Raw genomic sequence first — 57,671 nt, forward strand, 5'->3', positions numbered from 1 at the left:
TCCCGCGGCTCCGATGGCTGTTGAGCAATGGCCTGTTTAGGTAGGAGATAGTCATACTCGCCCGAGCTGTATTCGCCCAACTCCATCCCTCTGTCGGCCGCTGCTCTACACCTCCTGGTCGAAGATGGAGAGCAGCTCCGCTTCTAGCGGATGTTCCACGCCGATGTGCTGGTACGCCAGCGGAGTCGCCACTCTGCCCCTCGGAGTCTTGTGCATAAATCCTTGTTGTATAAGATACGGCTCGTACATCTCCTCAATTGTCTCGGGATCTTCCCCCACCACAGCAGAGAGGGTCTGCAGCCCCACCGGACCACCTCCGAACTTCGTTACCACGGCCTTGAGGATTGCGCGATCTGTTCTATCGAGACCCCGACTGTCGATCTCGAACAACTCGAGGGCCTGGCATGCAATTGATCTAGTAATGACTTCTGCCCCTTCCACCTGGGCGAAGTCCCTCACCCTTCGCAGAATCCGGTTGGCGATTCTAGGGGTGCCCCTAGAACGTAGTCCTATCTCTGCTGCAGCGCCTTCATCTATGCGTAGCGAGAGCAACGATGCCGAGCGTTTTACGATTTCCGCCAGAGCTTCGGGCGAGTAGTAGTCAAAGCGAGATATGAAGCCAAAACGGTCTCTGAGCGGACCTGTAATCAAGCCTGGTCTTGTGGTGGCTCCGATCAAGGTAAACCGAGCTATCTCGATTCGCACCGACCGGGCTGCAGGCCCTTTACCAATGACAATGTCTATCTTGAAATCTTCAAGCGCTGGATACATCAGTTCCTCGACGGTTCTAGGTAGCCGATGTATCTCATCCACGAAGAGTACGTCCCCGCGCTCTAGATTCGATAGGATCGCGGCAAGGTCGCCCGGTCGCTCCAGGGCAGGCCCGCTGGTAACTCTGAACCCTACACCCAGCTCTGAAGCGACAATGCCAGCCATGCTAGTCTTGCCCAAACCTGGAGGGCCGCAAAACAACATGTGGTCGCAAGCCGCGTCTTGACGTTGCTTCGCGGCTTCTATCATGACCCTCAAGTGCTCCTTGAGTGCAGGTTGTCCAATGAATTCGGCCAGGCTCTTAGGTCTCAGGGCCTGCTCGGTGGCTGCGTCCTCAGAAACAGCCTCAGGAGAGAGAGGACGAACATCGGAAAGATCGTCGGCCATCTACACTGCTCTCCGCCTCTCGCCCAACGCCTTGAGCGCTGCGGACACGATTTCTTCGACCGGCAAGGTGGGATCGGCTACCTGAAGTGCCTCCGCAATCTCGGCAGCCGAGTATCCAAGCTCGCCCAAAGCGGCTCGGGCCTCAGACATTGCAGAACCTGAGGGTTCTGCGGGCATCAATCCTTTACCCAACCGGTCCCTCATCTCGACCACAATGCGCCGGGCGAGCTTGGGACCTATGCCGGGCACAATGGCTAGTGCTCCGGCATCCTCCCCCGAGACTGCTAAACATAGCTCCGCTGCGCTGTACACAGAAAGAGCGGATAGGGCTACCTTGGGTCCTACACCGGGCGTCGCCATGAGTACCTCGAATGCGTCCCGGTCTTGTGGCGTGTTGAATCCGTAAAGTACCAACGCATCCTCTCGAACATGCAAGTACGTGTGGAGAAAGACATCGCTGTTCTGCCGAGAGACGGACTCAGCGATACGTGTTGGAACGAGAACGCGGTAGCCCACTCCGCTTACGTCTACCACGATCTCAAGTCCTGAATCGAGATCGCGAACAGCTATTACCTTTCCTCTTATCGCAGCTATCAAAGTGCTCTCCTCACGGAGGCTGCGAGACGACTCGAATTGAGGTGCGCCACAGCTACCGCAGCAGCGTCGGCAGCATCGGCCTCAATACTCGCTGGCTCCAACCCTAGAAGCCGCGCCGTCATAGAAGCCATCTGCTTTTTGTCAGCGGCCCCGTACCCCGTAAGGGCTCGCTTGACCTCGTTGGGCGAGTATCCAAAGACATCTAAACCGAACTTTCCTGCTAGTAAAAGCACGACCCCAGCCGCCTCGCCAACTTGTATAGCGGATTTAGCATTCACCTGAAAGTAGACCCGTTCCAGTGCCACGCACTCTGGCTCGAAGGAGCCAAGAATTCCAAGGAGCGCTTCCTCCAAACTACAGAGACGCTCAGAAATGGCAGTTCCTCTCAATGTCTTGATCACACCGATAGCCGGTGCGTACAGTCTCGAGCCGGCCTCTTCAACGATCGCGTAGCCGGTCCGAGCAAGCCCCGGATCGATTCCCAACACTCTCAAACCGACGAATCTCTCCTCCCTGGCTCTATTGTTCTCGAGCGATAAAAACCCCCTCGCCGCTCTATCCGGCGTCCCAGCACCATATAGACTCAGCGCCGATGACGCTCGGACAAGCAAAGTAGTCGCCATGCTGATTTGCTGCTCTGTAGAGCCTGAAAAGTCTCAAAGACTCACTAGATTCACGATAACGGAGGGTTACGACAATCCAATGGATTCCGAGCCACACAGGCCCTAAATTTCAGCCTGCTTCTGCCAGAATTTGGTCGGGAATGTCGAAGTTAGCGTAGACAGCTTGGACGTCGTCGCTGTCTTCTAGCGCCTCTATGAGTTTGAGAACTTTCTGAGCCGTGGCACGGTCAGAAACCGGAACCGTTGTCTGAGGTATCATCGTCACCTCTGCTTGCATAATTCGCACTCCCTCGGCCTCCAAACTGTCCCGCAGGTCTTTCAATGCCTCCGGCGCGCAACGGATTTCCCACACAGAACCGTCAGTGTCGACGTCTTCGGCGCCAGCCTCCGCAGCAACCTCGATTAGTTTATCTTCGTCAATGGAGCCTGCCTCGACGCTCACAACACCTCGCATCTCGAATATCCACGAAACCGACCCGGGCTCCCCCATTGATCCTCCATTGCGAGTTACGATCGAACGAACCTCGGAGGCAGCCCTGTTCCGGTTGTCGGTCAGCACATCGATAAGTAAGGCCACGCCGCCCGGTGCATAGGCCTCATACGAAACCCTCTCGTAGGTGGTTCCTTCGAGCTCGCCCGTTCCCCGTTTGATGGCGCGCTCTATATTGTCCATGGGCATCGAGGCATCTCTGGCTTTCTGGATAGCCGTGGCCAGAGTAGGGTTGCCTTTTGGATCGCCTCCTCCCTGTCTCGCCGCCACCTCGATAGCGCGAATTAGTTTGGCGAAAAGCTTGCCCCGGCGAGCATCGACTACGCCTTTCTTGTGCCTTATGGAGTGCCACTTCGAGTGTCCCGACATCTCGACAGACCGCCTTTTCTATTTAGCCCTCTCGAGAAAATACAGATGGAACCGGTCGTCTCCGGCCAACTCGGGATGGAACGCGAACAAGAATAAGTTGCGGTCCCGTACTGCCACAGGTTTGCCGGCAAGGAATGCTAAGGGCTCCACACGCTCATCTATGCGCTCGGGAAGGGGAGCCCTGATGAACACGCCGTGGAAACGGGGCGGATCTAAAACCGGAGCTTCCAGGTCTGCCTCGAAACTGTGAATCTGGCGACCAAAGGCATTGCGCCTCACCGATATACGGGCTGCCGCAAGAGTCTTTTGACCCAGTACCCCGTCTTCGACCTCGGATGCGCAGATGATCATGCCAGCACACGTTCCCATCACCGGCAGGCCTTCAGAGATCAGCTTGGAAAGCGGCTCAAAAATTCCTGAAGATTCCATAAGTTTTGACTGCACCGTAGACTCGCCGCCAGGAATCACCAGAGCGTCAATACCAGAAAGGTCAGAGGGCACTTTTACCTCTTTGGACTCTGCTCCAAGACGAGCCAAGACCGCTTCGTGCTCCTTGAATGCCCCTTGCAAAGCGAGAACCCCGACCTTCACCGGGTCTATGCCACTTCTGATCTCCAAAGGCCCAATCAGAGACCTCAGCTCTCGGTCCGCTACCAACCACGAGGCGCCAGGCGCTGTTCTTCGGGGAGCGAGGCAACATCAATCCCCTTCATGGGGACGCCGAGGCCACGGGAGACTTTCGCCACGATATGTGGATCGTTGTAATGGGTTGTCGCCTCGACGATAGCCCTAGCCATACGAGGTGGATCCTCCGATTTGAATATCCCCGATCCTACGAAGATACCTTCGGCCCCTAGCTGCATCATGAGGCTTGCATCGGCAGGGGTGGCCACGCCTCCAGCACAGAAGAGTACAACGGGGAGTCTGCCAGTCTTCGCCACTTCTTCGACGAGGTCTAGCGGAGCCCCCAGCTCTTTAGCCGCGGCAAACCTCTCCTCTGGAGACATCGCGCGCAGCCGGGTAATGCCCAAACGAATAGCACGCATGTGGCGCACAGCCTCGACAATGTTTCCAGTTCCAGCCTCGCCCTTCGAGCGAATCATAGCAGCGCCCTCGGCTATCCGCCTGAGCGCCTCACCCAAATTTCGAGCTCCGCAAACAAAGGGCACCTTGAACTGCCACTTGTCTATATGGTGTTCTTCGTCGGCTGGTGTGAGAACTTCAGACTCGTCGATGTAGTCGACCTCCAACGCTTCTAGCACTTGAGCTTCAGCAAAGTGACCAATGCGAACCTTCGCCATAACCGGAATAGTCACCGCTTCTTTTATGGCCTCGATAATCTGAGGGTCTGACATCCGGGCCACTCCTCCATGGGCGCGGATGTCTGCTGGTACTCGCTCCAGCGCCATCACTGCGCAGGCTCCCGCATCCTCTGCTATGCGAGCTTGTTCGGGCGAGACCACGTCCATAATTACGCCGCCCTTGAGCATCTCAGCGAGGCCGCGCTTGACCTTTGCAGTGCCGACTCGGTGGTTGTCGCTCATATCTACCTCAACTTCTGTTTCTATTACACGAATTCTGGGACACAACTCGTATTGGGAGATCTTTCCAACCCCACGCTGTCCTCGTTTCGGTTTCGCAACCGAAACTTCTCTTGGACAACCGCGTGCTCGAGTCCCACAGCTCTTTGTAGCCAATTCTAGAATTGGCCTCCAAATAGAAGGAAGAGGTTCTTCTAGGACGGACGCAACGAATTACCTTCTATCTTCAAGACGATATACAAGCGAAAAACGAGAACGTAAGTCGGTCTCGGTAAATTCGGGCTTCACAGCTCTTTTAGAGCCTCGATGCGCTCTTCTATAGGAGGGTGTGTGTCAAAGAGTCGGTTAAGTACGGAGCTTTCGCTGGCAACGGGAGACTCTATATAGAGATGCGCGATGGCATTGGAGTGGTGTCGCACAACAGTCGGATTGTCTCGGAGCTTTTCCAATGCCCCGATCAGGCCAGGCGGATAGCGAGTTAGCTGGACTGCGGAGAAGTCGGCCAAGCTCTCTCGCCGTCTTGATATGGCTGCTCGAATGAGAGCGGCTCCTAGGGGAGCTAGCACCACCGCAAGCAACGCCAGAGCTAAAAAGATCGGGTTTTTAGATTCCGAATCCCGTCCCCTCCGGTCGCCCCCGAACCACAGAAGACGCAGAGTAATATCCGAGGCAACGACAACAGTCCCAGCCAATACCGCGGCCACAGTTCCTACGAGGGTATCGTAGTTTTTGATGTGGCTCATCTCGTGAGCTATGACACCCTCGAGTTCCACTCTGTTCATGATCTCTAGCAGTCCCGTTGTGACCGCTATAGCCGCGTGTCGGGGATCTCGTCCCGTTGCAAAAGCATTAGGCGCGGGGTCGTCTATTACATACACCTTCGGCTTGGGAATACCTGCTGCGATCGCCATCGCCTCGACGAGATTATGAAGTCGTGCATACTGCACAGGATCGGCTGGCTTTGCACCAGCCAGCGCTATCACGATTTTGTCAGAGTTCCAATACGATCCGACGCTCAGAACCAACGCCACTACCCCAGCAACGGCCAGGCCAATCCAGCCAAAGCGCAAGAGGTAAGAGAGAGCCGCGCCCACAGCGAGGACAAATGCTATGAACAACCCAACGAGGAGGACCGTCCGGCGCTTGTTAGATGCAATTCGTTCGTAAAACATCCCTCGATTTCACTATCTCTGGCACAAAAAGGCGCGCTCGTGCCGAGTGGGTCCGTGTAGCAGCGATACTAGCCAGCAATCAGCTAAAGCTGATCCTGGGAGGAGTCGACCTGTCGAGGCCAGGCTCCTCGAACATCTCCTTCGGCGTGCGAGATCCCTTGAACAACAAACCAGGGAAAGTCTCAATTTTATTGTTAAAAGCCAGCACGGCATCGTTGTAGAACTGGCGAGCATAGGCTATGCGGTCCTCGGTGGCTGTCAGCTCCTCTTGAAGTTGCAAGAAGTTCTGGTTCGCCTTCAAGTCCGGATATGACTCCGACAGGGCGAACAGCTGTCGCAGGGCATCGGTGACAACGTTTTGGGCTTGCCCCTGTTCTTTAGGGCCTCGGGCCGAGAGAGCTTGGTTGCGAGCTTGCACTACCCGCTCTAAAGCCTCTCGTTCGTGGGCGGCGTATCCTTTGACCGCTTCTACGAGATTGGGAATCAAATCGAGCCGTCTTTTTAACTGAACGTCAATCTGACTCCAGGCATTGTCGATCCGGTTTTCTAGGCGGACGATGGAGTTCCACACACCCACAGCCCAAGCTATCAAGCCCACGACGACAATCAATAAAACGATAAAAGCAATAGTCATTGATTAGCTCCAGTTCAGTTCACCTCAAGAGCACCCTTTTGCAGAGCTGTACTAAAAGAGACGATACACGGAACAAGCTCTTCCATGGCGGAGATGGAAGCGTCCAGTTCGGCAAGGATTGCCTTGTGCAATTTGGCATTGGATGCCGCGACAATAGAAATCTGAGCCTGGCGGTCAGACCCTAGCAAGCTCCTATTCCCTATAGCCTCTCCCCACGCGTCGGTTACAACGCCACCTGCATTTCGCAGGCATAAATAAGCAGCTGCTATATCGTAGGGCGCGTTGCACACGACGGCTCCACGCCCGGCCCGCAAAAACTCCGCTTCCAAAACAGGGTAGGTAGCCAGCACTCGGAGCGCTGGATCGACGTATGCGTCGAGCTGGCCGGTGACTATTCGGGTCATGATGTAGCTGGCAGAGCCTAAATCGAAGGTCGACCCACCAATCGCACACGCATCGGCGAGGCTGGATACCGCAGCGGCCACTGGTAGGTACGGCCGCCCCCTGTATCCGCCGGCCCAAAACGCAGAGGATAAGTCGGAGTTGTCGGTGGGTGATGGGCGCAGCCGCTCTTCCCCAGCGACTATGGCCACCTCGCCGTTCGAGTCAGCGAGAAAACAAGTACCCGACTTGATCTCTAGAACGCATGCGGCCTCTATGTCATCGAGGACCGGATCTTCGAGATTGGTCGTCGCCGCCACCGACACACAGCTCGACTCGAAACCAGCCGCAGCGGGCCGCGTGCCGTCTATCGGATCGACGACGAGGATCGCCTCGGCCCGAGGAGATTTATTCAAACCAGCATCCTCCGTGTAGATCGAGTAGGTGGGCCTTTCCTCGATGAAAGCCCGAACCACGCCTTCTGCTACTTCGTCTATCTTCATCGTGGCATCCCCTCCAACCGCAGTACCTACCTGGTCTCGCGCGCCGAAGGTTCCCATATGCGGAAGAACAGCTGCCCTCACTTTGCGAGCCAGCTCCACGCAGTCAAAAAGAAGATCGGATGTGTACATACCGTCCGTACCTCTTCCTCGGGTCAAAGGCCGATAGCTTCACCCTCTTCGGGATCTTGGTACTTCCGCATTGTTCTCGTCGGAGCCGGTCGAAGCTTGTCTCCGTTTGGCTATGCGTCTTGACCAGAACCAGCTGCCTCCTTGTAAGTCGCCATAACATCGGGGACCAGTCGTTCCCAGTCGAAGCGAGCTGCTCGAGAGCGCCCACGCCTCGCTAGCTCGTCCATACGCATTGGTGTAGCCAGAAGATCGCAGATCGTCTCGGCGACTGCCCTCGAATCTCCGGCAGGGAAATAAGCAACCGCGTCTCCCCCGACCCACCGGTAGCCATCGAGTTCGGCAGCGGCCACACACGCGCCCGATGCCATTCCCTCCAACAGCACTATTCCGAAGGACTCGGAAGCGACCGAGGGAACGCAAACTACCCTGGCGGAGCCGTAAGCCCTCAATAGCTCGTCGTCATCGAGGCGTCCTTTCATCTCTACACCTCTGATGCGAGCAGCTTTGGCCTCAAGGGTGGCTCTCAAGGGTCCGTCCCCTACAACAACGAGGCGGGCACTCGGATGGGAGTCTATAACCATCGGCCAACTGTCCAAAAGAATGTCGCATCCCTTTCGCATTTCCAACCTTCCCACAAAAAGAACGATCTCGGGCCGAGAAGAGGGCGGCTTAGAAAGGCCCGCGAACTTCGCGACTTCTATTCCATTAGGGAGAATCCGGATCTTTTCGGCCACTTCATCACCGAAGTGACGTCGTAACAGCTCTCTTGCCGGCGGCGACACAGCTGCCTTGATCTGGATGCGTCGGAGCAGCCGCGCGAATGCTGGCCGAAACCAGTCATAAAAGGGCATCCGCTCCGCTGCCGCGTGAAAAGTCGCTACCAATGGTGGTCTTTCCCTTAGAAGCAGCGTATACAGAGAGACGCCCGCCTGTAGCGGCTCGTGAACGTGTACGACCTCTGGTTTGAAGTGCGAAAAAAAGCGCCGTAATCGAAGTGGTACCGCAGGAGAAAGCGCCAGTCTCGAGACGGACTTGTTAGCTGGGAAAGGCAGAGAACGCCCAACACCAACCACTTCGACGCCATCGACAGAAGGAGAATCTCCGTCCAGTGGCGCCATCACTAACACCGTGTTACCGGCCATAGTTAAGTGGGTTGCCAGCGACAGAACGTGGTTTTGGACCCCGCCCGGTGCTGACAGCGAGTAAGGACATACAAGAGCAATCCGCATGCGTGATCGCCCAACTAACTCGGTGCCTGAACCCCGAGAGCCTCCCAATCGGAAGGCCAAAAGGGAGTGAACAGGTGCCACTGCTCCGGATCGTTGCGAATGAGCTCCTCGAATTCCCTGATCAAGGATGTGGTTGTCTCGACTATTTTCTCCTGCACACTGGAGCCTTGGCTCGGGCCAATAGGTGGGCGGACAACCCCGCGGTGACGCCCTCCCTCGATCATGTAGAGCCCCACTGGAAGTAAGTCGGCCCCCGTTCGCAAGGCCAAAGCCGCAGGGCCTGCCGGGACGCGGGTAATCTCTCCGAAGAACTCCACTGGTATCCCCCCAGGCCCTATCTGCCTATCCGCGACGAGGGCTACGATACCGCCCGACTTCAACTGCTTAATCGCTTCTTTGACGGAAAGAGATGTACCGTCCAACGGCACTATACGCATGCCCAGCCGTTCACGGGTCCGTTTCCAATGCTCAAAAGCCTTGCGCGGCCTCAAGTACTCCGCAATCGCAAGCACTGGGCCGTACCTGTGGGATACGTAGCAGCCCGCCATATCCCAGTTTCCAAGGTGAGGAAGGGCGAGAATGACACCCTTGCCCTTCTGCAGCGACTCGGCAATCCATTCCTCCCCCTCAGTCTCCAACAGCTCGACAACTTCAGAACTAGGCATCGATGACAATCTGAACGTCTCGTACCAATATCGGGCATAAAGCGCCGTTGCTCGTTGCATGCGTTGCTCTAGCTCGCGTGCGGGCATGGGGCCTAGCACTTTCTCGAGGTGCCGGCGCATCATGAGCATTCGCCGCTTAGACATCCTGGAATAGGCGGTTTGAAGAGCCCACAGGAGGGGAGGCGCAAGAGATTCCGGCAAAACCCGAGCTAGAAATTCTCCTATCCGGGCCCACCCATATGCGATCCAAGGTCCAGCCTCGAACTTCCGGAACGCCTCCCAAGGGCCGGCAGGAGCCGAGTCTCCCAAAACTAAGCGGTCTTTCGTGCGCAGCGGTCGGAGCTCCACCTTGCCGAGCCTCCTATTGCCAGCGGACGCTCTTGAACGAACTTCAAAGTTCACCGGTTCCTAGCCCGCCGAGGAAGGGATCGCCGCCGCGCGAACTCCCATCGCTCCTTGTACCGTGCTCGAGCCAAGGCGCTCCGTCGCTTCAACTCTGCCACACTAAGCTTATATGGCTCGATACCCACCGGCTGAGGCGGGGGCTCCGACTGCTGGAGTATGGACCAGAACCGCTGGACGACAGTGAAGCCAGTACCAGCAACGAGAATCCACAATGCAGGAACCAACGCTCCCGGTACACCGACGGCAATACCAAGAAGGATCAAACGCTCGCCGCGCTCAAACAATCCCCCCTTTCCTTTGAGCCCTAAAGATTCGGCTTTGCTTCTCTCATAAGAGATGATCAGTGAAAATCCCAGTCCCAGTAGGCATAAGTACGCAAGCTTCGGTCGAGTGCCTATCAGGTACCATCCGAGGCCAGCGAACATCGCCGTCTCCGACAGCCGATCACCCACCGAGTCCAAAAACGCCCCCCGCCTAGACGAAGTCTGCCCCGCCTTAGCTACTGCGCCGTCTAGCATATCGAGGACTGTACCAACAGCTCCCACGAGGAGCGCCAAGACGAATCGGCCCGTAGCGACTAGCATCGACGCGGCGACGCTGAGTACGAACCCAGTCACCGTCAACTTATTCGCTGAGAACCCGAGGCGGACGAGAAAGCGGCCGACCGGCTCGGTAAAACGCTCCGCTTTTCCCCTTAGCTTGTTATCGAGCATTCGAACCTACTTTGGGAAGTCACGTCGCAAGCATAGCCCCAAGCCCCGTACCGATACCATGTTGTAGTCAGGTTTTGACCGGCGACTCCAAAGCTAAGATTGCAGGGTGATGTAGCTGGAAGGAGTGGATCCTTGAAACAGTACGCCTCCGAGAAAATAAGAAACGTAGTGCTTATAGGACACAACGGGAGTGGGAAGACAAGCCTTGCAGAGGCATGCCTCTATGTAAGCGGGGCGCTGAGTCGACAAGGCCGAGTTGAAGATGAAAACACCGTCTGCGACTACGAGCCCGAGGAGACAAAGCGAAGGTTTTCCATATCGCTTGCACTCGCGCCTGTTGAGTGGAAGGGCGTAAAGATCAATCTAGTCGACACTCCCGGCTCCCCAGATTTCGAGGGGGAGGCGATCGCAGGATTGTACGCTGCTGACCTCGCCGTCTTCGTAGTAAGCGCAACAGATGGCCCCCAGGTCCAAACCCGCTACTACTGGAAAATCGCAAAAGAGATGGGAATCCCCGCCATGTGCTTCGTAAACAAGCTCGACAAAGAGAGAGCCTCTATTTACGAAACCTCCGAGGTTTTAAGGGACACGTTCGGGGGGGATGTTTTGGCGGTACAAGGCCAGATCGGCCGTGAAGAAAACCTGGAAGGCTTGTACGACAACTTCTCGAAAAAGGCGTTCTTGTACAAAAACGGATCCTTCAGAGCCGAGCCTTCGGATAGCCATCTCCCCGAAGACCAAGACGTCGAGGCTGCCCGAATTTCCCTTGTCGAAGCTGTCGCTGAGACTGACGAGGCCCTGCTGGATACATACCTAGAAACCGGGGATCTAGACATCAAATCCTTCTCGGAAGGGATGGCCAAAGCGATCATGTCTCGTCAGATACTGCCTGTATTGGGAGGATGTGCAACTCGTCCCCTAGGGGTCGATCTGTTCTTGGACTTCATTGCTGAGTTCGGGCCGTCTCCCCTCGAACACAAGATCATCCGAGGCACGAAAAGTTCCGATTCCGACCAGGAAGTGCAGCTCGACGCGAGCCCCGAAGGTCCCTTTGTTGCCCGCATATTCAAGACAATCGCCGATCCTTTCGTAGGAAAGCTCTCCGTGTTCAGGATCGTATCCGGTGGCATAAAGGGCGACTCAGTCGTTTGGAATACGACCTCTGGGCACGAGGAAAAACTGCACCAAGTCTTTGCATTGAGGGGCAAAGAGCACATCGAGGTCGAAGCGTTGTCGATGGGCGACATAGCTGCAGTCGCTAAGCTTACCAACACGAAAACCGGCGACACTCTCGCTTCGAAAGGTCTTCACCTGGTCCTGTCACCCATGCGCCTTCCGGATCCCGTGTTCAGTCTTGCGGTGGCCCCTAAGTCGAAGGGTGACGAGGACAAGCTGAGCCAAGGATTGCATCGGCTGTCCGAAGAGGATCCGACTTTGCGGATCCATCACAATCCCGAGACACGGCAGTTGATTCTCTCGGGGCTAGGAGATACCCACCTCAATGCGACTCTTGAAAAGTTGAAGCGTAAGTTCGGCGTTGAGGTAGAAACCTCGCTTCCGAAAGTGAGCTACAGGGAGACGATTACGAAACCTGCACGTGCAGAGGGTAAGCATAAAAAGCAAACAGGAGGCCATGGCCAGTTCGGTGTCGCGGTGATCGAAATCGAGCCGCTTCCGAGGGATTCGGGCTTCGAGTTCGTGGATCAGATAGTCGGAGGCGCGATCCCCAAAGGATTCATTCCTGCGGTAGAAAAGGGAATCCGAGAGGCCATGGAAAGAGGTTTTTTTGCTGGATATCCCCTTGTTGACATCCGCGCCACTTTAGTCGATGGAAAGCACCACCCTGTCGACTCCAACGAACTCAGCTTCAAGATGGCTGGTTCTTTGGCTCTGCAAGCAGCCCTTCCTGATGCAGGGGTAGTACTGTTAGAGCCAATTATGGATTTGGAAGTAATAGTCCCCGACGACAAAGTCGGCGATGTCCAAGGCGATCTCAACGCGAAGCGGGGCAAAATATTGAGCACGGAGCCCGCTGAAGCAGGTTTTACTCTCATCACGGCCAAGGTTCCAGAGGCAGAGCTCCTTCGTTACTCGGCTGACCTTCGCTCTCTCACGGGCGGGCAAGGCCGGTTTTCGATGAAATTTAGCCACTACGAAGAGGTGCCTAGCCACATAGCCGAGCGAATCAAGGCGGAAGCGCGAGGATCCTGACCCCACCAGGCCACATCGCTACTTCACAGGCATTCTGGGATTTGTAGGTAATCTATACCTACGGACCGCCTAGGCCCGATGTCGTCTCTGCCCTGACCTTCGACTGTGACTGAGTCGAACGCTCTGGTTCTGGTATGGCATCATTCAGAGCTACTTGAGAAGCTTCCCGGTTTTCCGAGTCAGAATCGTCAGATTTGGCCTCTACGGAAATCTTGGGAAGAACACGATCTAGCCACGGCGGAAGCCACCAATTTGCTTTTCCCAATAGCTCCATAGTTGATGGAACCAGCACCAGTCGCACCATTGTCGCATCGACGAATATCGCGGTCGCCAGGCCCAACCCGAAGAGCTTTATAATCCGGTTGTCGTTCCAAACGAATGACAAAAACACCGCAACCATGATCGCTGCTGCGGCCGAGATTACGCGAGCAGTGGCGGCCAGACCGTCTGCTACGGAGCTTTTGGGATCCTCGCTCTTGTCGTATTCTTCCCTGATTCTCGAAATCAAGAAGACTTCGTAGTCCATAGACAATCCGAAAAGGATCGCAAACATCATCATCGGTATGAATGGTTCTATCGGTCCTGGCTTCTCGACCCCGACGAGGTCCTTCATCCACCCCCACTGAAATATGGCGACGACGACGCCGTATGCAGCACCTATAGACAGGACGTTCATAACCGCAGCCTTCAATGGGACTAGCAACGACCGAAACACGACCATGAGAAGAAAGAAAGAGAGCGCAACCACGCCTCCAATAAGCCAAACAAGACGCTGGCTCAAATAGTCCGAGAGGTCAACGAACGCGGCGGTGAGGCCCCCGACCAGCACCTCGGGCCCTCCCCTGGCACGGTTATCGGCAGCCAAAGACCTAATGAAGTGTATGAGCTGCCGAGTCTGGGAGTCCTGTGGGGATGTAGATGGAATTACTTGAAACAGATATGCCTTGCCCGAAGGGGCCGGCATCGGGCGAGTAACTTGGGCAACTCCGGGAATACTCGCAACGGAGCCATGTACGCTCTCAACCGAGCTAGGAAGCGGGACTGGAACGCGTTCTAGCCTGCGCTCCTCTTGCAATGCCGGTGCAATTCTTTGATCCTGCGTCCCTAGGTCATTCCCAGGCCCTGACTCAGGCTGAATACCTTGAATTTGTTGGGGTGTCTCTTGAGCGAGTGACTCAGCTTGAGGAGTTCGGATGACAACTAAAACCGGGGCGTTGAATCCCGGACCGAACGCATCGGATAGCAAATCGTATGCGCGCCGCTGAGTCTTTGAACGAGGGACATTTCCCAAATCCGATGCTCCCAAATCCAAGGAGAGCGTTGGGAGGGCCAGAAGCAAGAGGGCTGCTCCCGACACTATTGCAGCGGCCCAAGGACGACGCTGAACTGTCCTAGACCATCGATACGACCAACTCTTCCTATAGTTGCTCTCATCGCGGCTAAATATTGGAATTCTCAATGCGTCGATTTTGCTTCCCAGCGTTACGAGGGCCACCGGTAGAAGGGTTAGCGACACGGCAATCGCTAGCACAACGGATATTCCCGCCGACAGCGCCATTCCATTCACAAAGTCCAATCCCATCACAGCCAGGCCGAGGAGGGATATGGCCACGATCGCTCCCGCAAACAGCACCGAACGCCCGGCTGTTGCAATGGCTCCCACTGCGGACTCAGTTGGACCCGCCCCCGAATGAAGGTTCTGGCGGAACCTGGTGACCACCAACAGCGCGTAGTCGATCCCCACGCCAATCCCAATCATCCGCGCCAATTCGGGGGCGAACATCGGAACGGTCATGGCATGACTGAGACCTACGATGAGTGAGATGGCGGTCGCCAAAGTGAACAAGGCCGTAATGATGGGTAGGCCGGTCGCTATAAAAGACCCGAACCCTACAAGCATCACGAGGACCGCAACTATAAGTCCCACAATCTCTGCACTTCCCAACTCGGGCATGTCAGCGCGGGAGATCGCCATCCCGCCAGCCTCGACTTCCATCCCGGGTCTAGATTTTTCAATTATCGTGTCGCGGAGACTGGCAATGGCTTCTCTAGGAATTTGGGTGGGCTCTCTATCGAACTCTATGGTAGCGAATGCCACTTTCTGGTCTTTGGAGACAGCTCCTTGACCTTCGTAGGGAGACCGCACGGAAGAGACATAGGGGAACGCCTTGACTCGGTCGAAGAGAGCTTGCATTTCTTCTTTGGTTGCTGGGTCGAAGACCCCTGATTCGGAGCGGAAGACAATCTGAACAGGTTCCCCCTTGAAGTCTGGAAACTCAGACTGCAATACCTCGAAAGCCTCGCGAGACTCCGAGTGTGGGAGTCTAAACTCGTTCGAGTAACGCGGGCCCAACGAAGAAGACAACACAAAAGAGCCTGCAAGAATGAGTATCCAGAAGAGTAGAACTACCAGCCTGTGACGCACGCAAAACTCGGCTGTCTTCGCAAGCATCTTCTCTCCTTGGAACGGTTCAAACTAGTGACCCGACTCCAGCCAAACCGTGACCGGGGTTCAAGGACTCACTAACTTAGTTTAGGGCTAAACTATCGCAGTGAAGCATACATAGTCAACACCGGGGAGCTTGACTGCGAGTGTTTTGGCTAAAACTTAGAAAGGTATCTGTAGTGGTGGATTCGAAACATTGCTCAAGAATTGCCAGCAAAACCTGGTTCCTGCGCACCGACCGAAACTTACCCTCGATAGCAGAGCGATTGAGAGTGCCGGAGCAAGCCCTCGAAGCAGTGGCGCTCATCCGATCCGCCGCTGCAGTTGTTTCTCAGCTCGAGGCAGCACACTGGGCCCGGTACAACCTTGGTGCTGCCTCCGGGTGGGTCTTGTTGGAGCTGGCCCTAGAAGGTCCAACTCGTCCTGCAGATCTTGCGGCGTCGTTCTTGGTCACCCCTGGAGGGATGAGTCAAGTAATTGCCTCCCTCGAAAAAAAGGGACTTGTGGAAAAAGTAAGGGATTCCCAAGATCGCAGGTCGCTGCTGGTAGCCCTCACCGACAAAGGTCGTGCCCTGGTCAAAAAGCAGCTCCCGGAGTTACGTCAGGCCCTAGAGGGAATCGAGGAACAAATCGGAAAGCGCCGTCTAGAAGGGCTTTGCACCACCCTAGAAGACTTTCTTGCAGCCCTCGACCCCCTATCTTCCGGACCGGAATAAGCCTTCCCGCTTCGAGAACGGCGAGGGCACACTCCTCCTCTAATCGCAAGCGCTACACGGCTTACGACGTTACGAGCCAGACTCTGACCAGGATTCCTCCGGGTTTTCCTCGTCAATCTTGTCGACGACTTCTCCACTTATAGCATCGACTGCAACATAGCCTCGCCTCTTGGGACGCGGCTCGTCACCTGAGTACGCCAACAAACGCCACACGGGGCGGGAGAGGATACCTTTCCAACCAATGCTGATAGAAGATGGTCCCACCGGAAATGACAAGCTAGCTGCGGCACGAAGAATCGCTTCCCTCTCGGAGATTTTCAACTGCCATGAGCATGCAAACATGTAGAGGGCGACCCCGATTCCAATCAAAGAGGCAGCAATCCATCCACCGTTGGAGTAAGAGTCATCGGCTAAGTACACAACTGCAATTCCCCCCAACGAGGCTGCCATCACAAAAGCCGCCCCGTAAGCACGTCTCCTTATATCGGGAAACTCGTACTCCTCTCCGATGGCTCCGGGAACGAGATCCGCTGGAATGTCTACCGAATCGCCGGCCTTTTGCTCGTTCGAGGTCATCGAGACTTGGTAGGGTTCTGCTCAAGGTCTCCCAAGGCGGCTGTCAGCTTCTCGTAAGTGGTTCTCAAGTCCTCGGGTAGAACCTTCGTATCTGCGACGACGGGCATAAAGTTGGTGTCCCCTGACCATCTCGGCACTATGTGCATGTGAAGATGACCTGGAAACCCGGCACCGGCGACCCTCCCAAGATTCATTCCTAGGTTGAAACCATCTGGAGAGTAAGCACGCCGTAGTGCAGCAACTACCTCCCCACAGAGCTCCATAAGAGCCCCCCGCACCCGAGAGTCTAGCTCTTCTATAGAAGACGCGTGCGCGTATGGAGCGACCATCGTGTGGCCGACGTTATATGGGTAAATGTTCAAGACCGCAAACACAGATGGCCGTCGAGCAACAAGCATCGCTTCCCGGTCGTTACCTGCGTTTGGAAGCTCGCAAAAGATGCATGCCTCCTCGCCGGAAGGAACTGCCGATGCCCCCTCGATGTATGCCATCCTCCAGGAAGCCCAGAGCCTATCCATTCAAGTTTTCTCCGCAACTTCTGACTCTATTCGCGACAGAATTTCCTGTATTGGCACTCCCCTCGTGTCAGAGCCATCCCGCGTCCTTAGACCAGCCGTACGCGCCAGGACATCGCTATCACCGACAACCGCTACGTACGGCACCTTTTCCAGCTGAGCCCTCCTGACTTTGTTCGACAAAGTCTCTCTAGAGTTGTCAACTTCGACACGGATCCCTCGAAGCGCAGCTTCTTTTGCGATACTCGCCGCGTACTCGAAGTGCCTATCCGCCACAGGCAAAATCTTGAGCTGCACCGGGGCAAGCCAGGTAGGGAAAGCGCCCGCAAAGTGCTCGATGAGGATTCCAAAGAAGCGCTCTATCGAGCCGTACATAGCCCTGTGAATCATGATCGGACGGTGGCGAAGGTTGTCCGGACCCATATACTCAAGATCGAACAACTCCGGCAAGTTGAAGTCGAGCTGAATAGTGGATAACTGCCAATTACGGCCAATCGCGTCGGCGACGTGGATGTCGATCTTGGGTCCGTAAAAAGCCCCACCTCCTTCGTCCACCTCGTACCGCAATCCAGTCTGCTCCAGGCCCGAAGCGAGTGCGGCCGTTGCCCTCTCCCATATCTCTTCCGACCCCACCGACTTGTCGTGTGGCCGGGTGGAAAGATTTGCCGAAAAGCGATCGAACCCGAAGGTTCCGACCACTCTGGTCATGAACTCGATTAGAGATACAATCTCGGCATCAAGCTGCTCGTCAGTACAGAAGATGTGAGAGTCGTCTTGCGTGAAACCTCTAGTCCTGAGAAGACCGTGTATGACCCCTGAGGGTTCCATTCTGTACACGGTTCCTAGCTCAAACAGCCTAAGTGGAAACTCACGATACGAGCGTGTGCGGCTTTTGTAGATCATCACGTGGAAAGGGCAGTTCATTGGCTTTGCGTAGTACGAAGCGCCTTCCACCTCCATTGGCGGAAACATCAAGTTCGCGTAGAAGTCAAGGTGCCCGCTGGTTTCCCACAGTACCGAGCGGGCAAGGTGGGGGGTGTATACCAGCTTGTACCCTGCGGCCTCGTGCTCTTGGCGTGAGAAGTCTTCGAGAATTTTCCGAACCGCGGCGCCCTTTGGATGCCAGAGTGCAAGACCGCTGCCGAGCTCGTCTGGAAAGGAAAACAAATCGAGCTCGACGCCGAGGCGACGATGATCTCGCCGGGCCGCTTCTTCCAGTCGCCTAAGATGACTCTCCAGATCCTCTCGAGTAGCCCAACAGGTACCGTAAACGCGTTGCAACTGACGGTTGCGGGCATCGCCCCGCCAATACGCTCCTGCCACCCTCATCAGCTTGAAATGCCGAACCATCCCTGTGGAAGGAACGTGGGGGCCTCTACACAGATCCACAAAGTCAGGGGGATTCCGGTAGATGCTAACCACGCTCTCTCCAGCCCCTTCGCCTTCATCGACCGACTCGATGATCTCTACTTTGTAAGGCTGATCCGCGAAGATCTTTAGCGCCTCGCTCTTGGAGATCTCCTCTCGAATAAAGGGGCGGTCGGCTTCGACGATCTCTTTCATCTGTTCTTCGATCCGAGACAGATCGTCGTCGGTAAAAGGCCGCTCGACGTCGAAGTCGTAAAAAAAGCCGTCATCAGTAGCTGGGCCAGTGGCGAACTTGGTACCCGGATACAGGCTCAGCACTGCGTTCGCCAGGATGTGGGCAGCCGAATGCCGCAAAACAGAGAGACCCTCCGGGTCTTTCGAGCTTATGAGCCTTATGTTTTCTTTCCCTGCCACTGCCGACGAGATGTCGACTAACTTGCCGTCCGCTACCGCAGCCACTACCTCCCCGGCTAACGAGGGAAAAAGACGACTGATGGCCTGCGCGATGGTGCCATCGTTTCCGACATCTTTGGGTTCAAACCCGGGCGCAACGATCTTGGGCACTGAACTCCTCTTAGAACAAAAGCTACTTGTCAATCCAGTCTGCCCACACGAGCGGCGTTGTGGGCAAAGCTAAGGTATTGCTTGTGCCACTGCGAGATAAAAACGATAAAACCAAATCTTGCACAATTACGAGCACGAGCTATGTGACAACTCGATGCAGCGAGCCAGAATGGACGTCCTATTGTGTACTAGCAGCTTGTAATAGTTCGCTAACGGCCGTCTTTTGAAGCAGTAGCCACATTCTATGCCACATGTCTGGAGAATCCTCTGTGTTGGTGAACAAAAGCGATCCCTCAGTTTCGCGAGTGTCGTCATCGCACTTCTACCTCAGAACTAATGCCTCGAAAGTCACAGTGATCTTTTTTGCCTTGACCTTGGTGACATCCTCATGTTCAGGGTTGAAAAAGAGCGCTCCTCCCAGCCTTTTCGAAGAAGTAGCGAGCGGCGTGGGGATCGATTACACCCAGTTCAGACCATACGAGTGCTTCGACCCGCCGCCTTGTGGACCGCTTTATATGTCCGGTGGCGCTGCATCGGGCGACTATGACAACGACGGCTATGTCGACCTGGTGGTGACGCGGGTAAACGAGTTTCCGATCCTCTACAGAAACGATGGAAACGGCCACTTCACGGATGTCACAGCTGGATCGGGCCTGAACATTCCAGAGGCTCGACGCACCAACGGTGCTGCTTTTGTAGACGTGGACTCCGACGGATGCTTGGACTTGGCTATGACAGTCCTCTACTCCCACCGCAACCTATTGTTTATGGGAGACTGTCGCGGCCACTTTAGGGAAGAGGGACTCCAGAGAGGTTTTGCGGAGGAACGGGCCGAACCAAGCGTCTACGGGTATGGTATTGCGGCCGGCGACTACGACAAGGACGGATACGTCGACTTGTACGTCGGCGAATGGAGGTTCGACCTCACCTTCCCTGGAGCCCCTTCTGACTCCAAGCTGTTGCACAATCTTGGTGCTGCTGCACCTGGACACTTCGAGGATGCTTCGTCAAAAGCGGGAGTCACCCCACAAAAAATAGGGGGTCTGCTGACCGGCAGGTTCTGGTGGACGCCAGCCTTTGTCGACTTGGACAACGACGGCTTCCAAGACCTGTTATTAGTTGGTGACTTCGCCTCCACCAAACTGTACTGGAACAACGGAGACGGAACCTTCACTGAGTCCACGATGAAGGCTGGCGTGGGGACCGAAGAGAACGGGATGGGCTTAGCCCTCGGTGACTTTAACAACGATGGCTTTATCGACATCTTCGTGAGTTCGATTTTTCAAACCCACCAGTGCGAGGTCGCCAAGAACGAGGAGGAAATCTGTGCCCACTGGGGAACGAGTGGTAATCGTCTGTTCAAGAACAATGGAAACAGGACATTCGAAGACGTAACCGACAAAGCAGGGGTTCGCAACGGTCGTTGGGGATGGGGTGCCTCCTTTTTGGACTACGACGACGATGGCTTCTTGGACATAGTTCAAACAGCCGGCCAGTTCTACCCGTACCCCGACTTCCGGGCAGACAACTTCTATGACGATCCTAGTTTTTTGTGGAAAAACCTAAACGGCAATACATTCGCCGACGTATCACGCGACGCTGGATTAGACAAAGTCAGGAGGGGTAAGGGGCTCTTGGTAATGGATTTTGACCACGACGGTCTACAAGACGTATTCGTGGTTCAGAACTCCGACAAACCAAAGCTGTACCGGAACCTAGGCGCTCAGCCCCGAGGCAATTGGATCGAGGTGGAGCTTAAAGGAGCCGGTCCCAGCGAAAAGGGCTCGAATCTTCAGGGTATAGGAGCTGTAGTAAAGGTCGCTCCTTCAGGTGGACCCCACGTACTCACGGCACAATCTGTAGGTGGATCGAGCTTTCTTGGTCAGAACTCGCCGGCGCTGCACTTCGGGATTGGAACGAGCACCGAAGCTCGGAAAGTCGAAGTTTACTGGCCTGTCTCTGGATGCCACCAAGAATCACAAAATGTGCCAGCGCGCTCGCGGATTCTCTTTAGCGAGCAGGAGTGCCTTCGAGCGCGGCCTCGCCAGGCCGGCTGAAAACCCTCGCCAACCCATTCTCTTTGAGAAGACCGGCGCGCCTCAGCTCTCCTACTCCGCCAAGGACTAAGACAGTGGGAACGAGGTTTAGCACAAAGTGCCACAGAATCCGATTTCCACTAGCCCAAGGAGACGGAAATTTGTATGCGAGGCCAAAATACGTTGTTACACCGCGCGGGATTCCAAAGAGGTACCACGTGCTCGTCAGAAGCGCGTGTTCTATGAGGTGGAATCCTTCGACATAGTACGCCCATGTAGCCCAGCGCCGTGAACTCTTGTTGACTCCCGCTTTCTTCAGGGCGTCTACCATTGCCACCAGTCCTGCGAAGAACACTCCGTTGCCAAGCAGATGTAGGACCTCGTTCCCCGACTGGAGTCTAGCCTGGGGATCGAAAAAAGTGGTCAGCCCCCTCTGCGCGGCCAAAGCCCATGGGGACAGCCAAGGAAACGAGTAGGGGTGCCTTACCCAGAAGCCAGCCTGCAGAATATGCTCAAGCGTGTGAATAACTTGAAACACTACCGTTCCGTAGACGAGAAATAAAAAATACTGTTCAGCTGCCCGGGCTTTCCCGTTGCGAGAGTTTCTGAAGTACCCTACTAAGCCGACCGAAGCTACAACAAAGAGGAGAACGGTGAGTCCTCCGGCTAATAGGTTGATTCCAGTAGGCTTGTTATACAGATCGGCTCGAGTCTGTGCTAGCACTTTCCCTCCTGCCAAGAAAGATTTTTCAATAAGAATTTTGCGCGCCACTATCTTATACCACAGTTGCTCATCCGCAGGCCTGTCTCGCCTTCTATGCCTTGAGGCCCCCGCTGAATACGGATTACCTAGGGCAGAACCGGCATCCTTTATTCCACAAAGCAGGGGCGGTTTCGTCGGAGCTACATCAGTAGAAGGGGCAACAGTATGAGAGTCGAGTCGCCAGCCCGCGTCCTAGTAGCTCCTCGAAAGCTCGACTCACGCACCGTCGAAGCTGACATACCCGAAACCGGTGGCCTACTCGAAGTCGAAGCTTGCGGCCTTTGCGGCACGGACCATGAACAGTACAGCGGTGCCCTGCCTGGTCCTTTTCCTTTCATTCCGGGCCACGAGATTGTGGGCACGGTACGGGAGATGCCTCCCCAAACCGCTAAACGACTCGGAATAAATCCCGGCGAGCGTGTAGCTGTAGACATTTTTCAGTCCTGCAGAGCGTGCTCAGCTTGCGAAGAGGGCGACTTCCGGCACTGCCGAACTCACGGACTCCTAGACAGCTACGGTTTCATTTCCATCACGAAACCTCCTTCGCTTTGGGGAGGATATTCCCGGTTCGTATACCTGAGCGAAGACGCCGTCGTTCATCGGGTTCCCGCCTCCGTCGATCCTGTAGTGGCGACTCTTTTTAATCCTCTAGGGGCTGGAATTAGATGGGCAGTGAAAGTGCCCCGACTTGAACCCGGAGAAACTGTAGCTATCTTGGGGCCAGGTATAAGGGGGATCTCGGCGCTCGCCGCATGCAAATCCGCAGGTGCGGGGTTCGTGCTAGTTACCGGAAAAGGTGAGCGTGACGCGGTTCGGCTCAGAGTAGCCTCGGAGTTTGGAGCCGACGCAATAGTCGACATAGATAGGGACGATCCCGTCAGGGTACTCAAAAAGGAAGCGGGTGGCCTGGCTCACGTTGTCGTCGATGTCACAGCCAAAGCACCCGGTGCTCTCGCCCAGGCAGTAAGCATGTCAGCGCCAGGAGGTCGCATAGTGCTTGCCGGCACGAAAGGGTCGGCTGACACCCCAGGATTCATCCCGGACATGGTGATCTACAAAGAGCTCACGATCATCGGCGCCCTAGGAGTCGACTCAGCTTCTTATGAGGAAGCCCTTCGACTCATTGCATCTCGGCACTATCCATTCGAAGACTTACCGCGCCAGGTAGTGGGATTGGAAGGCGCCGAGGAAATCCTGCGTACTATGGGGGGAGAAACCCACCTTGAACCACCCCTGCACGCGGTAATCGCTCCGCAAGACTAAGCCAACAGCCTTTCGAGCTAGCACTAACAGCACGAGCGTTCCTTAAGACCCGGCTCTGAGCACGACCTAGAACCCCCCTAGATCACTCGGGCGGCGCTGTTCTCTTATCAGAAAGCACCTTCCCGCTCCCCCTTGACTTGTATGTTACTCGCAGGTAACATCGATGTCGAAGGAGGCTCATTATGAAATTTTTTTCGTTTCACTTGATGCCGTGGCCGTATCTGCCTTCTGACTACGATGGGCCCGCCTGGATCACGTGTCCAAACGATCTTTACGACCCAGCCCGTGGCCACGATTTATACAACCGCTACCTCGACGAACTAGAGTTCGCAGAGCAACTGGACTTTGACGGAATAGTGGTAAACGAACACCACCAAAACGCCTATGGCCTCATGCCCAGTCCTAATTTGTTTGCGGCCGCTCTTGCACGCCGCACACATAAAGTGAAAATCGCTGTTGTCGGTAACGCCTTGCCGTTATACAACCCTCCCACCAGAGTTGCAGAAGAATACGCAATACTAGATGTTTTGTCCGGGGGCAGACTGATCGCGGGGATGGTGGTCGGGGGTGGACCAGAGTACTACAGCTTTGGAATCAATCCTGCAGAGGCCAGGAGGCGATTCAGCGAGGCACTGGACCTGATCGTAGAGGCATGGACCAAACCCGGCCCCTTTGAGTTCAACGGAGAATTCTACAAACTCAGATACGTCAATCCATGGCCCAAGCCGCTCCAGAAGCCGCACCCACCCATCTGGATTCCAGGAATCGGATCTGTCGAGACGATGGAGCTTGTAGCCGAGAGAGGTTACTCATACACCGGAATTCCCTTTTTCCACTTCGAGGTCTTCGAGAAGAACTACGCTTTGTTTCGCCGCATATGGGTAGAGCGGGACCGCAAGCCAGACCCCGAGGCACTGGGATGGCTCGTGCCAATCTTCGTGGGCGAAACCGATGCAGAGGCACGGCGTCGATTTGAAGAGCACTTCTGGTACTTTGCGCACAAGCTCTTGGACGGCGTACAGATCAACCCCCCTGGCTATACAAGTGCCCAATCCGCAATGCGTATCAGGAGCGCCATGTCCCGCTTTATGCTCTCAGTCAGAACATGGGAAGAGGTCGAGTCTGGCATGTACGCTATCGTCGGATCTCCTCAGACTGTGGCCGAGAAACTCGCTTTAGGGATAGAAAAGCTTGGCGTCGGGCACCTGCTAGGCCTTTTCCAGCTGGGTACCCTTCCTCATGAAGCAACAAAAGCCAATCTGGAGCTGTTCTCCGCAGAAGTTATGCCAGCGCTTAGAAGGGAGTTTCCAGGAGGTCCGACATGGCCGGAGGGCTAAGACAGTGGAACGAGTAAAAGTTGACGGAGTGACCGTCCGGGTCTTCAAAGAAGGATCTGGCCCAGAAGTCATCTATTTTCACTCGGGATTCGGTGAAATGGGGCCTATCCGGTTCTTAACAGAGCTAGCCGCTTCGGGTTTTACGGTTGTGGCCTTGGAGATGCCAGGGTTCGGTGCCTCTGAATCCTCCAGGGATTGGCACAAGATAGAAGATGCGATTTTCTTTTACAGAAGGGCCTTGGACACCCTAGAGATCGACTATCCTGCTCTCGTTGGCCAGTCTCTCGGGGGATGGATTGCGGCAGAGATAGCTGTGTGGTTCCCCGAACGTGTGAGGGCTATGGTTCTCATAGACTCAGTGGGACTCTATGTCGAAGGAGAACCAATTCACGAGCTCTTCGGCGTGGAGCCGATCAAGCTCATGCCCCTTGTCTTTCCTTCGGGAGGCAACATCGTAGAACATGTGGTCCCTGCGTTAGAGGGAAACCTCGACTCGGACTCGGTACTGCTTCATTTCTTCCGGGCGATGGAGGCGACCGCTGCTATTGGATGGTCGCCATACATGCACGACCCAAAACTGAGGGAGCGTCTGAAGACCGTGAGAGCTCCAGCACTCGTCATTCATGGGGAGAAGGATGGCATAGTTCCTGTGGCTCACTCGGAGGTCTACGCGGCAGAACTCCCCAAAGCGAGACTTGAAATACTGGATGGTCTAGGACACCTTCCTGCCCTAGAGCAGCCCTCTATGGTGGCTGGAATAGTAACTGATTTCCTTCGGTGAACATGAGCGGCGGCGAGACTCGGAAAACTTCGGGGGCCGCCTTCGAGAATCGCACCAGCCATTACCGTATTCCATTGCTAACTGAAGAAGAAGCCCGCAGGGCTTTAGAGAAAGCCGGGGTTCCAACGGTAATATCCTCGCTCAATATCTCCAGAGCCCTCGCCAACTCCGATCTACTCATAAAGATCGCGACCCAACCTACATCGCTACTCATGACCCAGGCAGAAATTGAGCCCCGCCTTCGGGAGCTCATTATTTTGAGGACTGCTTGGAACAACGCTTGTGAGTACGAGTGGACACAGCACTACCACTTCGCCCGTGCGCTCGGAGTATCCGACGACGAGATAATGGCTGTAAAGAACTGGCAGTCATCGGATCTCTTCGACGAAGATGCCACGGCGGTGCTCGAGCTATCCGACACTCTAGCGAAAGGAAACTCCGTAGACGACGACGTATGGGGCAGCCTCGTCTCAGCTTTAGGGGGCGAGATGTTGGCGTTAGAAGCCGCAGCTATCGCAGGGGCTTGGACGATGGTCGCTTACGTTCTCAAGGCGGCAAGAATCCCCCTCGAAGAGGGTCAGCCCGTATGGCCTCCCGATGGAACCAAACCCCAAAACGCGCGAGCCGCGGGTTCATAAGAAGACGAAGACGACCGCGTGGTCCTTACTACGAGGCGTAGATCTCCTCGATGAGCGAGGCGTATTTCTGAACGATGTTCCGTCGCCTCACCTTCAGGGTGGGAGTGATCTCCCCGCCATCAATGGTGAACGGCTTGTCTAAGATCTTGAATTTCTTGATCGATTCAGCACTAGAGAAGTGCGAATTGACCTCGTCGATGATCTTTTGGACCTCCGCTTGGAGGTCTTCGTCGTTTACGAGCTCCGAGAGGGATCCGGACTTGCCCTTGGACGCTGCCCATTTCTCCGCGGCCTCTTGATCTAGAGTTATAAGAGCCGCCAAAAATTTTCGTCCGTCCCCTACTACCACTGCTTGGTCGATCAAGGGTGCCAACTGAAGGCGCGACTCAAGCTCTTGAGGAGCAACGTTCTTCCCGCCTGCAGTGATAATCAGATCTTTCTTGCGATCGGTGATCGTCAGATAACCATCGTCGTCCTGGGTTCCGATGTCTCCAGAGTGCAGCCATCCGTCAATCAGTGTCTCGCTGGTGGCCTCAGGGTTCTTGTAGTACCCCCTGAAGACGTTTCCGCCTTTCACTAAGATCTCACCGTCTTCGGCGATCTTTACAGTAACTCCGGGGATCGGTGGTCCGACGGTGCCGATTTTTATCTTTTCGGCCGGATTGACGCTCGTAGGACCGCAGTCTTCGGTTTGGCCATAGCCTTCCCGTATTCGAACTCCAATGGCATGGAAGAATTTGCAGACCTCTGTGTTGAGAGGCGCAGCACCAGAGAACGCCATACGAACCGAGTTCATCCCAAGCTGAGAGCGAATCTTAGAAAACACGAGTCGGTCGAAGACGGCCAGCTGCAAAGCGTCCAAAATTCCAATCGAACGGCCTGCCTGCTCGGCCTCGACCGCTTTGAGGCCCAATTCGATGGCCTTCGTAGCGAGGGTGTGGCGAAGTCCCGTCGACTCTTCGATCCCCTCTTTTATGCGGTTGTACGCCTTCTCCCAAACCCGGGGAACCGCCACCATGATAGTTGGCTGGCAGTCCTGCAAATCCCGTACGAGGGTGTCGATCGACTCGGCAAACCAAGTAGTGGTGCCGTTCGCGATCTGGCTGAAGTGACTCACTAGCCGCTCGAGGATGTGGCTCAGCGGGAGAAACGACAACGACCTGTCGTACTCGTTAGCTTCTACAACCTGCTGCAGAGAGCGGACGGTCCATGCGATGTTGCCATGAGTAAGCTCTACACCCTTAGGCATCCCGGTAGTCCCCGAGGTGTAGACAAGCGTGGCGAGGTCGTCCGGAGACACGGCCGAGGACCGCTCTTCGTAAAGCTTTGGCTCTTGGGAGTCGAGTTCTCTCCCTAACTTGCGGACTTCATCAAAACCGACTACGAAGTCGTCGTCGACACTTCCATCCATCAACACCACCCGCTGGACGGTCTCCAGCTTTTCTCGAAGATCGAGAATCTTCTGAGCGAATCCCGTGTTTTCGCACACAATGTAGCGCGCCTCAGAGTGATTTAGGATGTAGACGATCTGGTCCGACGCAGAGGTCTGATATATCGGAACGGTAACGCCGCCCATGGTCATACAACCCAGATCAGCCATGTGCCACTCAGGTCGGTTGTTAGAAAAGACAGCCATCATTTGACCGGGCTCGAAACCCATTGACACCAGACCGAGCCCGAATTCTCTAACCGCCCTGTAGTACTCGTTCCAGGTGATCGACTCCCAAAGCCCGCCTTGACGTCGACGCTTAAGGGCAGCGCGATCCCCCAATCTCTCCACTTGCTCGTGGAACATCTTTACAATCGTTTCATCGCTCACAGCCTCGACCTCCGAATAGACTCGCCCAACGGGTATCGTGGAGCGCAATTAACGCTTGAATTATGCACTTAAATGCAGAGCCGGTCTATGGACAGCTGCGTGGTGCTCCGAATAAGTATCGGAGAAGGAAGATATCGAACGGCTTTGGATAGGCGGTCGCTGGTGGAAAAGGCACAAACCGCGAGCAAGCTAAATTTGGTTAAAAAACTCCTGTGTACCGGGCGCCGAATTGTGGCGTTGTCAGTCGCCACTGGAATAATAGCTATCGCTCCTATTGCAGCATCTCCTCCTGCGACAGGCCAGACCTCATCCGAATCAGCTCTAGAGATCGAGGCAGAGATAGAAGGCGCCAAGCTCGCTCAAGGAGCCGAGACGCCCGTAAAAGTCGTGGCTTCCGAGCCGACTAGGATCAGGATCGTCGCTACGAACAAGGGATCAACACCTCGAGAATTGAGCGGGATACGCTTTGAGGGAAAGGTAATCGGCATCCCCGTGTTCAGGTGCGACGTTATAGCGCCCATACTGGTGCCTCCCGGCCAGAGCGTCGAGCGCAGCTTCGAGATAGAGCCCGCTTGCCTTCGAGACCAAGCCACCGGTCTGGTTCCTGCGTGGCTGACTGTGAATGGTCCTCAACAAATTCCTTTACGACGGTGGGCACTAGTCCTCGACATTAAGGGGAGCCTCAAGAGTATCTACGGTCTAAGTGGGCTGTTCATAGTGGTCGTCACGCTCTTTGCACTCGCCTCTCTACTCGCAGCACTCGTCCGCCAGAAGTTACCTAGTAACCGATTTTCTCGTGCAATGCGCTTTATGACAGTAGGGCTAGGAGTCGGGTTCTCGCTAGTTTTCGTTCTTGCATCTGCCGCCGTAATGGTGCCTGAGGCAGAAAACTGGATTCCGATCGTTGTAATTCCTGCAATCGTTTCGACGGTAGCAGGTTATCTGTCACCCTCGCCCCAACGAGAGAGAGATGCTCGTATTACCGCTGCTGAGAGTACACAGCTCATGCCTCAACCGTGGCTGGGACCAGAGAAGACCGACGTTCTTCCGCAAGCAGCCAAGACATATCCCGCTCAGCCTTTGACGACTCAGTCCGGCCAGCCGACCCCAGAAACTAAGCATGTGTCCGGTGCCGAAACCGAAACTGGTGACTCTATTTTGCAACGAACTCCGACCTCTTCTGCATCAGCAACGGTAATTCCCCCTCAAACGACAGCGCCTGTATCCCAGCCACGGTTTATCCCTACTAAAAAAGTGCGCCCGGCCTCTTCTGTAGAGAGCACAGGCGACACCGATGGAGGCGAGGCTTCAGGCGAGCTCACGGGAGACAAAAGTTGAGCGCTCCGCCGAGCCCAGAGGTCTCCGAGGTCCTGGCCGCCTACGAGATAGAAGGCGAGATTGGACGAGGATCTTGGGGTGTTGTATTGAAAGCGAGACATCGTCAGCTCGGAAGAGAGGTGGCGGTCAAGCAATTACCCGTTGACTTCTCATCGCAGGAAGAGGTAAGACGCAGATTCGTAAACGAGGCTCGCCTTTTAGCCTCTCTCGACCATCCCCACATCGTTCCGGTATATGACTACATAGAAAAAGAGGGCGTCTGCCTTCTAGTGATGGAGTACCTCCCCGGCGGAACGGTGTGGAAGCGATTCAACGCTGAAGGATTCGACTACATAGACTCGGTCTCTATTGCCCTTGCCACGTGCGCGGGCCTTCACTATGCGCATCGCCACGGCGTCTTGCATCGAGACATAAAGCCGGAAAATCTAATTTTTTCCTCGTCTGGAATTCTCAAAGTCACCGACTTTGGGATCGCCAAAGTGCTCGGGGCAGCGTCGACCATGGGTACCCGAGCCGGCGAAGTACTCGGCTCGCCAGCCTACATCGCTCCCGAACAAGCGACTGGCACAGAGCTCGGCCCGTTCACTGATGTTTACGCAACCGCTGTCGTGCTCTACGAGCTGCTCTCGGGTCGTCTACCGTTTCCTGACGACGGCGACCCCCTTATGGTCATGTACCGACACGTCCACGAGGCACCTAGGCCTCTAAAACGAGTGGCTCCAGAGGTCCCCGATGCAATTGCCCAGGTAGTCATGCACGGGCTGTCAACTTCGAAAGAAAACCGGTATCAAACCGCCGAGGAGTTCGGAGTGGCATTGGCCGAGGCAGCGACTGCAAGCTTTGGCCCCGGATGGCTCCAGAGCTCTTCTATCCCCGTAATGGGGAGCAGCGCCATAATAGCTGCCACCGAACGAATAACGTTTTCCCTAGAAAACATAGCCCCAAAGAAAGCCCCAAATGATGAGGTTTTGGCCTCAGAAAGCGGGCTGCCTGCCCTCGCCGTACCACCAAACCGCCCGCAACCAGAAACCGTCTTGCAGCAGTACGAATACCCTCTCTCAGCGCAGCCCCAGGCGCTCTCTCCAGCCGAAGCTTTTAGCGGAAGAGAAGAAAAATTGACTCCTGGCGTATCGAGGATGGCGTCGGTAGCCCTAGTAATCTCGCTGGTGCTTGGTGTAATAGCTGTGCTACTCGCTTTTCTTGGGCCCTCAAAGACAACTCCGTCGATACCGGCATCGAATATCGGAGGGGTTTCACTCTCGGTACAGGGCACATCCATAAAAGACCAGGTCGTCACAGCAGACTTCCAACGGCCAGTAGACTTCCGAATCGAACTCCCTCCAGGCCGGACACTGGAGATTCCAGACACTGCCAAGCTGGTAGCCACAGCCTCGCTACCGGGCGGCATATTGGTGCCGATGCACTCACAGCCGGTCAGGAAGGAAGGGGATACGTTCGTGTTCCTTTTCGAGGGAAGGCAGTTCAAATACTTGGTCGCCGGAAAGACGACTCTTTATTTGAAGTTGGAAGCTACTAATTCGGAGACTAACCGTGCCCCACTACCCGAACTGCAAGGAGCGGCAGTGCAGCTACAGCCTGTCAGCAAGAACCTGTTCGCGATCCCGACCATTGTGGCGTCTCTTACGCTCCTGGCCGTCTTGGCGTATGTCGAAGCTCTCCTTATACCTCTAAAACGCAGAAAGAAGCGAGTAGGGCCTGTCATAGGACTGGGCGCTTTGGCGGCAGTGGCAGGAATCGCGCTGGGATACCTCGGATGGGCTCTCGGGACGATAGATCCCAGCGCCGTGGTTACGGCTCTAGGGGCCCTCCTATTCGCAGCGTCCGGCGTCGCGCTGGGGCTTTGGGCATTTCTCTCTCCATCCCAGCACAGCTAGATATTCATCCAACACGATCGAAACCTTTTTCCGATAGCAACGAAACGCACAATAGATATTCCCCCTGACGCATGTGGGTGCGGCTGGGATCGAACCAGCGGCCTCTGCCGTGTGAAGGCAGCGCTCTCCCGCTGAGCTACGCACCCGTGCCAAACCAGCGCTCGCTGCAGGAGACGTGAGACCCTAATTTCTTAGAGCGCCGCCTGGCGTTAGTAACGGAAAGATTAGTCAACGCGTTTGGTAGAGCGAATCCAATTCGGCGGCGCAGCCCATTCGCAGTAAGGACAATAGAAGTCATGACTGCTCGCGACAGAAGAAACAAAAAAGATTTTCCCGAGTCTCGCAGATCAATTGTGCGCGGCGCTCCTTACAGTGCAATCATTACCAAAGGAGGGCTCGAAAACTTTCAGCGCGTACCAGTGCCGCCTCCTTCTAGTGGTTCAGTTGGACCCGAACCAACTCCAGGCTCCGGGCAGCTCTTTGAAACTGAATCAGCACAGTCCCAGCAAACTGCTACGCCCGAGAACACTCCCCATAAACATCCGTCTGCTCCTAAAGTCTCCTTCGGCGGTCGTCCGACCCTAGGTAGGCGCCCTGTCGTAGTAGCAGCCTCAGCTATTGGAGCCACAGTCGTGGTCGGGGCTGTCGCAGTGGTCATTGGAGCACGGCTTCTCGCCAGTCAAAGCACAACTCGACAGCCACCGGCTACCGCAGAGGTACCTGCTGAAACAAGCCCGCCACCCGTAACTGGCGAAACTATGCCCAGTGAACAGCGCATCCAAATGGGCAGCTACCAGGTAGTGGTGCCCAGGGGATGGCAGCTAGCAGGGCAGGGGGCAGGCTCGGTTCAACTACGCAATCCCGCTACAGCAGCTACTATCGAAATTAGAATTCCATACAGCGGTTCGCACGCGGGACTAAGACCGCAATGCCAACAGCCCCAGACACCGGTTCCCAGCACCACTTTGACTCCTTCTCCAACTCCCACCAACTCTCCTGCGCAATCCTCATACTCGATTCGAGGCAGGAGCACAGTACCTGTCGCTGACTCGACAGGAGAGATGGAAGACGGAGATTTGCGATGCCCCGAAGGAGGCACTCGCAAATTCGCTACCGTTCTAGCGTCCAGCGCTGCAATCGGAATCAGTTATTTGGGTGACCCCACCGACCTACGCTTTTTACTTCCTGATCTAATCAAAAAGCTATAGATCTTTCTAAAGGACAACCGTTGGTCCCAGCCTGAGGGGGCAGACAAAATTGAAGATGGTAACTCTAAATACCACTCCTTTAGCAAAACTAGGATTCTTAGTCCTGAGCCTTTGTCCTCGGGATCGAACAACGGTCTGGGGAATGCGCGCCTATGAAATCTTCGGACCCTCGAAGGTTAGCTGCACAGCACAGTCCCGAATAGCCGGGTAAACAAAGTAATCGCCCGAGATAGACCCTGGAGTACCTTTACCGACCATCACCTGTCGCAACGCTCTCCGACTTCCGGGAACCATAGGAACCGACGATTCCACCCTGAAAGACCCGTCCTCTCCACCCGGACCCTCGAGAATCGAGTTAGTGAAGGTATCTTCTACCCTGACTCCAGCCTCGATAATAGTCACTACGAGTTCATGCTCCTGGGGAGAGATGTGCTCTCCGCACGAGTCCGCCTTGATCCTAAATAGGACCCGATAGCGCCCTTCTAACCAAGAAGCCGGCGGCGGCTTTGCCGTAAAGGGTGCTGGAGTAGCAGGATTCGGCGGGATCGTCTGTAGAACCGGTGTGGGGGTGGGTGCATCGGTGATCAAGAATCCCGACCCTGCAACAGGGGTCGGAAGCGTGATCTCGGGAGATGGCTCGCTATCTGGAAGTCGAGGACTCCTCGATATCAACATCGCCGCCGTGGTGCCGACTGCTACGGCCGCCACGACAACTACCCCCATTATCGCCGCCCTCTTTTTCATGTCAGTATCGTCGTCCCCGCAAAATCAGGAATCTGGCTAGCGCACATATTTTCAAGATAGCTGCGCGCCTTTCTACCGGTCCCATCTCAGCTCACTCGTACGCCAACAACAGTTGCTCTTTTGGGGGTCATAGGTATCGCGTTATGTATCCCTTGCGTGCAAAAGCATCCAAGCTCCTCTTTGCAACCCACACCATTACCAAAAGGTATATGCCATTTAGCGCCAGAGAGATCCCTACCCAATCCCATCGGAGCGGGCCACCCGCCAAAACTTGCCTCATACCCTCGAATATGTAGGAGGCCGGCCAGAAGCGGGCCGCCGCGACCAGAGGCCTAGGTAAAACAGATACGGGGAAAAACACTGCCGAGATAGGCATGAAAATGAAAGCTAACCCCCAAGCGAGTACCTCGGCCCCCTTTCCGAGTCTTAGGACAAGGACAATCGTCATCAGCCCGAGAACTAGCGCAGTGACAAGCAGGCTAGCGACAAAAGGAAGCAGTGCCACCCCCAATGTGGTCACGTTGAAAGAGTACGCAGCCCATGCTACGAACGCAATAAGGCCCCAGCCCACGCCGACTTTTAAGAAGCCAAATACGGTCGCACCAGCGAGGTACTCAGCCGAGCTTAGTGGAGTCGCCAACACGTTGAGAACGTTACGGCTCCAAGATTCTTCTAGTATCGCGATCCCTATGGCGAGTTTGCCTCTGAACATGATGTCCCAAAGAAGCATTCCCCCGAGAAGAAACGAGGCGGCAACAGCAAGGTCTGGGGAAAGATTTCTGAGATAGACCGTGAGAAAGCCCCAAAGCACTACATCCACTAGAGGCCAGAAAAACATCTCGAAGTTTCGGAAAGGAGAATGTAAGGTCACGTAGAACTGCCTTAAAAAAGACCCCCGAATTCGCTGAAATGTCCTACTGCTCACGGGAAACAGCTCCTTCTGGCCGCCTCTAGACCGTGGGCCTTTGGTTCCTACCCACCTCTGCCAACTCTATGAAAGCATCCTCTAGATCTTCGGCCCCCAAGGTCTCGGCCACGTGGTGTGGGGATCCATCTGCAACTATCCGGCCTTGGTGCAAGAAAATGACCCTCTGGGCAAGTTCTTCCACTTCGCGCATATTGTGTGAGGTCACGAGCATGGTACACCCCAGCTCCTCGTGCAAATCCTCAAGCAGGCGCCGGGTGCGTCTGGCTACATCGGGATCGAGACTCGCAGTTGGCTCATCCAAAATCAATACTTCAGGGCCGCACAGTACCGCCTTGGCAAGACTCACGAGCGTACGCTGACCCGCAGACAGGGTCCCGTTCAAGGACCGCTCGAGATGGCGTATGCCGAACAGATCGATAACTTCTTCCACACGCCGCCGAGGCGAGGGAACGGCGTAGAAATCTGCGAAAACCAACAGTGCCTCTTTGACTCGCATGAGATCAGGCAAAGATAGATACCCAGCCGCAAAGCCTGTCTTTTCCAGCGCCCGACGCCGTCCTCGGGGCATCGAGTATCCTCTCAGCCACACCTCGCCTTGGTCAGGGGTAATGACGCCGAGGATTGTGAGGAGCGTCGTGGTCTTGCCGGCGCCATTGGGCCCGAGGAGCGCTACGCTCTCGCCCGGGTAAATCTCAAAGCTTATGGAATCGAGGACGCGCCGACCTTTAAAAGATTTGCCCAGTCCCCTAACCTCGACTGACGCAGAAGCTCGCTCCGTTCCCCTCGCTCCTTCAAAGCTGTAATCAGGAGGTGTATGGTCTACTCCTTTTCCTACGAGCACCTTTATGATCGATTCGCGTCATTCGATACGCGATGCGACTAACGCTCGTCGCCCGGTTCTGCCTCTTCCCCAGGGATCGACATTTTGTTAGCGCGAGCCCATGCTCGCACTTGGGGCCAGTACCACGTATCTCGCTCCTCCCCACCAATTTTCAGCTTTATTGCCACGGGGAAATCCTTCATGCGAACGAGCTTACCTGCTTCCTCCTCGGTAACCCCCAAACGCTTAGCCAAGCGTGATACACCCACGATCAACAGCGAGTGCCGTCCGAGAATGTGGTTAGGCGACTCTAGATCAGCCATTGTCAATTCCCCGCCACCTAAAAGTCGAGTGTTCCTCAGCCCACATGTGGCTTTTAGGATACTTGCCTCGACAGCAAAGCGCTAATGCTGAGAATCGATCCCGGCTCTTCGCCTCCTACGAGTCACGACAGCAGAAGTCACCATAGCCGCGAGAGTCCCTCCCACCGCAACGGCCGACCAGATAGGACTCGAGAGCTCGAGCCCGCGAGCGCCCTTGTTATCGCTGCCGCCATCCTCCCGGCTCGCTTCGCTGGCAGTGACTTCAGAAACTGGACTTTCCGTTTCGGTCAACGCCACTCCAGCTCTTCCAGCGTCTCCAGGCACTGCCAGTTGTCCCCCTTCGCTGGCCATCTCGGATGCAGTGTGAGAGCTCTGCCCCGTTCCACCTGCGCTTCCTGCTTGGGAACCGGCAGCATTCTGCTGGCCGGTAGCAATCGCTACGACTTCCCCGCTGCTCGAAGACCCCGGCGAGTTAGCACTCGAAGGAGGAGAGCTTCCTCCACCACCGCTTCCAGCAGTTCCGCCGGACGCACACCCCGCAGTCTCGCAGAAAGAGTAAAAGGGTGGAGGCTGGCCGGTCCCGAATTTCCAGCCCTCGACGTCTTTATCGTGCACCACAGAGGCGCCAGCGCCCACCGATGAGTAGGTATAAGAAGTAGATCCGGCTGGTGCTCGGAAATATGCCCAATAGCGTGGATCCGATGGTGTACCAAGACAAGTCTTGGCCGTCGGCTCGTGCCCTATCCCGAAGAGCTTGCACACTGCCGCGCCTTGACCCGAGTACCCGAGAGTCACCGGATCAGCACCGGCTAGTCGAAGTGCATCCAGACCGGTTATCGACGAGCTTGAGAAGGATACAACTCGAACATAAACGTTGTCTCCTGTATCTACCACAACAACAGCTCGATTCGAGGCAGCTGCGGCATCCCGAGAGACAGCTCCTACAGCCGGAATTCCCAAAACGAGGAGTGCTGCTAGCGCCGAAGCGCAGCGGCGCCTGGCGCTCAGATCAAGAAGCTGCAAAAGCTTCACGTGTTATCTAGCTGCTATCGCAGGTCCACCTATCGCATCGCCAGAAAGGTACGGCGGTGCATAGATTGTGTGGTCGACCACCACACCTGCCCCCGACGACTCCACCTTGGTAGCAACGTTGAAGTCCGAGGGTACCCAGTCGTTGGCCCGCACCGAGCGCCTGGTGCCTGGAGGAAGCACAAACGAGGGACCCGGGACCTGTCCCGATCCGGTCAGGAAGGTCACAGTGATGTTCGCGTTCTGGGTGGGATCCGGATTAGCTACCAGCACCCAGGTTTCAAAGCCTCCTGCGGTAGCTCCTTCTGGCAGGAACCAAGAATGAGCTGGGCGCGCTATTTCTTTTCCTAAATGAGCACCCCGTTTATCGCGCTGAGTCGAGTACACAGCACGCTCGGAGTAGACAGGACGATCGAGACTCTCCACCACGGTCCCTACGTCAAAAGTAGTCACATAGTCATTGACTTTCACCGACCGCCTTGAAAGGGGCGGAATTACGACCAGTGGACCGACCTGAGATCCCGTTGAAGTGAGAAACGTAAGGCGGGCAGTTGCATCCTCGGTCGGATCGGGATTCGAGAGTAAGATCCACGTTTCAAAGCCACCTGCGCTAGCTCCCTCCGCGAAGTAGCCACGAACGGCACAGCTTGAACTAGCCTTAGCCACCGGCAACCAGCGCCTCAGTAGAGCTTGGACGGACTGAGACGTCGCAAACGTAGTGATTCCGAAACTGTCGTTCGGGCTCTTTATATGTCCGTCCGCATCCTGCTGAAAGGCGAGCCAAGAGTCGGGTGATACGTACGGTGCTCCTGCTCCTTCGTGATAAAACTCGTCTCGCCAACATGAAGAGTTGACGTCATAACCGGCGGCGGTAACTCCAAGGATTCCCAACGCCGTCGAGTTCGGATCCGCTGAAGAGAAAAGCGATGGCCAGCTACCGTCGGGGTTGATGCTGCGAGCTAAAAGGCCGAGGGCCTTAGCAACAGCTGGATCCGAAGCATCTGCGCCCCCAGCCACCAATGCCTGGATAGCCAAGCCTGTCGTGTCCACATCCACATCGGTGCCGGAGGGATCTCCCAAATAGTTCCACCCCCCGTTGGTCTGCTGCGCATTTCGCACAGTCGCAAGAGCGGCTGGAGGCACATGACCATCGCATATCAAATACTTGGCGAGAATACCGAAAAGGGTCTGATTGAAATACCCGAAGGTAGCTGTGTTCGCCGCGCATCCACCTGGATCAAGCGTAGCTGACAGGTCCACCGGCGATGGAGAGTCCCCGGAAGGATCGAAGTCGGATGGATTAATCCCCAAAGGTACAGCGTCCAGCACTATGAGTTTAGCTGCTGTCCCCGCCGAGCTGCTCGCCTGGGCTTGCTCGGCCATCTTGTCGAGGTAGTCGAGAGGAGAAGGCCCCGATCCACCGTAGCGCACGGCCTGAACGGCAGCAAAGGCCTCGGCACTGCTCCAAACAGGCATCGTCTGAGAGGCTTCAGCGATGGCCAGAACGGCATCGGGTGTCTCGAAGCCTGGGAAACCGGCAATCTCGAAGCCTCCGTCGCTTTGTTGCTGGCTCTTTATCCAGGCAACTGCTTTCGAAGCAACGGTCTGTGATCCGCCGGTAGCGGCCGCGTTAGTGAGGGTAAAAACCGGCAGTAAAACGCCCGTAAACACAGAGAGTATAAGAATCGCAACACCAGCGCCCAACACACGCGCTCGAGGCTGACCGAGTTTTCCAGACTTTCTCATACCGACCTCCCCCGACCCCACTCCACGAGGGTCGTCTCAAGCCGCACATGCGGCAAGGGTACACAGATCAGCCGGAGAGACATCTACGTGAGCGCTAAATAATGCAACCCTTGCTCTTATCCTCCGGCGAGCGGCGGCGGGTACTCTGGCTTGCTTGCGCCCACGAGAGCGCTAGCTTACAGTTGCGGGTCAGCGCCGGACTTTCACCGGTCTTCCCCCGTCCGGAGAGCGCAGCCCTCCGGACCGCGTGTGACATCCGGGCCACACACGACCGCAGCTAAATCCGGATACTAGCGAAGCACACTGGCTATGTCAAAGAATCCTCGACTTCGAAAAACCTCAGCTTCGAATTGGCACGGTCTCGCCTGGCTCGCCTGGGCAGCGGCAGGGGCTATTACCATCCAGCTCGCATCCTCACCACTGTATGTCGGCTTGGTAATAGCCGCATCCGTTATTGTCGTGGTCACATCCGATGCCGAGCCCCCAAAAACCAAAGTGTTCGGACTGATAATGACGTGGGCTGTAGCGTTCGCGGCATTGCGCGTGGTCTTGACAGTCCTCACAGTCCATGCAAACGGACACACCATTCTCACAACACCAAGCTTGCAGGTTCCTCGAATTCTCGGTGGATTCGAAGTTGGGGGTCCTATAGATGCAGAGACGCTTTTCTCTGCCGGAAGTCAGGCCCTGTCAATCGTGGCGATAATTGCTGTTTTCGCCACTTTCAATGCCGTGGCAAGCCAGCGAGATCTGGTCGAAGCCCTTCCTAGATCCTTCTACGAAGTGGGAGTTGCAATCGCCGTAGCATTGGCTTTCATACCTTCGATCGCAGAGACCGTGTCCGAGACTCGTGAGGCAGACCGAGCGCGTGCAGGCGGCAGGCCTGTAAAAAAGCGACGCCTTCGTAGAGTTTTGGTCCCAGTCCTCGAAACCTGTTTGGAAAGAGCGGTTCTTCTATCCGAATCAATGGATGCACGGGGATTCGGAGCAAAAAGAGCTGCCAAGTACGAGGTGATGGCGGGATGGCTCGGCGTCGCTTCTCTTGGTTTCATGGGCTCGGCTCTCGTAGCCCTCGTAGCCAGGTCACAGTCCATAGCGGTGGCGCTAGGTGTTCTAAGCCTTGCGGCCTTGGGAGCGGCTTTCTATATCTCTGCTACCCACGCACCCTCCCGTTATAAGCGACGGCCGATCACTCGATCCGACGTCTGGATGGTACTCGCTTCTTTTGGGGCTCCGGCAACCACTTGGCTGGCCGCCCTTGTAGGAGACAAGTCCCTAGCCTGGCCCAGTGAAAGCCTCCGGTGGCCAGTCGTATCTCCTCTTCCCCTGGTGGGTGTCTTCGCATTACTCGCTCCGGTGCTTCTCCAGCGGCGGGCATTCTTACCGCAAGCTCTTGCAAACGAGGGCGACAAGCTGGATTCGTATTGCACGCAGGGGAGTTCGGAGATAATCGATAAGACTTCAACCAGACCACAGTCTGTCCGCTTCGACAACGTTCACTTTGAATTCCCAGACGGCACCAAAGCGCTTCTTGATATCTGTCTCGAAATCGAAAAAGGGCAGTGTCTCGTCGTAATGGGGAACTCAGGGTCAGGCAAATCCACACTTCTAAGGACGGTAAATGGCATAGTTCCGCACTCGACAGGGGGAAGGCTATCCGGATCTGTATGGGTAGGTCCGTACATGACCTCTGCAACAAAGCCTCGCTATATGGCAGAGTTAGTTGGATTCGTTCACCAAGATCCAGAAGCTCATTTCGTCGTCGATGAAGTCGAAAGCGACATTGCCTTTGCCGCCCGGAATATTGGACTCCCACCTCGAGAAATCGCGTACCGCGTAACCGAGATCGCAGAGCGACTCGGGATCGATTCTCTCCTGCACCGCAATCCTGCGACACTGTCGGGAGGTGAAAAGCAAAGGTGCGCGATAGCCGCAGCTTTGGTATGTCGGCCCGCGGTCTTGGTCCTAGACGAGCCGACTGCTCAGCTAGATCCAGAGGGAGCCGACGCGGTTTTCGATGTTTTGGAGAACATACGATCGCATTTCGGCACTACCGTGATACTTGCGGAACACCGCCTCGAACGTGCTTCGCGACTCGCTAATCAAGCAGTCCATATGGAAAAAGGAAGGATCGAACGGCGGGGTTTGCCCAAGGAAGTAATCCCCTTTTACGAAGGTGCTCCAGAGGTAACCTCCCTCGGAGTTTTATTAGGCTGGGACCCGCCTCCTATAACAATCGAAGAAGCGGTTAGGCTGGCGTCTCGGTCTCTTAGACCGAGGTTTATGCAATCCTCGAACTCTAAGCAAAGACCGCCGCAGGCTTTCTCTACAAGATCGGGTCCGCTTTTAGCACAGTCGGCTTCTGAACTTGCTGCAAAACTCTCGAGCCCTGGAGAGGTTTATCTGAAAGCTCGCGGAGTGAGCGTGGCGTTCGGAACAATACAAGCCCTAAGAGACGTAGATTTCGAGGTCGCTGAGGGAGAAATAGTGGCTGTATTGGGGAAAAACGGATCCGGAAAGACCACGCTGCTACGAGTACTTGCGGGACTGATTACGCCAGGCACAGGACACGTGGAACGACTCTGCAGAGCAGCTTATGTACCTCAAGACCCAGGCACCCTCTTGCATGCCGAAACCGTCTCTGAAGAGGTTTTAGCGACCCTCGATTTGTTGGGGAAGAAAGGCACAGCCCAAAAGCGCACCGCTGAGGTTTGGATGGAAGTGATGGGTCTTGCAGAGCTTGCTTGTCGTCATCCCAGGTCCCTTTCGGGAGGCGAAAGACAGCGACTCGCCATTGCTGCAGTCGCCGTGGGCGGCGCCGAAGTGCTTCTCTTGGACGAACCCACGAGAGGAATCGACGCGTCGTCTCGGAAGGTATTGATGGACTTCATTCCCTCTCATGCAAGAAGAGGGGGGGCGGTAGTAATAGCGACTCACGACACAGACCTTGCAGCATCAGTGGCCACTCGTGTACTGATCCTCAACGATGGATATATAGTTGCCGACGGTCCTCCGAGACGCGTACTGATCGGCACTCCGTTCGAACCCCAAATCTCGAAAGTATTGCCCCCATTTCTTTCGGTATCCGAGATAGAGCGCGAGCTCGCCGCAGTACGATGAGTGCACAAAGATATTGTCCAGAAACCGTAGCGTCGCCGAAAGGATTGGCCGGAGAACCGGCGCGGCAAGTTCCGTCTCTACTCGTGTACGTTCTCGTAGCAGCCGTGGGCACATCTGCATTTCTATATCCGTTCTGGCTTCCTTCCGAGGCGCTTCCCAACTCTGCTCACTCCGGCGACGCTCCGTTGTTGTCGGCTGCTGTAGCAGCCATGGTCGTAATGGCGATTGTTTTCGAGGTACGCGGTGGCTCGATGAATGCCGCAGGAATAGCAGTGCTAGGGGTCCTGTCAGCGTTCGCAGGATTGCTTCGTCTCATTGACCTACCGGGCGGCGGTAGTGGAATGTTTTTCTTGGTCATTCTCGCTGCAGCTTCGTTGGGGCCTCGGTTCGGCCTATTGCTGGGGATTACGGCAATGGCAGTCTCAGCCGTCGTGACCGGGGGTGTAGGGCCGTGGCTCCCCTATCAGATGCTGGCGTTAGGGTTTATGGGCGCCTCCTCGGGAGCGTTAGCAATCTTTAGCCGCCGACTCCCTCTATCTTTGGAATTGGTTCTGCTCGTAGCGTGGTCTTGGGTCTGGGGGTTCGTTTATGGGGCCATCATGAACCTGTGGTTTTGGCCATTCATGCGAGGACTGGGACCGTTGTCGTGGCAGCCGGGAATGGGATTTGTAGAAACACTCAAAAGCTACTGGCGTTTTTACGTTTCGACCTCTCTCGCATGGGACGCCGCAGGAGCAATTTCAAACGCAGTACTCGTGGCCGCCACCGGCATACCAGTTCTTGCAACTCTGCGGAGGTTTGCGGCACGAGTAGAACCCCCTGTTGTAATTGAGGCAATTGGAAGAAGTGCTAAAGCCTGAAAAACTCTTGAAATTCTAGAAAGCCCCGAACGTCGTAGAGCTTGGTCTCTTTAGCCAAAAAATCGAAAGCGAGGAGATACCCGGATCAATAACCGGCTACGACGAAATTCTTCATTCTCCCTATTCTCTCAATCTCGGTTTCAACTACGTCTCCTGGAGCTAGAAATCGAGGAGGATTCTTTACGAATCCGACGCCAGCCGGAGTTCCCGTAAGACACACATCTCCGGGGCGCAAGGTGACGACCGATGACAAAAACTCGACAAGCTCGGCTACGCCGAACACCATGTCCTTTGTGTTTCCGGACTGACAGACCTCTCCATTTACAAGACATCGGACATTCAGGCCCGCGGGGTCTCCCACTTCGTCGGTGCTCACTAGATACGGTCCCATTGGGAAGAAGGTGTCGAAGCTTTTACCAATTGAAAACTGGCGTCCCGCAGTCATCTGGAGAGTCCTCTCGGAGAAGTCCTGTCCACACATAAACCCCGCTATATACTCGAGGGCCTCCGAGGCCATTACGTTTTTCGCCGGCCTGGAAATTACGAACACTAGCTCGGCCTCGTAGTCGACTTTTGATTCTCGGGAGGGGATGATCAACTCATCGAAGGGACCGCATATAGAAGTAGGAAACTTAGTGAAAACAGGCGGTACTTGGGGAACCTCCATTCCGGCTTCAGCAGCATGGTCCTTGTAATTAAGGCCTATTCCAAAAATAGCTTTTGGTGAAGGAACCGGGGGGCCAAGCTTTACGCTCTCCAAGACTTTTCCCGAGTCGTAAGAACCCTCATCCGCGACCTCTACGATCCGCTCCCAGGACTGTTCGAGAGCCTTTTGCGGGTCGTCAGCGATCTCTCCGCCAGAGATCTCTGATAGTAGGTACACAGATCCCTCGACGACTATGGCAGCTCGCCCGTTAGCGTTCACGAATCTCAAATCAGCTCCTTCAAACGCTCGACGCCCGCATCTCGGTACGCTGCCACCTGAGAGATTACCTCGTTAACCGGCCCGAGCAAATGTCCCCCCATGGCGGCGACCTGAGATCCCATCGTAGACACGCAAGCCTCGTTGCCAATAATTGGCAGGGTTTCGCATGCTCGTGCTAAAGACTAAGCAGCCAATTCGAACTCGCTCTGTGACCATGGCCAGAGAAGTCAAGGCTACCGTGGCTTCAATATTAGGTCCCTCAAGAGAGCCTGTACCGAGAGTGGGATAAAGGTGATCCCACACTGAGATCCAGTCGAAACCCAATTCCTCGATTTGCCGCCACGACGAGATCAGCTCGTCGAAACGCAAGGGCTGTGGCCCCAGATACCGAGGCTACACACGGATCCGCTCTAGACCGCTGGAAACCTCCCCGCTAGAATGCAAGGGCTCGTCCGAGGTTGTCGAGTATCAATACTAGGCCATAGGAGAGGAGCGCTTTGCGGTGAACGAATCGAATCCCCCGAATGACTCCACCCATCGGAGCGGAGAACATGAGCCTCAGCCCTTCGGTCCCGAACCTCGAACTCCTAGTCCCTCGTATCCGGAGTATGGCGAGCCGACAATAGTAGACGCGACAGCTCAGCCAACCAGCGGTTATCCGCCACCTTATACCGGCCCTGGAGTGCCTCCGCCTCCGGGCACTCCCTCCGCTGGCGAGCTGGAGCCAGAAAAAAAGAATCGTGGCCTGATAATCGCTGTCATTGTGTTGGCGGTGCTTTTAGTCATCGCTCTTGTGGGCCTGGCGTTCGCAATTGGATCGCGCCGGTCACAGCCTTCACCCACACCCTCCCCAACTCTTTTCCCTTCACCCACTCGCACGGCAAATCCCACTCCTTCTCCCACTGTCAGTGCCTCCCCGACCCCGTCTCCAACGCCCAGTCGCTCCCCTTCTCCATCTCCATCCCCCACTCCTTCCCCGACCCCGTCTCCAACTCGTTCCCCGACCCCCTCTGTGACTTCGGCGTAAGGACCTGCCAAAATCGAAAGTCTCTTATGAGTGTTCGCTGAGAAAAAGGTTGGGGGACAAGACCATTCCGCTCGTCAATGCGACCTTGAGCCCGAAGCAACTTGCCGTGTCTAGTTTTGTACCTACTCGGGTTTTGGGAAAAGGGAGTGCCGACTACCGGCGGATCTTATCCGCTTCTCAGGCGAGCCAATCGCTCGATGCGTCGCACATACAGGGGGGATCGCCTGAGCCTAGAGGCAATCTCGGCGTAGGAAGCACCTCGCTCGCGCCATTTGACGACGACTCGCTGCCGCGGAGACATCTTGTCGGCCGGGGAGTTATCAGCCCTTTCAACACCCGACCTTCCTTCTTCCAAGTTCTTTCTCAACTCTCCAATAGAAAGGACTTGTCTTATAAAACGGGGTGATCTCCTGAACTTCACCGCTATCGCAGCCTCGTCGAGGCCCGCTTCTCTAAAAGCAATCACCCGCCGCTCAAGAGCACTCATTCCTGCGTTACCCAACACTTTTTTTCTCCTTGCCTCTCCGATGTCCGTGCGATACGAGTTTCAGATTTTGCTGGGGCTTTCCGGCACCACCCTAGTCTACTTCCTAGCTTGCAGGGAAGCGGTCTCGTCTCTGGTTGGAAAAGGGTCGAGGCTTGTGAGAGCGATCTAGCTTTCCGTGGTCACGCAAATTACCGGGCAAGAGGTGTCTAGATTACGACCGATTCTTGCGAGCCTTAGCGTACATGTCGAGGGCAGACGCAAGGTCGGTCTCGAGAACCCCAGGTTCTCCCACCACGGCCTCCAGCCAAGGTGGCCTAAGCATGCCACAGACTGATATTGGATACTCGAGCAAGGACGCGTTGGTGGCCAACCACACAAATGCAGCCGCATAGTCTGGAGGCCTAATGTCGCGAGCAAGCTCTACGAGAGCGAATGGATCGGGAGGAGCAATCGCTGCGGTGTCGGGCATCGTTATGTAGTAAGAACCTGGTTGGGGTGCACCTCCGATCAAGCCGGGGCCGTCGAGGATTGCTGCGCCTGTCACTACGTCGGGACGAGCTCCCGCAGCTAGAAGGGCTATGTAACCCCCTAATCCTCTTCCCACGACAGTAGCCTCACCGAGAAATTCGAGTGCCGAGTTGGTATCGGCCAGCATTAGCTCGGCCGTGTAACCTCCCCCCTTTGGAACAGTAGACTCTCCATGTCCCGTGAAATCTAGCGCCCACACCGCTCCGCTCCAGCGGGAAAACTCGCCAGGTAACTTCTCGGGAGACTGCTCTCCCAAGCCATGCAAGAGAAGAAGTGGATGTGCTCTCTCGTCCCCACCGTCCTTGAGGCGGTGTAGAGCCAAGTCAACTTTGGAATGCCTTAGCTTTACAGTCTCTAGTCTCATACGCTCAATCAAGTCTGTCTCTACGACCCCACTCCCTACCCCGCTTGACGATGAGTCTCCAAAAGCGCTCTGCGAAGAGCGCAGGCTCAACCATTCTCTAAAAACTCGAGCACGAGTTCCGCTACTTCCTTTGGCTTTTCTATGTGGACGAAGTGTCCCGCGTCTTCGAACACCTCCAACCTTGCACCTTCTGGTAAGAAAGGCTTTACCGTCTCAGGCGTGGTACCCCAACCCATCTGCTCCGGCTGAAGACCAAGAATACCTAGCAAGGGCGCGGACATAGATCTCAACCGGAAAAGAGCCCACTCGGGCTTCCAAGGACCTAGTCCGCCGAAGCGCAAAGACGGATCGATCTTCCATCTCCAGCCATCGGGGTGCTTCCTGGCGCCAATGGGAACTAGATATCGAAGCCACTCCAAAGAAAGCCTGGGGTTCATTCGACCTCTACGTCTTGCCAAATCGTCAATCGTTCCTGGCTTTCTGACTGCCTCGGCTGCTCGTGCCCGATGCTGTAACCAGTCGCGCAGAGTCTCCCCAAGCATTCTTCGGCGCTCTCGTTCGGCAATGTCTGGGCTCGGGCGCCTCGATGGGAGCCCATCGATGTTGACTACTTTCTTTACCCTGTGCGGACACGCCTCCGCCAGATGCAGCATGAGTGCCCCTCCCTTCGAGTGCCCTATGACAGAGACGGGCTCACGGGAGACAGAGTCGATTACACGAAGAGCATCCCTAATATCGGCATCCCAACTGTAGAGGTGAGCGTGCTCCGAGTCCCCGTGACCGCGCTGATCCCAAGAGATCACGCGATAACCGGCGTCTGCGAGGAGTGGCGCGAATACATCGAAAGTTCCTGCAAAATCGAACCCCCCATGTACCAGAAAAACCGGTTCGCCTCTTTCGTCACCCCATTCGTAGACAGCTATGCGAAGTCCGAAGGAGTCGATCGCTCGAAAACGGTCGGGTCGGCGCGCGCCCGGGTAAGTTATTACCTCGTCGATCCCTTCCTCTTCTAGAGCTTCGCTTGTCCCTTTATTCGCGTCGCTCATCTCTAATACCTCGGATTCGCTCACTTAGTGGATCTGGGACTCGTTGGATTTGGAGGCCCGCTTAACTTGTGGGCCTCCTGCCAAGTGCATCACTGGCCGCGTGAATAGTTCGAACTCTGGATCATTTTGCGGCCTGAGCGCCCTGTATCGCTTCAACTCTTAGTCGCCCTGAGATCCCTCACGACCATCTGCTTTCCTCAGGACAAGCGCTCTATGATCATGGCCATACCTTGCCCACCGCCTACGCACATAGTCTCGAGACCCACTGTTTTGTCAAGGGTTTGGAGGTCGTTTATGAGAGTGCCCATGATTCTGGCTCCTGTCATTCCGAAGGGATGCCCGAGAGCAATAGCTCCACCGTGAGGATTGAGCTGATTTTCGATGTCTATTCCCAACTCGTCACAGACCGGAAGGACCTGTGCAGCAAAAGCCTCGTTAAGCTCGACTACGTCAATGTCGGTGATCTTCATCCCAGTTTTGTCGAGGACATTCCTTACAGCCTCTATGGGACCCACACCCATAATCTCGGGAGCTATACCGGACACCGAAGAAGCAATGATTCTAGCTAGAGGCTGGATTCCCAAAGATCGGGCCCGCTCTTCTGACATAACGAGTACCGCGGCTGCCCCATCATTCAAGGGGCATGAGTTTCCGGCGGTCACCTTGCCATCCGGCTTGAAAGCAGGCTTTAGCTCCGCCATCTTTTCGAGCGTCACGCCCCGCCTTGGCCCGTCGTCGGTGTCAACTACAGTCCCATCTTCTTTGGTATAGGGAACTATCTCCCTAGCAAAAAATCCGCTGTCTTGAGCTGCTACCGCTCGATCCTGGGAGAGTTTCCCAAACCAGTCCATTCTTTCGCGGCTAACGTTGTATTTTTCTGCGACGTTCTCGGCCGTCAGGCCCATGGGTATATAGACATGGTTTACAAAATCTGGTCTACTCTCATCGAGAAATCTCCTGTTGAAATCCTGAGCAGTGAATCCTTTGTTCATACAGCGCGTGATGCTTTCTACACCCCCGCAGACATAAGTGTCGCCCTCACCGGTCTTTATCGCATGAAAGGCCATGCGGATGGCTTGCAATGAAGAGGCGCAAAACCGATTGACGGTGGTTCCCGGAACGGAGTCAGGCAGTCCTGCGAGAAGAGCAGCGTTGCGTCCAATGTTGTATCCCTGCTCGTGATGGGGCAGCCCGCAACCGACTATGACGTCGTCGACGTCGGCCTTGTCGACAGCAGGAACCTTCTCCATAAGCTTTTCAATCACGAACGCGAGAAGGTCGTCAGGGCGTACATCAATTAGCGACCCTTTGTTTGCCCTCCCTATCGCGGAACGCGCAGTTGCGACGATAACTGCCTCAGGCATCACTTGCTCCTTGTCTCGCTTGACTGTGCTAGGCGAACGGAGAACTATCAGCACCTCTCGCCTATCTGATTGCCGTTCGAAGTCTACATACCCGAGGTTACGATTGCCGAACCGCTCCCCGCACACGCCGAGCCAAAAACGCGATGCACCCGAGTGCTCCGAAAAAGTTCATTCCCCGGCAAACAACTCCACTAGGGGAGGCGCGCTCACCCAACAGACCCGGTTTGTTTTTGTGTTTTCCAATTAGCTCAGCGGAAGTCCTGGGCGCAAAAATAAGTAAGCTCTCTGAGATGAAAAAGTTACTACCCGATATTCGTCGATACCTCGACAACCTACAAGAAGAGACCGACGCTGCCGCCTTGTACGAGGCAATGGCTGACGCCGAGCGCAACCCCAAGCTCAAGCGGATCTATCGGGAACTTTCAGACACCGAGCGTCGGCATGCACAGTTCTGGGTGGCAAGGATCGAAAGCGCCGGCGAGTCAGCTCCCGAAGTCAAAGTGGGATGGCGTGCACGCATCCTTTGCTGGCTCGCTCGGCGATTTGGGCCTAATGTCATACTCCCAACGATGGCCCAGCGGGAGTATGCCGGACGATTCCGCTACGACACTCAACCCGAAACCGAAAACACCTCGCTGAGGACCGATGAGAGGTCCCACGCTGCGCTTCTTTCCAAGCTGCGAACTGGAGACGAAGCAACCGCCGCAGAAGACCGTCTGAACCTCGCCAATAGCATAACCCATGTAGAAGGCCCGCCTGGGCCTGCAATCGCTCGCCTCGAAGGAAGGCACCGAACGGTTCAGGGCAATACCCTCCGAGCCGCAGTACTCGGAGCCAACGACGGCCTCGTTTCTAATCTGAGCTTGGTGATGGGAGTGGCGGGGGCAGAGTTCTCCCGCGGCGGAATAGTCATAGCGGGAATCGCAGGGTTACTCGCAGGATCGATTTCTATGGCTTTAGGCGAGTGGCTCTCGGTCAGGAGCTCGCAAGAACTTTACGAACACGAGATGGAGATAGAGGCCGAAGAGCTTGAGGCAAACCCAGAGGCAGAGGTAGAGGAGCTCAAGCTAATCTTCGAAGCAAAAGGTGTGGATGCACCACAGGCTTCTCAACTCGCAAACGAATTGGTAAAAGACAAAGAAAAGGCCCTCGAAACGATGGCCCGTGAGGAACTCGGGATCGACCCGGAGGAGATGGGCGGATCTCCGATGGCTGCGGCTTCAGCCTCGTTCATTCTATTCGCGGTGGGTGCAATAATTCCGCCTTCACCCTTCTTTTTCTTCGGAGGATGGGTTGGCATTGTCTCGAGTCTAATATTGAGCGGTCTCGGACTATTCGGACTGGGAGCAGCCACAACTCTTATGACTGGGAAGCCCGTACTATTTGCAGGGACAAGGAGCCTAATAATAGGAATGCTCGCAGCTGCGGTTACTTTTGGCATCGGCAGGCTTCTGGGTGTGTCTTTAGGGGGATGAAACCATCCCTGTGCTTGTTAGTCATGATCTTGTTTGGCAACAACGACACCAGTACTGCTAAGTCTGGTCATTTGACTTGGTTGATCTCGGCTTAGGACAAGCGAGGGAATATGTTAGCTCCCCCAGATTTCGGGCGGTTTGGTGCATAAAAGGGTCATGGTCTTCGAGCGTTCTGTTCACACGCTAGGCAAGCTTGGAAGCTATGGAGCTGGCCACCCTTAACAGACTTCCCTCGGCACCGGTAGCATCGAAAGTTCTGGGTGGTGCCTGAACAGCTTCTTCTAGCATCTGCTCCAAAAGCTCGGCAGGCTCTATGCGAGGATCGACCCACAAGTACACCGATAGTGCCCCCGGAATGGTGTTAATCTCGTTTAGGTACACTTCTTCTCCGTCGCTGAGAAAATCGATGCGAGCGACGGACCGCACCGCTGCGATGTTTGCGATCTCTGTCGCGAACCGCCGTATGGTCTCTTCAATCTCAGAGTTCAACTTCGCAGGGACCTCGCGTGCCATTCCCTCCAAACCCTCTCTGCGCATGTACTTTTGTTCGTAATCCAGGACTGCTCTTTGAGAATCCTCCCTAAGTGGCCTTTCTATTGCCGAAAGTTCCAGGCGAGGCCAAGTCTTGACAGCGATATTCAGATCGAAGAGATCCTCTCGGTAGGGCTCAACAACAAAACCCCCTCTAAGGTGTACAGAATTCTTGGCGACGCTCTCTAGAGTGGCACGGTCGGCAACCACTTCTATGCCGATAGACGATCCTCCGAATCTCGGTTTGAGAATGTAAGGCGGATCGAAAGAAATCTTTGTTAGTCGAAGGGCAGAGCCGGCCACTCGATCTAACACGGGCATTCCGGCGTCACGAGCCATGCAGTAAAAGAGGTACTTGTCCATCCCTACGAATGCACCTACATACGATGGGCCGGTGTAAGGAATACCGCAAAGGTCCAGGGCCGCTTGTAGGGTGCCGTCCTCTCCTGGTCCCCCATGGCAAGCGTTGAGCACAACGTCGAGCTCAAGTCTCTTGATGCGCCTTGCCAATAGTCCCTCTTGGTAGAAGAAGCCACCGTTGGAATTCACCACAAAACGAAGTGGCCTGTGTCCTTTCGGTGGTCCCTCTAGATAGTCGCGGGCTTCGAGTTCAGGTGGGGTCTCGAAAAACTCGCCCGCTTTGGACCAGTAGATACACGTGACTGAATGTCCCGCGTTTTGGAGAATCCTACTAGCCTGAAGCCCCGTGAGGATACTCACGTCGTGCTCCGGAGACGGTCCCCCGAAAATCACACATACCTTCATCACGCACCAGCCCTACGTTCTTCTCGTCAGCGCTCGGGTAGTCACCGATAAGTTGCTGGATAGATTAGTTCGTGCTGTAGAAGGCCTGAACAACCAGCCTCAACCTCAGGGGTAGTGATCGGGTAGGTCGTTTTCGTAGAGTACGACGTCACCACCTTTTAAGTTGTCTCTGACCCAGGCTACTGCCTCGTCTCTCGTATCGAAGATCCTAGCCTCGCGTCCGGCGGCCCGAGCACCTTCCAGTAATGCTTTTCTATTGGTGAATCCAACGATGACAAGTTCGAAACCCTTCTCGCACACCTCGCTGGCAAACTTCAAATTCTCTTCAAACTGGATGTCGCCCAGCTCGACCATCCCGGGAGTGACCACTACTACCCTAGATCCCTCCGTCCTAAGTGATTCCAGTAGCTTCAAAGATTCTCTTACACCTGCTGGGTTCGAATTGAAGGTATTGTCCACCACGAGGGTACCCTTCTGCGAGCGCTCTACAGCCCGGCGATGCTCCACAGCAGGGAGTGTATCTAGGCGCCTGGAAATCTCCTCTGGCTTGCAGCCTGCAGCCAAAGCAAGCTCCACGGCTGCTGCTACGTTGTAGGCAATGTGCCTGGAAGCATCGAAACTCCCCAGAAGCGTGCCCTTGTGAAATATCCTGCCTTTCTCGCCGGAGACATCGACAAATACGTCCGCAGCTGGATCTTTGCAGGAATACCACAAGACCCGAGGTACTTCTCGGTCCTGTTCCCCGCTCGTGTGCTCTTTTACTTTGGCTGCAACAAGAGGATCATCGGCGTTTGCCACAACAACTTTTGCGCCTCGCAGAATCTCTGCTTTCGCCGAAGCTATCGCCTCGATGCTCCCGAAGCGCTCTAGGTGAACGGGCCCCACTGCCAAAAAACCTACGATTTTCGGCTCAAGCCAACTGCACAAATCCGCTATCTCACCCGGCCCATAAGTCCCTAACTCTACGACGAAAACCTCAGTAGAGTGAGGCATCGACTCGTTTATTGCTCGAGCTATCCCTAAGCGATTATTGAAGCTCGCGGGAGTAGCGAAGACCCTTCTGAATCCAGATAGCAGGTGCTCGGTGTAACGCTTAGTTGTGGTCTTTCCGTAGGATCCAGTCAAAGCAACAACAAGAGGCATTACTCTGTCTAGTTTTTGGCGTGATGCTTTTATAAATTTGTCGGAGAGTAACCTCTCGACAGGGGCGGTTATAGCCAAGCCAAGATCCACGACGGCCGGTGCTGTGAGCCCAGAAAAAACAAAAATCGTGTAGCCAATCCGCCCTCCGAGATAACCGGCGACGCCCGCCACACCATAGAACGCCGCGACTATCCCGGCGAGCCTCCGCATCCGCGGAGTCCATGCAAGCTTGGAAGTTCTTCCTCTGAGCGTCAGCCCGGCAGGTAAGAAAACGAGGAACCACGTTGCCCCCGTCCCCCAAAACGGATGCACAAATGACAGGCTTGCTAGGACGAGGTACGAGAGAAGTAGCAACAAGTTGCCAGAGTGAAACGTCCACCACCTAACAGCGAACTCTGCTACAGAACCTGGGATGTAGTGTTCGCGCTGAGCAACCCTCAGCCAGCGAACAGTCGACACAAGGATCCCGGCGTAGGTTATGGCGATTACGATTAGGTACTCAGCGCTGCGTTCTCGGAGACTCAATCCGTTCCTCAGCTTCTTCGATTGCCTCGCGGAACTCGTGTCGCTCAAGGACTGAATAGTGGTCCGCTCCCTCGAGCACCATAAGTGCGGCCGAGGAAAGAATCGCCCGAGCTCGGCTCGCTATCTCTATCGGCACGACTGTGTCCTCGGAGCCCCATACAAGAGTGACATGACAGCGAATTTGCTCCAACACCGTGCCGTACTCCTCGTTTACAACTCGAACTAACACGTCGCGCATCACGCCATTGGACGATCGATAATCTGCGGATCCATACCTTCGCCTTGCCCGGTCTAGCCGCTCTTCCGAGACGAGACCCAACCTCGCCAGTTTTTTTACGAAACGATATCCAACAGGTGATCTGGGAGCGTCTCCCAAGCGAAGAAGCGGTGTTCCTGTAAGCACCAACGATGAAACTAGATCCGGGTGGAGCTGTGCGAGCCTCACCGCAATCCGTCCACCAAAAGAGTGACCCACAACCGCAAAACGCTCACCCATGCTGGAAAGTGTCTCGGCTAGGAATGCGGCATACTCCGCACTTCCCCATGCATCACTTGGTGGCGGACTCGCCCCAAAGCCCGGAAGATCGACTGCAAGCGCCGCCATACCTGAAAACGCCAGATTGAAGTCCTTGTGACTCCGGCCCCATCCATGCAAGCCGATGATTTTCGGAGGCCTATCCCCGTAGAAAGCCCCGAACAATTGTCCTCGGTCAAGCTGGGATAAGGGGGGCACGCTTTAAGTCCCTCCATTAGCTGCTGTTTTCAGGATCGCTATCACTGCCCCTAGCAGCTAACACTTCCAAGGCTCGGTCCGCGTGGACGTTCATTGAAAACTCGTTGTGCACTACTTCCAAAATCTCTCCGCCCTTATCGATCACAAAAGTTGTGCGCTTTGCAATAGGAAGCAGGTTCCGCTTTACGCCGTAGAGCTTGCACACCGTCCCGTCGGGATCCGCTAGCAGAGTGTAGGAAAGGCCGTGTTCTGAAGCGAACTCGCTTTGTTTATCGACGTTGTCGGTGCTGACCCCGAAAATCCTTGCACCGACCTTTTCGAACTCCGATCTCAGATCCCTGAAGTGACATGCTTCGGCAGTACACCCAGGAGTAAACGCCTTTGGATAGAAGAACAGCACAACGGGACTGTTTGCCCATACTTCGGAGAGTTGAATTTTTTCTCCGGTATGTGTCAGGGCCTCAAAATCCGGAGCCCTATCTCCAGGTTGTAGCGCCATTGTCGACACCTCCAAGAGATCTACATCTAAGCAAAGCACCATCACTTTGCTGAAAACTGCCGCTGCAAAACTCTAGCCGACCCCTACCGTGGCCTTCACGCAGCCATACATCGCTATTCAGCTCCTGTTAAGTAGCGTGGCCCCTACCTATGCGCTACCAGAACCAGTGCGACGGAAGCTAGCTAGGAGTGCGTCTACGATGAGAAGATACACTCCAGATTCGCATAGCACGGTGCTCTTACCCGTGCTAGACAAGCTAGATAAGTACAAAACGAGCAAGCTATTGGAGTCCATCTACTCAAGAGGCTGATTATGCGGATTGTTGCCAAGACACGAGTCGGAAAATTCGAGGGAGTAGATGCGGGCCGCGCCATGGTATTCAAGGGCATCCCCTACGCCCGACCCCCTGTCGGAAAACTTCGCTTTAGGTCGCCCGAACCTCCGCCTCCTATACGAAGTACCTACGATGCCACAAAGTTTCGACCTTCATGCCTTCAACCGCCTTCAGAGCTCTTCCCTCAGACCGGCCCTACAGAGATGTCCGAAGACTGCCTTTATTTGAACATTTGGACTCCTCGTCTAGACACGAAACCTCGGCCAGTCATGGTTTGGATTCACGGCGGAGCATTCGTTGCGGGATCGGGGGCCTTCCCCTGGTACGACGGAGCACGACTCGCCAATCACGACGTGGTCGTCGTAACGCTCAACTACCGACTGGGCCCATTTGGGTTTCTCTACCTGGAAGCTCTCCTAGGATCAACATTTGCCGAGTGTTCAAACCTCGGACTCCAAGATCAGATGGCTGCACTAGCCTGGGTGCGGCAACACATTGAGGGATTTGGAGGAGATCCCGAAAACATTACGATTTTTGGAGAATCGGCGGGAGCAATGAGCGCGGCAACGCTGATGGGAGTCCCCACCGCCAAAGGGCTTTTCGAAAGAGTGATAGCCCAAAGCGGTGCAGCCCACAATGTTTTACCTGCCGAAGTCGCCGCTAGGATCGCAGAAAAGTTCGCCGAGCAACTGGAAAACATTACGGGGGAGCGAATAATACAGGGAGATGCAATACAAAAGATTCCGGCCACAGCAGTTCTGGATGCCGGGATGGAAACCCTCGCCTATTTTAGCGATCCTCGCGAAAACCACAGGTCGCAAAGGCATGAGAAGGGAGATCCCACAATCCTTCTTCCTTTCCAACCAGTACTCGACGGCTCGCTTATTCCCCGTAGGCCTTTAGACGAAATTGGCGAAGGAAACGCTGCTGGCATTCCGTTGATAACGGGCACAACTCGCGACGAATACATGCTGTTTACCTTCACCGATAGAGCGTTTCACAGTCTTGATCGGAAGATGGTTATCCGGCGCATCGAGAGAACTTTTATTACGGCCAAGCAATTAGGGCTATATTCAGACAAATCGCATCTCTCATCAACTCGACAGGCAACAGACATTTACGACTTCTACGTCGATTGGCTACGGCGCCACAAACGTCCTGCGGATGCTAAACATGTCTGGGCAGCAGTTGCGACCGACATAATGTTTCGAGTTCCCGCAATTCGCCTAGCCGAAGCTCAGGCTCCTTACGCTCCTTCTCGTCTTTATTTATTCACCCGTCCGTCTCCAATGGCGAACGGTAAGTTTGGATCTCCTCATGCCATCGACATTCCATTCGTCTTTGGAAATCTCGAAGATCCCGCGGCCAAGTTGTTCTGCGGGGAGGGACCAGAAGTTGTAAAGCTCTCTTCCGAGATGCAGTTGTTATGGACATCATTTGCTGCTAAAGAGCCGCCTCACAGTCCCAGAGTTCCAGAGTGGCCAACCTACAGCTTAGATAGGGAGTCGAGACGGCCAGGGTTAATCGTAGAGCTCGGAGACTTTGTCGGTGTAGTAAAAGATCCTGAAGCCGATAAAGCCTACCTCTGGGAAGGGATCCTCTAGGAGGCGGCCAGCTCTTAAGAATCATCGAAAGTGAATCTCAAAGCGTCTGCTCAAGAGAATCTTTTCGATGTCTTGAAAAACTAATCGCAGAATAGTCTCAGGGCAAATCGGGTTTGTTAAAGAAGCTTTCACCGGGTGTCTTGTTGCATTCGAGGTGAGCCATGAGGAGCCGGCTCCCAGATGATCGAGCGTCGGAGAAATTGCGGCGGCGGCAAATCTCTGTTGCGCCGCACCGGATTGCCGTCTACCTCGACTTAGAGAATCTATTCTACGAGTACCGACAGGTCGCAGCGTTAGAAGCTGGCCTCGCAGAATTGTCATCCTTTCTCGCTCGCCTGCGCAGGCGAGGCACGGTCGTAGCTGCGGTGGCGGCTTGCGATAGGGACCTACAGAAAAGAGTCGCTATAGAGTTAGACAGGTTGGGAATCAGACCTTTTAGACACAGAGGCGGGCCCGACGCCGCAGATAAACAGCTGCTCGATTTTCTTCGCCACGAGGTACCAGCTTCATGCCAAACAGTGATCATAGGCTCGGGAGATCACATATTCGCAGAAGAGGCGCGTCGTTTGAGACAAAGTGGAAAGCGCGTTGAAGTCATTGCACCTCGCAGCAAGATATCTGCCGAGTTATACAAGGCGGCAGACAGCTACGAAGAGTTTGCTTTACCACCCGAACGCAAATCCGACAAGATTGCTTGAGCAGTCGCCTCGCGAGGTAGCCACTCGACACCCCAGCTGCTTACTGGAGCGTGGTCTTGAGGGTGCTCGCACCTAGGTGATCGACGGGCCCGCGGCCCCCGCCAAGGCGCCATGTGGCAGCTAGTTCTAAAGCTCTCGTGACGTATTCCTTTGCAGCCGCTATCGCAGCTATCGGTTCGTCTCCGAGTGCGAGTCGCGCAGCGATGGCAGATGCAAAAGTACAGCCAGTTCCGTGGACATTTTTAGTGTCGATGCGAGGAGATCGAAGCTCGACAATTTCGCCAGACGGAGTAAACACTACGTCGATAGCCTCATCAGCCTGCTGTTCTAGATGGCCTCCTTTTATGACCACGTATCGTGCGCCCGACCCAGCTAACTCCTCCGCCGCGTTCCTCATCGCTTTTGTGTCCTTAATCTCCCTTCTTACCAAAACCCGGGTTTCCCGCAAATTGGGAGTTACAACCAGAGCCTGGCTAAACAAGACTTCCAGGTAAGCGTGCTCGGCGTCTGCATCCAACAACCGATCTCCGCTGGCTGAGACCATGACGGGATCGACAACCAGATTGGGCAAAACTCCTTGTTTCGCCAGCTCTGCCACAGTGCTGATGATCCCCGCGTTAGCCAGCATCCCTGTCTTTGTAGACAAGATTTCGATGTCAGAGACGACAGCTTCGACTTGGGCCAATACAAATTGAGCGGGGAGAACGTAGATACCTCGTACGCCTTTGGTGTTCTGCGCAGTTACGGCGGTGACGGCAGATGTACCGTGGACCCCGTGAGCCAGAAAAGTTTTTAGATCAGCTTGAATCCCCGCGCCGCCGCCGGAGTCAGAGCCTGCAATAGTTAGAACAGAGGGTGGAGTAGGGCGCGGGCGAGCCGGGGTGCTCACCGATTTTTTCCTTTCTCAGAAACCGCTTCTACTTCTCTCAGCAGACTAACGGCAATCGAGGACGGGTCTCGAGATTTCATAACCGCTCCACACACAGCCACTCCGTCTGCGCCTGCGGTGATGCACTCCTTTGCTTTACCAATCTCAATCCCTCCAAGAGCTAGCAGCACAGGTCGGCGTGTGCCCTCGACAGCGCTGGATCTTACAGCTCTGATGAGATCGACTCCGGACCCAGTGAATCCTTTTTTGGAAAGCGATGAAAAGATTGGGGAGATCGTTACGTAGTCCGCCCCCTCGATGAAGGCCCGGAAATAGGCCCACGGTGAGTGAGTAGATCTCCCTAACAATCCTCCATACAGCGCGTGCTTGGAAGGGTACAGAGCATCCGAAGAAAGGTGAAGCCCTGTGGCAGTCAACTCTTTGGCGATAAGAGCTCCGCCGTCTCTTTGGCTAGAGGTAGCAACAATAAAACTAGCGCCGTACGAAAACGTCACCTCAGCAACGCAATTGGCGAGCTCGAACCTCCTCGAGGGCTCCAAATCCTTCTCTCTGTACAAGACTCCGACCTTAGATACCGCGGACGGGCCTAGTTTCTCTATTCCAGCAAGAGTTCGGCTGACCTGGTATGGAAGCGGAAAAAACGCAATACGTCTGTCTGTCACCACAAGAACCCTGGGCACCCGGACCATTGCTAGGAGCTCAACCAAACTCAGGAATACCTTCAAAAGTAGTCGACGGTTCTGCGTAGTAGCGACGAGGAATACGCCCTGCCCTGCGAGCGAGTCGTCCGGCCTCCACAGCCCTTTTTATGGCCATTGCCATCGATACTGGGTCCTGGGCTTTCGTTATCGCCGATGCACTGAGTACCGCGTCGCATCCGAGCTCCATAGCATAGGCAGCATCAGAAGGCGAGCCTATCCCTGCATCAAGCACCACAGGTACGTTAGCTGTCTCGACTATGAGAGAAATGTTGTATGGATTTCGGATCCCCATGCCCGAGCCAATAGGAGATCCGAGAGGCATAACAGCAGCACAGCCGATCTCCTCGAGTCTCTTGGCGGTTACCGGATCGTCAGTCGTA

Annotated in this window: 52 protein-coding genes, 1 tRNA gene and 1 riboswitch (1 of these 54 running past the window's edge); of the genes, 15 read left to right on the forward strand and 38 right to left on the reverse strand. The window is 55.2% G+C overall.

Features of this window, described 5'->3' with window-relative positions:
• Positions 1-105: 105 nt before the first annotated feature.
• The 12 genes from C4318_06325 to C4318_06380 form a co-directional block, all read right to left on the reverse strand.
• The gene (locus C4318_06325; protein ID MER3454760.1) at positions 106-1,158 is read right to left on the reverse strand and encodes a Holliday junction branch migration DNA helicase RuvB; all 1,053 of its coding nucleotides are present in this window, start codon (positions 1,156-1,158) and stop codon (positions 106-108) included.
• Entirely contained in the window at positions 1,159-1,755 is a 597-nt protein-coding gene (gene ruvA / locus C4318_06330; protein ID MER3454761.1) for a Holliday junction branch migration protein RuvA, read from the reverse strand.
• On the reverse strand, positions 1,752-2,378 hold the full coding sequence (ruvC, locus tag C4318_06335; GenBank protein MER3454762.1) for a crossover junction endodeoxyribonuclease RuvC: 627 nt from the start codon (positions 2,376-2,378) through the stop codon (positions 1,752-1,754). Before ruvC ends, ruvA begins: the two co-directional genes overlap by 4 nt.
• 109 nt (positions 2,379-2,487) lie before the next feature.
• Complete coding sequence (locus C4318_06340) at positions 2,488-3,237, reverse strand: YebC/PmpR family DNA-binding transcriptional regulator (GenBank protein MER3454763.1); 750 nt, start codon at positions 3,235-3,237, stop codon at positions 2,488-2,490.
• A gap of 18 nt (positions 3,238-3,255) precedes the next feature.
• Complete coding sequence (locus C4318_06345; GenBank protein MER3454764.1) at positions 3,256-3,828, reverse strand: pyridoxal 5'-phosphate synthase glutaminase subunit PdxT; 573 nt, start codon at positions 3,826-3,828, stop codon at positions 3,256-3,258.
• Positions 3,829-3,887: 59 nt separating this feature from the next.
• A complete protein-coding gene (locus C4318_06350) occupies positions 3,888-4,781 on the reverse strand; it encodes a pyridoxal 5'-phosphate synthase lyase subunit PdxS (GenBank protein MER3454765.1) in 894 nt (297 codons plus the stop codon).
• Positions 4,782-5,062: 281 nt separating this feature from the next.
• Positions 5,063-5,950, reverse strand: coding sequence for a zinc metalloprotease HtpX (locus C4318_06355; GenBank protein MER3454766.1), 888 nt, complete (start codon positions 5,948-5,950; stop codon positions 5,063-5,065).
• A gap of 79 nt (positions 5,951-6,029) precedes the next feature.
• A complete protein-coding gene (locus C4318_06360; protein ID MER3454767.1) occupies positions 6,030-6,584 on the reverse strand; it encodes a hypothetical protein in 555 nt (184 codons plus the stop codon).
• 14 nt (positions 6,585-6,598) lie between these two features.
• Complete coding sequence (locus C4318_06365; protein MER3454768.1) at positions 6,599-7,597, reverse strand: hypothetical protein; 999 nt, start codon at positions 7,595-7,597, stop codon at positions 6,599-6,601.
• Positions 7,598-7,707: 110 nt separating this feature from the next.
• Positions 7,708-8,826, reverse strand: coding sequence for an alpha-(1-2)-phosphatidylinositol mannosyltransferase (locus tag C4318_06370; GenBank protein MER3454769.1), 1,119 nt, complete (start codon positions 8,824-8,826; stop codon positions 7,708-7,710).
• 14 nt (positions 8,827-8,840) lie between these two features.
• A complete protein-coding gene (locus C4318_06375; GenBank protein MER3454770.1) occupies positions 8,841-9,893 on the reverse strand; it encodes a phosphatidylinositol mannoside acyltransferase in 1,053 nt (350 codons plus the stop codon).
• Positions 9,890-10,609 (reverse strand): CDP-alcohol phosphatidyltransferase, encoded by a 720-nt coding sequence (locus C4318_06380; GenBank protein MER3454771.1) that lies wholly within the window; start codon positions 10,607-10,609, stop codon positions 9,890-9,892. Before C4318_06380 ends, C4318_06375 begins: the two co-directional genes overlap by 4 nt.
• Before the next feature lie 99 nt (positions 10,610-10,708).
• On the opposite strand from C4318_06380, the gene C4318_06385 reads away from it, so the two are divergent.
• A complete protein-coding gene (locus C4318_06385; protein ID MER3454772.1) occupies positions 10,709-12,820 on the forward strand; it encodes an elongation factor G in 2,112 nt (703 codons plus the stop codon).
• Between the two features lie 58 nt (positions 12,821-12,878).
• Here the strand turns inward: C4318_06385 and C4318_06390 are convergent, their stop codons facing one another.
• Positions 12,879-15,272, reverse strand: coding sequence for a hypothetical protein (locus tag C4318_06390; GenBank protein ID MER3454773.1), 2,394 nt, complete (start codon positions 15,270-15,272; stop codon positions 12,879-12,881).
• Between the two features lie 134 nt (positions 15,273-15,406).
• Between C4318_06390 and C4318_06395 the strand changes: the two genes are divergently transcribed.
• Positions 15,407-15,982 carry a hypothetical protein gene (locus C4318_06395; protein ID MER3454774.1) on the forward strand — a complete coding sequence of 192 codons (576 nt, stop codon included), beginning with the start codon at positions 15,407-15,409 and terminating at the stop codon, positions 15,980-15,982.
• Positions 15,983-16,051: 69 nt separating this feature from the next.
• Here the strand turns inward: C4318_06395 and C4318_06400 are convergent, their stop codons facing one another.
• The 3 genes from C4318_06400 to C4318_06410 are packed head-to-tail and all read right to left on the reverse strand — an operon-like array spanning position 16,052 to position 19,038.
• On the reverse strand, positions 16,052-16,558 hold the full coding sequence (locus C4318_06400; GenBank protein MER3454775.1) for a hypothetical protein: 507 nt from the start codon (positions 16,556-16,558) through the stop codon (positions 16,052-16,054).
• Positions 16,555-17,076: an HIT family hydrolase gene (locus C4318_06405; protein ID MER3454776.1), complete on the reverse strand. Its 522-nt coding sequence runs from the start codon at positions 17,074-17,076 to the stop codon at positions 16,555-16,557. The genes C4318_06400 and C4318_06405 overlap by 4 nt, the downstream gene beginning before the upstream one ends.
• Positions 17,077-19,038, reverse strand: a complete 1,962-nt coding sequence (locus C4318_06410; GenBank protein ID MER3454777.1) for a threonine--tRNA ligase — start codon at positions 19,036-19,038, stop codon at positions 17,077-17,079. It abuts the gene before it with no gap.
• A 218-nt stretch (positions 19,039-19,256) separates the two neighbouring features.
• Between C4318_06410 and C4318_06415 the strand changes: the two genes are divergently transcribed.
• Entirely contained in the window at positions 19,257-21,062 is a 1,806-nt protein-coding gene (locus C4318_06415) for a hypothetical protein (GenBank protein MER3454778.1), read from the forward strand.
• On the opposite strand, the gene C4318_06420 is transcribed toward C4318_06415, so the two are convergent.
• The gene (locus C4318_06420; protein MER3454779.1) at positions 21,016-21,813 is read right to left on the reverse strand and encodes a hypothetical protein; all 798 of its coding nucleotides are present in this window, start codon (positions 21,811-21,813) and stop codon (positions 21,016-21,018) included. The genes C4318_06415 and C4318_06420 overlap by 47 nt on opposite strands.
• 156 nt (positions 21,814-21,969) lie before the next feature.
• On the opposite strand from C4318_06420, the gene C4318_06425 reads away from it, so the two are divergent.
• The 4 genes from C4318_06425 to C4318_06440 all read left to right on the forward strand — a co-directional run bounded on the left by C4318_06425 (position 21,970) and on the right by C4318_06440 (position 25,823).
• The gene (locus C4318_06425; GenBank protein MER3454780.1) at positions 21,970-23,067 is read left to right on the forward strand and encodes an alcohol dehydrogenase; all 1,098 of its coding nucleotides are present in this window, start codon (positions 21,970-21,972) and stop codon (positions 23,065-23,067) included.
• 182 nt (positions 23,068-23,249) lie between these two features.
• The gene (locus C4318_06430) at positions 23,250-24,404 is read left to right on the forward strand and encodes an LLM class flavin-dependent oxidoreductase (protein MER3454781.1); all 1,155 of its coding nucleotides are present in this window, start codon (positions 23,250-23,252) and stop codon (positions 24,402-24,404) included.
• Positions 24,307-25,185 carry a hypothetical protein gene (locus C4318_06435; GenBank protein MER3454782.1) on the forward strand — a complete coding sequence of 293 codons (879 nt, stop codon included), beginning with the start codon at positions 24,307-24,309 and terminating at the stop codon, positions 25,183-25,185. Before C4318_06430 ends, C4318_06435 begins: the two co-directional genes overlap by 98 nt.
• Positions 25,186-25,187: 2 nt before the next feature.
• Complete coding sequence (locus C4318_06440) at positions 25,188-25,823, forward strand: hypothetical protein (GenBank protein MER3454783.1); 636 nt, start codon at positions 25,188-25,190, stop codon at positions 25,821-25,823.
• A 28-nt stretch (positions 25,824-25,851) separates the two neighbouring features.
• Here the strand turns inward: C4318_06440 and C4318_06445 are convergent, their stop codons facing one another.
• Entirely contained in the window at positions 25,852-27,642 is a 1,791-nt protein-coding gene (locus C4318_06445) for a long-chain fatty acid--CoA ligase (GenBank protein ID MER3454784.1), read from the reverse strand.
• Between the two features lie 87 nt (positions 27,643-27,729).
• Here C4318_06445 and C4318_06450 point away from each other — a divergent pair, with 87 nt between their 5' ends.
• The gene (locus C4318_06450) at positions 27,730-28,980 is read left to right on the forward strand and encodes a hypothetical protein (GenBank protein ID MER3454785.1); all 1,251 of its coding nucleotides are present in this window, start codon (positions 27,730-27,732) and stop codon (positions 28,978-28,980) included.
• Positions 28,977-30,875 (forward strand): serine/threonine protein kinase, encoded by a 1,899-nt coding sequence (locus C4318_06455; protein MER3454786.1) that lies wholly within the window; start codon positions 28,977-28,979, stop codon positions 30,873-30,875. The genes C4318_06450 and C4318_06455 overlap by 4 nt, the downstream gene beginning before the upstream one ends.
• A 74-nt stretch (positions 30,876-30,949) precedes the next feature.
• Here the strand turns inward: C4318_06455 and C4318_06460 are convergent.
• Positions 30,950-31,021, reverse strand: a tRNA-Val gene (locus C4318_06460).
• Positions 31,022-31,171: 150 nt separating this feature from the next.
• On the opposite strand from C4318_06460, the gene C4318_06465 reads away from it, so the two are divergent.
• Positions 31,172-32,083, forward strand: a complete 912-nt coding sequence (locus tag C4318_06465; protein ID MER3454787.1) for a hypothetical protein — start codon at positions 31,172-31,174, stop codon at positions 32,081-32,083.
• A 150-nt stretch (positions 32,084-32,233) separates the two neighbouring features.
• On the opposite strand, the gene C4318_06470 is transcribed toward C4318_06465, so the two are convergent.
• The 6 genes from C4318_06470 to C4318_06495 all read right to left on the reverse strand — a co-directional run bounded on the left by C4318_06470 (position 32,234) and on the right by C4318_06495 (position 37,673).
• The gene (locus C4318_06470; GenBank protein ID MER3454788.1) at positions 32,234-32,806 is read right to left on the reverse strand and encodes a hypothetical protein; all 573 of its coding nucleotides are present in this window, start codon (positions 32,804-32,806) and stop codon (positions 32,234-32,236) included.
• Between the two features lie 148 nt (positions 32,807-32,954).
• Entirely contained in the window at positions 32,955-33,752 is a 798-nt protein-coding gene (locus C4318_06475) for an ABC transporter permease (protein ID MER3454789.1), read from the reverse strand.
• A 25-nt stretch (positions 33,753-33,777) separates the two neighbouring features.
• The gene (locus C4318_06480) at positions 33,778-34,605 is read right to left on the reverse strand and encodes a hypothetical protein (GenBank protein ID MER3454790.1); all 828 of its coding nucleotides are present in this window, start codon (positions 34,603-34,605) and stop codon (positions 33,778-33,780) included.
• Positions 34,606-34,634: 29 nt separating this feature from the next.
• Positions 34,635-34,898 (reverse strand): hypothetical protein, encoded by a 264-nt coding sequence (locus C4318_06485; protein MER3454791.1) that lies wholly within the window; start codon positions 34,896-34,898, stop codon positions 34,635-34,637.
• Between the two features lie 81 nt (positions 34,899-34,979).
• A complete protein-coding gene (locus tag C4318_06490) occupies positions 34,980-35,930 on the reverse strand; it encodes a hypothetical protein (GenBank protein ID MER3454792.1) in 951 nt (316 codons plus the stop codon).
• A 3-nt stretch (positions 35,931-35,933) separates the two neighbouring features.
• Entirely contained in the window at positions 35,934-37,673 is a 1,740-nt protein-coding gene (locus C4318_06495) for a hypothetical protein (GenBank protein MER3454793.1), read from the reverse strand.
• A 117-nt stretch (positions 37,674-37,790) separates the two neighbouring features.
• A riboswitch (cobalamin riboswitch) is annotated at positions 37,791-37,936 on the reverse strand.
• A 46-nt stretch (positions 37,937-37,982) separates the two neighbouring features.
• Between C4318_06495 and C4318_06500 the strand changes: the two genes are divergently transcribed.
• Positions 37,983-40,793 carry a hypothetical protein gene (locus tag C4318_06500; GenBank protein ID MER3454794.1) on the forward strand — a complete coding sequence of 937 codons (2,811 nt, stop codon included), beginning with the start codon at positions 37,983-37,985 and terminating at the stop codon, positions 40,791-40,793.
• Positions 40,790-41,653, forward strand: a complete 864-nt coding sequence (locus tag C4318_06505) for an ECF transporter S component (GenBank protein ID MER3454795.1) — start codon at positions 40,790-40,792, stop codon at positions 41,651-41,653. The genes C4318_06500 and C4318_06505 overlap by 4 nt, the downstream gene beginning before the upstream one ends.
• A gap of 85 nt (positions 41,654-41,738) precedes the next feature.
• On the opposite strand, the gene C4318_06510 is transcribed toward C4318_06505, so the two are convergent.
• The 6 genes from C4318_06510 to C4318_06535 form a co-directional block, all read right to left on the reverse strand.
• Positions 41,739-42,587 (reverse strand): fumarylacetoacetate hydrolase, encoded by an 849-nt coding sequence (locus tag C4318_06510; GenBank protein MER3454796.1) that lies wholly within the window; start codon positions 42,585-42,587, stop codon positions 41,739-41,741.
• 657 nt (positions 42,588-43,244) lie between these two features.
• The gene (locus C4318_06515; GenBank protein ID MER3454797.1) at positions 43,245-43,616 is read right to left on the reverse strand and encodes a hypothetical protein; all 372 of its coding nucleotides are present in this window, start codon (positions 43,614-43,616) and stop codon (positions 43,245-43,247) included.
• 155 nt (positions 43,617-43,771) lie between these two features.
• Entirely contained in the window at positions 43,772-44,110 is a 339-nt protein-coding gene (locus C4318_06520; protein MER3454798.1) for a hypothetical protein, read from the reverse strand.
• A 193-nt stretch (positions 44,111-44,303) separates the two neighbouring features.
• On the reverse strand, positions 44,304-44,984 hold the full coding sequence (locus C4318_06525) for an alpha/beta hydrolase (protein ID MER3454799.1): 681 nt from the start codon (positions 44,982-44,984) through the stop codon (positions 44,304-44,306).
• A gap of 86 nt (positions 44,985-45,070) precedes the next feature.
• Positions 45,071-46,030: an alpha/beta hydrolase gene (locus C4318_06530; GenBank protein MER3454800.1), complete on the reverse strand. Its 960-nt coding sequence runs from the start codon at positions 46,028-46,030 to the stop codon at positions 45,071-45,073.
• A 197-nt stretch (positions 46,031-46,227) separates the two neighbouring features.
• Positions 46,228-47,394 carry an acetyl-CoA C-acyltransferase gene (locus C4318_06535; protein MER3454801.1) on the reverse strand — a complete coding sequence of 389 codons (1,167 nt, stop codon included), beginning with the start codon at positions 47,392-47,394 and terminating at the stop codon, positions 46,228-46,230.
• Between the two features lie 290 nt (positions 47,395-47,684).
• Here C4318_06535 and C4318_06540 point away from each other — a divergent pair, with 290 nt between their 5' ends.
• Positions 47,685-48,869: a rubrerythrin family protein gene (locus C4318_06540; GenBank protein ID MER3454802.1), complete on the forward strand. Its 1,185-nt coding sequence runs from the start codon at positions 47,685-47,687 to the stop codon at positions 48,867-48,869.
• A gap of 183 nt (positions 48,870-49,052) precedes the next feature.
• Here C4318_06540 and C4318_06545 read toward each other — a convergent pair whose 3' ends face one another.
• From C4318_06545 to C4318_06560, 4 genes are all read right to left on the reverse strand, one after another.
• Positions 49,053-50,165 (reverse strand): hypothetical protein, encoded by a 1,113-nt coding sequence (locus tag C4318_06545; GenBank protein MER3454803.1) that lies wholly within the window; start codon positions 50,163-50,165, stop codon positions 49,053-49,055.
• Positions 50,166-50,270: 105 nt separating this feature from the next.
• Positions 50,271-51,833: a hypothetical protein gene (locus C4318_06550; protein MER3454804.1), complete on the reverse strand. Its 1,563-nt coding sequence runs from the start codon at positions 51,831-51,833 to the stop codon at positions 50,271-50,273.
• Positions 51,808-52,566 (reverse strand): hypothetical protein, encoded by a 759-nt coding sequence (locus tag C4318_06555; protein MER3454805.1) that lies wholly within the window; start codon positions 52,564-52,566, stop codon positions 51,808-51,810. Before C4318_06555 ends, C4318_06550 begins: the two co-directional genes overlap by 26 nt.
• A gap of 16 nt (positions 52,567-52,582) precedes the next feature.
• On the reverse strand, positions 52,583-53,065 hold the full coding sequence (locus C4318_06560; GenBank protein ID MER3454806.1) for a peroxiredoxin: 483 nt from the start codon (positions 53,063-53,065) through the stop codon (positions 52,583-52,585).
• 312 nt (positions 53,066-53,377) lie between these two features.
• Between C4318_06560 and C4318_06565 the strand changes: the two genes are divergently transcribed.
• Positions 53,378-55,003: a hypothetical protein gene (locus C4318_06565; GenBank protein ID MER3454807.1), complete on the forward strand. Its 1,626-nt coding sequence runs from the start codon at positions 53,378-53,380 to the stop codon at positions 55,001-55,003.
• A gap of 161 nt (positions 55,004-55,164) precedes the next feature.
• Positions 55,165-55,701, forward strand: a complete 537-nt coding sequence (locus tag C4318_06570; protein ID MER3454808.1) for a hypothetical protein — start codon at positions 55,165-55,167, stop codon at positions 55,699-55,701.
• Between the two features lie 40 nt (positions 55,702-55,741).
• Here C4318_06570 and thiD read toward each other — a convergent pair whose 3' ends face one another.
• The 3 genes in view from thiD to C4318_06585 are tightly spaced (each overlapping or abutting the next) and all read right to left on the reverse strand, a layout consistent with a single transcriptional unit that may run on beyond the window.
• Positions 55,742-56,590: a bifunctional hydroxymethylpyrimidine kinase/phosphomethylpyrimidine kinase gene (gene thiD / locus C4318_06575; GenBank protein ID MER3454809.1), complete on the reverse strand. Its 849-nt coding sequence runs from the start codon at positions 56,588-56,590 to the stop codon at positions 55,742-55,744.
• Entirely contained in the window at positions 56,587-57,297 is a 711-nt protein-coding gene (locus tag C4318_06580) for a hypothetical protein (protein ID MER3454810.1), read from the reverse strand. Before C4318_06580 ends, thiD begins: the two co-directional genes overlap by 4 nt.
• Positions 57,290-57,671 carry the final stretch of a thiazole synthase gene (locus C4318_06585; GenBank protein MER3454811.1) on the reverse strand. It continues 425 nt past the right edge of the window, so only the last 382 of its 807 coding nucleotides appear in the window; its start codon lies beyond the right edge, outside the window; the stop codon is at positions 57,290-57,292. Before C4318_06585 ends, C4318_06580 begins: the two co-directional genes overlap by 8 nt.

Source organism: Acidimicrobiia bacterium (genome assembly GCA_040289475.1).
GTDB lineage: Bacteria > Actinomycetota > Acidimicrobiia > ATN3 > PSLF01 > PSLF01.

Bases quoted from the DNA above. Each gene is read 5' to 3' on its own strand.
- C4318_06365 (MER3454768.1), bottom strand. From the start codon at position 7,597: ATGTACACATCCGATCTTCTTTTTGACTGCGTGGAGCTGGCTCGCAAA.
- C4318_06495 (MER3454793.1), bottom strand. From the start codon at position 37,673: ATGAGAAAGTCTGGAAAACTCGGTCAGCCTCGAGCGCGTGTGTTGGGC.
- C4318_06325 (MER3454760.1), bottom strand. From the start codon at position 1,158: ATGGCCGACGATCTTTCCGATGTTCGTCCTCTCTCTCCTGAGGCTGTT.
- C4318_06505 (MER3454795.1), top strand. From the start codon at position 40,790: ATGAGTGCACAAAGATATTGTCCAGAAACCGTAGCGTCGCCGAAAGGA.
- C4318_06360 (MER3454767.1), bottom strand. From the start codon at position 6,584: ATGACTATTGCTTTTATCGTTTTATTGATTGTCGTCGTGGGCTTGATA.
- C4318_06440 (MER3454783.1), top strand. From the start codon at position 25,188: ATGAGCGGCGGCGAGACTCGGAAAACTTCGGGGGCCGCCTTCGAGAAT.
- C4318_06415 (MER3454778.1), top strand. From the start codon at position 19,257: ATGTCTGGAGAATCCTCTGTGTTGGTGAACAAAAGCGATCCCTCAGTT.
- C4318_06390 (MER3454773.1), bottom strand. From the start codon at position 15,272: ATGCTTGCGAAGACAGCCGAGTTTTGCGTGCGTCACAGGCTGGTAGTT.
- C4318_06560 (MER3454806.1), bottom strand. From the start codon at position 53,065: ATGGCGCTACAACCTGGAGATAGGGCTCCGGATTTTGAGGCCCTGACA.
- C4318_06570 (MER3454808.1), top strand. From the start codon at position 55,165: ATGAGGAGCCGGCTCCCAGATGATCGAGCGTCGGAGAAATTGCGGCGG.
- C4318_06535 (MER3454801.1), bottom strand. From the start codon at position 47,394: ATGCCTGAGGCAGTTATCGTCGCAACTGCGCGTTCCGCGATAGGGAGG.
- ruvC (MER3454762.1), bottom strand. From the start codon at position 2,378: ATGGCGACTACTTTGCTTGTCCGAGCGTCATCGGCGCTGAGTCTATAT.
- C4318_06525 (MER3454799.1), bottom strand. From the start codon at position 44,984: ATGAGACTAGAGACTGTAAAGCTAAGGCATTCCAAAGTTGACTTGGCT.
- C4318_06465 (MER3454787.1), top strand. From the start codon at position 31,172: ATGACTGCTCGCGACAGAAGAAACAAAAAAGATTTTCCCGAGTCTCGC.
- C4318_06485 (MER3454791.1), bottom strand. From the start codon at position 34,898: ATGGCTGATCTAGAGTCGCCTAACCACATTCTCGGACGGCACTCGCTG.
- C4318_06565 (MER3454807.1), top strand. From the start codon at position 53,378: ATGCGGATTGTTGCCAAGACACGAGTCGGAAAATTCGAGGGAGTAGAT.
- C4318_06530 (MER3454800.1), bottom strand. From the start codon at position 46,030: ATGAGCGACGCGAATAAAGGGACAAGCGAAGCTCTAGAAGAGGAAGGG.
- C4318_06355 (MER3454766.1), bottom strand. From the start codon at position 5,950: ATGTTTTACGAACGAATTGCATCTAACAAGCGCCGGACGGTCCTCCTC.
- C4318_06370 (MER3454769.1), bottom strand. From the start codon at position 8,826: ATGCGGATTGCTCTTGTATGTCCTTACTCGCTGTCAGCACCGGGCGGG.
- C4318_06500 (MER3454794.1), top strand. From the start codon at position 37,983: ATGTCAAAGAATCCTCGACTTCGAAAAACCTCAGCTTCGAATTGGCAC.
- C4318_06340 (MER3454763.1), bottom strand. From the start codon at position 3,237: ATGTCGGGACACTCGAAGTGGCACTCCATAAGGCACAAGAAAGGCGTA.
- C4318_06470 (MER3454788.1), bottom strand. From the start codon at position 32,806: ATGGGGGTAGTTGTCGTGGCGGCCGTAGCAGTCGGCACCACGGCGGCG.
- C4318_06400 (MER3454775.1), bottom strand. From the start codon at position 16,558: ATGACCTCGAACGAGCAAAAGGCCGGCGATTCGGTAGACATTCCAGCG.
- C4318_06435 (MER3454782.1), top strand. From the start codon at position 24,307: ATGAAGCAACAAAAGCCAATCTGGAGCTGTTCTCCGCAGAAGTTATGC.
- C4318_06545 (MER3454803.1), bottom strand. From the start codon at position 50,165: ATGAAGGTATGTGTGATTTTCGGGGGACCGTCTCCGGAGCACGACGTG.
- C4318_06540 (MER3454802.1), top strand. From the start codon at position 47,685: ATGAAAAAGTTACTACCCGATATTCGTCGATACCTCGACAACCTACAA.
- C4318_06405 (MER3454776.1), bottom strand. From the start codon at position 17,076: ATGGATAGGCTCTGGGCTTCCTGGAGGATGGCATACATCGAGGGGGCA.
- C4318_06450 (MER3454785.1), top strand. From the start codon at position 27,730: ATGGACAGCTGCGTGGTGCTCCGAATAAGTATCGGAGAAGGAAGATAT.
- C4318_06350 (MER3454765.1), bottom strand. From the start codon at position 4,781: ATGAGCGACAACCACCGAGTCGGCACTGCAAAGGTCAAGCGCGGCCTC.
- C4318_06425 (MER3454780.1), top strand. From the start codon at position 21,970: ATGAGAGTCGAGTCGCCAGCCCGCGTCCTAGTAGCTCCTCGAAAGCTC.
- C4318_06430 (MER3454781.1), top strand. From the start codon at position 23,250: ATGAAATTTTTTTCGTTTCACTTGATGCCGTGGCCGTATCTGCCTTCT.
- C4318_06380 (MER3454771.1), bottom strand. From the start codon at position 10,609: ATGCTCGATAACAAGCTAAGGGGAAAAGCGGAGCGTTTTACCGAGCCG.